This is a genomic window from Pseudomonas sp. HT11 (assembly GCF_044875395.1).
Lineage (GTDB): Bacteria > Pseudomonadota > Gammaproteobacteria > Pseudomonadales > Pseudomonadaceae > Aquipseudomonas.
The window spans coordinates 122,501-180,171 of the sequence record NZ_CP173217.1 but is presented as its reverse complement, the minus strand read 5'-3'; the positions used below and the strand labels follow the sequence as shown (position 1 = coordinate 180,171).

The following is a 57,671-nucleotide window of genomic DNA, read 5'->3' as shown; positions in this document are numbered from 1 at the left end:
GCGGTGTATTGCGCAAGGCCGGTCTGGGTTTCGCGGATGGCATTGAGCACCACGCCGTCGAAGTGCGCCAGGGCGCCCTGGGTCGCGGCTTCGGCTTCATGAATGCGCGCACGCGCGCCGTTGGTCGGCACCGACCAACTGATCAACGGGCCAAAGCCCCAGCGATTGGTGGCCGGCGTGCCCAAGTCATCGAGCAGCCCCACCGTGCCCACGGTGGCGCCGATACTGATGTCCGGGTACAACGCGCCAGTGGCCACGCCGATACGCGCGGTGGCAGCGGCCAGTTGGCGCTCGGCCTGGCGCACATCGGGGCGACGTTTGAGCAAGGTCGCGCCGTCGCCCACCGGCAGCAACTGGGCGATGTGCGGCAGCTCGGCGCAAGTGCCGGTGCCCGCTGGCAGTTGGTCTACCGGCTTGGCCAGCAGCATCGACAACCGGAACAAGCCCGCCTGGCGCAATGCTTCGTAGCGCGGCATGTCGGCGCGCAACGATTTGTATTGGGTTTGCGAACGCGTCACCTGGGTTTCATCACCACGCCCGGCGTCACGCAGGCGCTGGGTCAGTTTGGTGCTCTGGGCCTGCAGGTCGAGGGATTCGTTGGCGATCGCCAGTTCTTCGTTGGCCGCGCACACCTGAGTGTAGGAACGCACCACATCCGCTACCAGCGTGATGCGCGCGATGTCAGCGGCGGCCTGGGCGGCGTCGGTGGTGGCCTGGGCGCTTTCGATGCCGCGCTGCAAGGTGCCGAACAGGTCGAACTGGTAAGAGGTGCTGATGCTGGCGCTGCCGATGTTGCCGACCGGGACTTTCTCGGTCAGCAAAAACGCTTCACCTGATTCCTGCAAACGTTGGGCCTCAGCCTTGGCGCCGGCACTCCAGCCGCCTGCCGATTCAGCCTCCTGGGTCTGGAAACGCGCGCGTTGCAGGTTGGCGGCGGCCACCCGCAGGTCGGTGTTGGAGGCCATGGCCTGGCGCACCAGCTCGTCCAGGCGCGGGTCTTTGTATAGCTTCCACCAATCCGCCGGCACCGGCGCCGACACCACGTTGTGGCCCTCGCCCGCGATCTGCCCTTGCAGGTCGCCACGGTTGATAGCAGCCTTGTCCGGCAACTTGTAATCCGGGCCTACCACCTGGCAGGCCGACAGCAGCAAACCCAAGCCAGCCGTGGCCAGCAACGCCGCCGGTTTCATGGTTTTTCTCCCTGCTGCGCGTTTTCTTTGGCGGCGGTCTTGTCATCGATGATCGACACCGTGGCTGTGCGCCCGGCAATCATGCGGAAGTCCGCCGGCACATCATCAAAGGCGATGCGCACCGGAATTCGCTGGGCCAGGCGCACCCAACTGAACGCCGGGTTGACGTTGGGCAGCAGGTTGGAGCCACTGGTGCGGTCACGGTCTTCGATACCGGCAACAATACTTTGCACATGGCCACGCAAGCGCGCGTTGTCGCCGATCACACGAATATCCACGGCCATGCCGACGTGAATGCCGTCGAGCTTGGTCTCTTCAAAGTAACCGTCGATGTGGAAGGAGTTGCTGTCGACCACCGACAGCACCGGGCGCCCGGCGGTGACGAACTCCTGATTGCGCGGCGCACGGTCGTTGACGTAGCCGTCCACGGGGCTGCGGATCACCGAGCGGTCAAGGTTGAGCTGGGCGGCGTCCACCGTCACCTGCGCCTCGGCCAGGGCCGATTGGGCGCGGGCCACGCGGGACTGGCTTTCTTCCAGCTGCTCACTTGGCACCAGGTTGCCCAGGCCGCGGTTACGCTTGTACTCGCGATTGGCCTGGGCCAGGGTTTCCTGGCGGTCGGCCACGGCGGCCTGGGCTTGGCGCAGGGCCAGCTTGAAACGGTCCTGGTCCACGGCAAACAGTACCTGGCCCTTGGTCACCAGCTGGTTGTCGCGCACGTCGACTTGCTGGATCAACCCGGACACGTCCGGAGCGATCTGCACGATGTCGGCACGGATATGCCCGTCACGGGTCCAGGGCGCAAACATGTAGTACATGACCATGCGCCACACAACGACGACAGCGAAGGTCACTATCAATAACGTCAGGACAACACGGCCGATGGTCAAAAAAGGTTTTTTCATGTCATCAGATATCGACTGAGTGAGTCCACCGCGCCCAGCAACAGCGCGTAGAGCCCCACATTGAACAATGCCCGGTGCCAGACCAGGCGATAGAAGTGAATGCGCGTCAACAGCCCGTGCACCACCAGAAACAACACGTACGTAATGCCCATCAGCACCAGCAGCGTAGGCAGGAACACCCCGCTGATATCCAGATCACCGATCATAAAGGCGCTCCATCAGGCAGCGGCGCTTCCATTTCGGTGCCGCCAATAAATTCCACGCCAGGCAGCAACGACAGGCGCAAGCCGGCCAGTGCGTGCAGCAGATGCAGGCGGGTGTCGTCTTCGTCTTGCAGGCCTTGCCCGTTGAGGGCGCGGCGCGTGCGGTCCAGGGTCATCAGCAGACCGCTCGGCGCGGGCAAGCGTTCACCCGCCTTCAGGCAGGCCTTGAAGTAACCGCCCACGCCTTCCACCACCTGGTTGAGCAGTACCCGTGGCACGCCGTAGATACGCGGCGAGTAGGCCAGCAGGTCGAGCAGGTTCAGCGCCACACGCAAATCGCGCAGGGCGATGCCGGTGTCCTGGCCGGTGAGGGCCAGGCGCGGCAGGTGCTGCATCAGGCGGTCAAGCATTTGCGCAGCCATGTGCCGGTGTTCGGCGAGGGTCGCAGGTTCGGTCAGGGTGACGATGTCGCGCCAACTGAAACGGGTCAGGCGCTTGGCCGCCAGTTCGGCGCCGAACGGCCGTGCAATCAACGTCCACACAAAGGCGAACAACAAGCCCACGGGACCGGCCAGGTTAACGTTGGCAAAGTTCAGGAAGTCCGCGTCATAGGCGCCCTGGATGCTGATGAACGAGGAGGTATTGACCAGCGTCAGCAGCATGCCGAGGTAGAAACGCGGCTGCACGGTGAGCGTACCGATGCAGATAAACGGCACGGCAAACGCCAGCACCAGCATCGGAAAATCATGCAGGTTAGGCAGTACCAGAAACAGGTAAAGGCTGGCGAACAGCACCGACATCGCGGTCCAGAAAAAGAACCGGTAGATCTGCGGCGCCGGGTCGTCCATCGAGGCAAAAAAACTGCAGGCCACGGCCGCCAGGATCACCGCGCTGCCGCCGTCGGTCCAGCCCAGCAGAATCCACAGCACCGAGGCGACGATGATCGCGGTGACGGTGGAAAACGCCGAATAGAACATCAAGCCACGGTCGAGAAATGGCGTCAGCCGGCCCAAGCGCCAATGACGGTACACCGCGCGCCAGGTGTCCTGGCTCTCGCACTGGATGGCGGCCTGCAGGCTGCGACAGTCTTGCCACAGGTCGATCCATTCGCCGAGGCGATACAGCGCGTTGGAGAACAATAGTGTGTGGCGGTCGTCCAGCGCTTCGCCTTGGGGCTGCAGGGCATCGACCTGATCGCGCAGCACGCGCCAGCTTTCCAGCGGGGCGGTTTCAACGGTGCTTTCCAGCCACTGCCGGCTTGCCTCCAGCACCGGCGTGAGCCGGTCGAGAAACTCCGGCGCGCGGTGTTCGACGGCGTAGAGGGCGTCGTCGAGGGCATCCACTACGGGCAGCAAGTGAATCATGCGCCCGCGCAGTTCCTTGGTGTTGCGGACGGTCTGCGGCCGCGCGCCTTCGTGGGGCAGCTGGCCGATCATCAATTCCAGGGTGTTGAAGGTGGCGACCATGCCGCCGCGCAAGGTGCTGACCTCTTCCGGCTGCACGTTGCGCGCTAGAAAACGCAGGCTGTAGACCTGGGCATCGGCAAACCATTTTGTCACTGAGCCATCGAACACCGGCATCAGGCGCCGCGGCCAGAACATCGCGCCGACGACCGCCGCCACGGCGATACCAAGAAAGATCTCCTCGGTACGCGCCTCGGCCACATCCCACACCGCCAGCGGGTTATCCACCACCGGCAAGGCGATCAGCGGCAAGGTGTAGCCGGCCAGCATCAGCGCGTAGTTATTCGCGGTGCGCAGGTGCATGGACAGGAACAGCAAAATGCCCGTCCACAATGCAATCACCACCACCAACACATACGGCGCCTGCACAAACATCGGCACAAACACCACCGCCGCCGCTGCACCCATGAAGGTGCCGATGGCGCGGTACAACGCCTTGGAACTGGTAGGACCGACAAACGGGCTGGAGACGATATACACCGTGGCCATCGCCCAGTACGGACGAGGCATTTGCATGAGCATGGCGATGTACAACGCGATCATTGACGCTGCGAACGTCCGTACCCCGTAGAACCAATCGCGGGCTGGCGGAAAACCGGTAAAAAATCCGTTCAAGGCGCTGCAACCCCAGCCGCTTCGAACGCCCGCAGCACGCGCAGGGCGGCTTCAAGGTCGCTGTGGGCAATGTCCGCCAGCACTTCCTGACGCAGGCGCACCAGCTGCACTTCCACCGCTTGCACCAGTTCGCGGCCGCGCTCGGTGAGGCTCAAGGCCTTGGCGCGGCGGTCGTGGACGTCTTCGGTCCGGCACACGTAGCCGCCGGCGCACAACTGATCAAGCAGGCGCACCAACGACGGGCTTTCCATGCCGGAGGCCTGGGCGACTTTGACTTGGTGCACACCGTCGCCCAAACGGCCGATCATCAACAACGGCACGGCGCAGGCTTCGGAAATACCGTAGCTCACCAGCGTGGTCTGGCAGATTTTGCGCCAATTGCGGGCGCCCACCACCATGCTGCTGCTGAGGTTCATCTGGAGTTGTTCGAGGGTATGAGGCACTGGATTGTTCGCATACAGTTAGTTTGCTAACTATCAATATGGTGGATGCGTCCAAAGCAGTCAAGTTTTGAAACAAATTTGTGATGGGTGGCGCGGGTCGCTGTGGGTAAGTAAAGCGGGTTTGAGTGGGCGTGCTGGTTTTTCCACTTTGGCTCCCACATTGGGTCAGCGTTGGCCTCGCACCTGACGGTTATCGGTACAAGCCGTCGGCAAATCCCAAACACCAGGGAGGCCACTATTTTTACCCCTCACGCCCCGTCCGCAACAACACACTCAGCTGATCCACCACTTCCGCCCAATCCGCATCCTCCAAAATCTCTTCGCGCAAAAACGCTCGCTGACTGGCCGTCCAGAAAAACGCATCCGCCAGATGCAGTTCAGGCTTGAGCGGTGAATGAACCGTCACAAACTGCTCGATACTCACCGGGTCATCCGGCAGCCCCAGCTGTTTGAACAGTGACGGCAAGCTGTGCACAGGCGATTCCATGGTGGGTTCCTACAAAGACCATTCCTGTGAGTCTAGCCCAGGCGCCAGCCAGGCCAACAACCGCGTGACGCACTGCTGTGCCATCAACGAAATCGTAAACCCGCTGAGTGTTTTCGAAGCGATTGGCCCGGAACAGGCGTTCCGGGCATGTACTTAATGCCGATGCTTGATTAACGGCAACCCTCGGGTTGCGAGGGCTCTGGCCCGCGGCACAGCACAAACAAGCGCGCCCGCGCTCCGCCGCCGACTTGCTGCAGAAGCTGGCGCCAATCGGCAGGAATCGGGGCGAATTCGTCCGGCATATCCGTGCTACTGATCAGCCACACGCGGTGCGTATCGGCCGGCAATGCCGACAAACGGTCCAGGTAAATCCGCCCGCCGTCCTGATCCACCAACGTGCCGAAACCGTAGGCGTTCGGCCGCGTCGGCGTGCCGTCGGGTTTGGGGGGCGTGTAGAGCTGCAATTGGGCGTCGGTCTCGTCGTAATACACGTAGGGCAAGTACCACAGCATATCGCTGAGGACGATGCGGTCGTCTTCCTGATAGTTGCGGTTAACGAACTCCACCGGCACGTTGAATTGATCATGCACATCCACGGTGGCGTTGTTCTTCAACCCCAGCAGTTCTACACCCACGAACAACACAAACAACGCCGCGCCCAACCATGCCAGGCGCTTGGGCAGGCGGTCGATGGCCAGGGCCATGAGGATCGGCAAGCCGAGTGCGTAGACCGTGAGGTAGCGCTCGATAAATACCGGGGAGATGAAAGAGACGCCGTACACCAGCAACAACGGCAGCAGGAAAAACAGCGCCAGCAGGCATGCCGGGCGATAGCGCTCACGATCACGCCAAGCCGCAATGCCCACGACGGCGATCAACAGCAGCGGGAACAGCCAGAACAGCGGCGGCCAGAAACCGATGCCTTCATCCTGAAGCATGAACTGCCAGACCATCGACGGCACGGAAATCAGCGAAACCGGATCTTCCCAGCCAATGTCACCGCCAACCTTGAGCTGCTCAATGTGCTGCGTCAGGTCCAGCAGGTTCGGCAGCCACGGCAGGTACAACGCCACAATGAGCGCATTGGCGCACCACCATGACGGGCGAATGATCAAGCGTTGGCCGGGTGCCTGTGAGCGGCACAACACGCCCAGGTACGCCCAGTGCACCAACACGCACAGCGCGGTGAAATAGTGGGTGTAGAACCCGGCCGCCATCAGCACTACATAGACGGCCAGGTAACGCGTGCGCTCGGGCTGGCGCACCCAATACACCAGCGCCAGCGTGGCGCCCAGCAACCATACGGCCAGCAGCGAGTACATGCGCACTTCCTGGCTGTAACGCACCGCCGTCGGAAACAACGCCAGCAGCACGCCCGCCAGCACTGCCGCCCGACGCGTGGACAGCTGTCGCGTGAGCCAGATGCCCAGCCCCACCGCCCCGATCCCGGGCAGGGCACTCATGCCGCGAATCGACCAGATGCCATCGCCAAACAGCTCGATCCAACCGCGCAGCATGAAGAAGTACAGCGGCGGGTGCACATCATGGGCGGCGTGAAACCACAGGTCCTCCATGGCGTATTCGCTGAGCAGCAGGCTCGACGCTTCGTCGCCCCAGATCGCCGAAGCGGTCAGGCCATAGAAACGCACGGCCATGGCCAGCGCCAGAATCGGCACCCACCATAAGCGGCTGAGCCAACCGGCACCCTCCCAGGCGCCTGTGAGGCGATTGACTGCGGGAAACGTCCCAATTTTGTCGTCTTGCTCTACCACAGACCGTCGCACCTCAATTCCCCTGACACTGCCCATTTCCCGGGCAAACCCTGCACACGCGCAAACAAGCGCCACTCTAGGACAAAAGCCCCGGTTTCGCTCGCTGTTTTACAACCGTCGGGCGGCACACCGCGGGATTTGACTTGAAGCTCATAGACCCGCCACTGCGCCCGGATTTCGCTGAGCATTGCCACGACCAAAAATCGGACAAATCAGCAATTTGTGTAGGCCTTCACCGAAGCTGCTGCCGGATCAAGCTATGATTGGCACCCTCCAAGGACTCAGGATCAAGGACACGTCATGCGCATCGGTTTTTTGTCACCTCTGGCTCTGGCCCTGCTTGCCGGCATTTCCCTACCGGCCCAGGCCAGTTCGGACGACTCGTGTTACCCCGACTGGCGGGTGTCGCGTGACACGCTGGACCCCTGCAACAACCTGCCGTTCCTGAGCCCTGGCAATGACAGCCGGGCCAATCTGCGCTTGTTGCTGGCCGACAGGAAAGCCGCGCCGCTGACGCCCAATGCCCTGAGCGAAGATGACCTGGCCGAGGGTTTTGGCCCGGTGCCGTTCCCGGTGTATCGCCTTGTGCCGCGTGGCGAAGCCGAGCCGGTCAGCACGTCCGACGCCCCCAACACCTCGCCACTCGATGCACTGCTTGAACCGCTGGGCATCAAGCGCGACGACGCTAAAGCTGCCGGCGATGCGTTTCTCAATGGCGAAGGTAGCCGCTGCCGCAGCAATGACGAAAACAGCGCCGCCGCGTTTATCAGCCAGGTGGTCAAAGCCGACATGCCAGCCACTGAACGCGATCTGCTGGTGAAGGCGCGCCTGCAATTGCTCACCGCCTGTGAATGGGTAGGCCCGGTGGTGGAGCCGCCGCAAGATATCCAGTCGACCGAAGGTCAGCTGTTTCGCACGTACCTGCAAGCCGCCGCCGATTTCTACACAGGCCGTTTCACCGACGCCGGGCCTGGCTTCGTCGCCACCCAGAACGCTACTTCGCCCTGGCTGAAAGAAACCGCGCTGTACATGACCGCGCGCAACGCACTCAATCAGGCCCAGGCCAACACCTATGACGAAGACGGCGTGCCGCACCTCGACCGTGTGGATAAACCTGCGCTCGCCGAGGCCGAGAAAGGCTTCGACGCGTATCTGAAAACTTATCCACAGGGCGAGTACAGCGCCTCTGCGCGCGGCTTGCTGCGCCGGGTTTACTGGCTGGCGGACGACAACGAAAAACTCGCCGAGGCATTTGCCTGGCAGCTGACCCAGGCCACCGACGAGCAGCGCAATGTGTCGGTGGATGAATTGGTCGAAGAGGCCGACCTCAAGCTGTTGATGGTCAATAGCGACACGGTCAAGACGCCGATGATCCAACTCGTCAGCGACCTGATGGTGATGCGTGGCGGCAACCAGCCCGCGCTCAGCCGCGCAGACCTTGAGAAGCAAAAAGCAGCGTTTGCCGATGAGCCCGCGTTTTACGACTACTTGTTAGCCGTGAGCGCGCTGTACGTCGAGCATCAACCGGATGCCGCCTTGAAGCAGTTGCCGCACAGCGTGCCGTCGAGCCTGAATTACTTCGCCTTCAGCCAACAAACCCTGCGCGCCCTGGCCCTGGAAGCCAAGCAAGACTGGAAAGGCGCACAAGACCTGTGGCTGCAACTGCTGCCGCTGGCCAAATTGGCGCTGCAACGCGACCAGTTGGAGTTGGCCCTGGCACTCAACTACGAGCGCAGCGGCCAGCTGACCAACGTGTTCGCCGCCGATTCGCCGATCAGCGCCAAGCAAGTGCGTTACATCCTGCTGCGCAACGTTGCCGGGCCTGACTTGCTGCGCCAGCAGATCGCCAAAGCCGACGACCCGGTGGAGCGCCAGACCGCGCAATTCGTGCTGCTTTATAAGGACTTGCTGCGCGGCCAGTTCGCCACCTTCGCCGACGACCTCAAGCAACTGCCAGCGCCGGCCCCTGAAGACAAGCTGGGCACCAGCCTGGGCTACGTCTACAGCGGCGGCCAGAGTTTGAAGCTGTTCCAGTGGAACGGTGAAAAAGCCGAATCCGGCTACAGCTGCCCGACCATCGCGCAAACCGCCGCCACCTTGCAAACCGATGCGAAAAACCCGCAGGCCTTGAACTGCTTTGGTGAATTCATCTTGCGCAATAACCTCGATGGTATGCCGCTGGAACAGGCACGCGCCGCCGGCAGCCTGGGCAGCACCGCGTCGCCATTCCCCGGTGAAACCTTCTCGCGGCTCAACGGCTACAAGCAGGTGATCGCCAACGCCAAGGCGCCGAAGAACGACAAGGCCTACGCACTGTTCCGCGCCATCAACTGCTATGCACCGGCCGGCTACAACAGCTGCGGCGGCGATGACGTTGAACCTGCCGTGCGCAAGGCCTGGTTCCGCCAGCTGAAAAGCGGCTTCGCCGACACCCAGTGGGGCAAATCGCTGCAGTACTACTGGTGAAGCACCTGTGGCTCGGCTTGCTCCTGCTGGCGAGCCCGGCCTTTGGCGCCGTCGACGCTCGCGACTACGACGCCTTCTGGCTGTGGAGTGGCGTTACTCCACAGCCGGTGCTTAAACAGGCCAACACCCTGTACATCCTGCAAGGCCAGATCAACTCCACCCGCCGCGCCCCCGAGCGCGGCGTGCAACTGATCGCCCAAGGCCTCGGCATCCCGCGCCTTACCCGGGGCGACGTCTGGGTGGTCTACCGCGCCCACACTTTGCACTGGCCAGAAGGGGTCTACACCCAACTGCTCGGCCAGGTGCAACGCTGGCGCGACGCGGGCAACCCGGTGGTCGGCATCCAGATCGATTTCGACGCCCGCACCCAATACCTGCACGAATACGCCGACTTCCTGCGCGACCTGCGCCACCGCCTGCCCGCCGACTTGAAGCTGAGCATCACCGGGCTGATGGACTGGAGCAGCAATGCCGACCCAACCGCCATCGCGCAGCTCAAAGGCGTGGTGGATGAAGTGGTGGTGCAGACGTATCAAGGGCGCCACAGCATCCCGGATTACGCCGCGTATTTACCGCGCATGAACCGGCTGGGGCTGCCATTCAAGATCGGCTTGATTCAGGGCGGCGTGTGGGAGGCGCCGGGGTATTTGAAGGGGAATGAGTGGTTTCGCGGATATGTGGTTTTTCTGCAGAATCCATAGTCACTCAATACCCCTTGTGGGAGCGGGCTTGCCCGCGATAGCGGCAGTTCAGTCAACGTGATGTTGAATGATATGCCCTCATCGCGGGCAAGCCCGCTCCCACAGGGTGTTGTGTTTAGCCTGCGGGATAAACAGACTGCCACCCGCCGCCCAGCGCCTTGTACAACCCGACCATGGCCAACGACACGCCGGTGGAGCTTTCAACCCATTGCTCTTGCGTTGCCAATAGCGCGCTTTGCACGGTCAGCACGTTGACGAAATCCACCACGCCTTCGACGTACTGCTGTTGCGCAGTGCTCAACGCGATCTGGTTCTGGCGCACCGCTTCGGCGAGGCTGTCGCGGCGCAGTTGGCTGGCGTTGTAGCGGGTCAGCTGGTCGTCGATTTCATGCCAGGCGCGCAGCACGGTTTGCTGGTAGGCCAGCGCGGCTTCCTGTTGCTGCGCTTCACGCAGGTTCAACATGCCTTGCAGGCGCCCGCCGTTGAACAGCGGCAAGCTGAATTGCGGACCGAAGGCGAACGCACGCGAGCCCCATGAGCCGAAATCCGACAGTTGCAAGGCCTGGGAGCCCAGGCTGCCGGACAGGGTGATGCGCGGGTAGAAGTCACCCTTGGCCACGCCGATAGTGGCGGTGGCCGCGTGCAGGCGCGCTTCGGCCTGACGGATGTCGGGGCGGCGTTCAGCCAACTCCGACGGCAAGCCGATGGCGACCTGGCGCAGGGTTTGCGGCACGGCGGCGTCCTTGGACAACTGCGCATGCAGGGCTTGCGGCGGCTCGCCCATCAACAGGCTCAGGGCATTGATCAATTGGTCCTGGCGCTGCTGCAAATCCGGCAGGCGCGCTTCGATGGCGGCCACTTGGGCAGCCGCTTCGGCCACGTCCAGGTCGGTCGCCACACCGTCGGCCAGGCGCAGTTGCGAGAGTTTGAGGCTGTGGCGCGCCACGTCGAGGTTTTGCTCGGTGACGGCGCGGGTGTTCTGCACGCCGCGCAACTGGATGTAGTCCTGGGCGGTTTCGGCGAGCACCGACAACAGCACGGCGCGGCGGTCGTCTTCGGCCACTTGCAAGGTGGCGTCGGCGGCTTCGGTTTCACGTTTTACACGGCCCCAGAAGTCCAATTCCCAGGCGGCAGAGAAGCCCATGTCCCATTGGCTGAACGCCGAACGGCCATTCTCGCCGGACGGATCACTCAAACCCTTAGCGCTGTTGCGCTCACGCTGATAACCACCGGTGGCGTTGACGTTGGGATAACGCTCGGCGGTGGTCACCTGGCGCACGGCGCGGCTTTGTTGCAGGCGGCTGCTGGCCAGTTTCAGGTCGAGGTTATCGGTGAGCGCACGGCGTGTGAGGGCCGAGAGTTGCGCATCGTGGAACACGTCCCACCAACGCTCCTGCAAAGGCTCGGTGACGGCGCGGCTGGCGGCTTGGCGCCCTTGGGGCTCGCCCCATTGCGTGATGTGCGGGCCTTGCGGCCGCTGGAAATCCGGGCCAACGGTACAGGCACTGAGGCTGATGAGGCTCAAGGTGAGCCAGGCAAATGGCTTCATTGCTGGGCCACCTCACGCGGCTGCGCGACAGGCTGGGTGTCGACGCTGGCCTCCACCGACATGCCGACACGCAAGCGCTCGGTCAGTGGCTGATTGGGTTCGAGCACGATCTTCACCGGAATGCGTTGCACCACCTTGGTGAAATTGCCGGTGGCGTTGTCGGGTTTGACCGAGGCGAACGTCACGCCCGTGGCGGGTGCGAGGCTTTCCAGATGACCCTTGAGCAGTTCGCCGTCGAGGCTGTCGACGCGCACCTGCACGGCTTGGCCGGCGTGCATGTGCCACAACTGGGTTTCCTGAAAGTTGGCCACCACATAGGCCTCGGCCAAGGGCACCACGGCGAGGATCTTGCTGCCCGGCGTCACATAGGCGCCCACCCGTACCGCGCGCTCACCGACCATGCCATCCACCGGCGCGACGATGCGCGTGTAAGAGAGCTGATAGCTGGCCATTTCGAGCGCTGCCTGGGCACGTTTGAGCCCACCTTCGGCGGCATCGCGCTGGGCGGTGAGGATTTCCACCTGCTTGCGCTCTGCCGCGAGCACCGCCGTGGCATTGGCCAGGCGCGCGGTGGCCTGGTCGATGCGGGTCTTGGCTTGCTGGGCGTTCTGCACGGTGCCCGCGCCTACCCCGGCGAGGTGGTTGTAGCGGTTCAGTTCGTGTTCGGCAAAAGCCACTTCGGCACGGTCCGCCGCTACGGTGGCCTGGGCCTGGGCGATCACCGAGCTTTGGCGTTCGAGGGTCGCGGTGGCGTTTTTCAGTTGGGCCTGGGCGACGAGCGTGTCGGCATCGGCCGCCTGGGCGGCGGCGCGAAAATCGCGGTCATCGATCAACGCCAACAGCTGGCCGGTCTTCACGCGCTGGTTGTCTTCCACCAGCACTTCCTTGATAAAACCGGCCACGCGCGGCGCCACCAAGGTGAAGTCGGCGGCAACGAAGGCGTCGTTGGTGGTCTGGCGCTTGCTGCCCAACAGGCCGGGCGCAACCAGATAAACCAGTACACCGACGGCAAACACAGCAATAACGGCGACGGCAATTTTGTCTTTGCGTTTCATGAGAAATCCTTTTGGCTAGGTCGGTGCGCGCGGTGGAAAAATCCGCGTCGGCATCCAGAAAATCAGCAGAATTAGCGCCACCGCGACAGCGGCCATGACGTAATAGAGGTCCGAAGAAGTCAGCACCACGGCCTGCTCGTGCAGGCGGTGCGCCAGGCCCGGCGCGTCGCCGTCGGCCAGGGGCGAGTTGCCCAGGCGGTCCACCAACATGGTCGAGTGAAAGTGCAGACGCTGGGTGGTCAGCGTGTCCAGCACGGCGGTGGCGATCACGGCGGCCAGGCCTTTGACGGTGTTGAACCACGCCGAGGCGAACGGCCCGTCCATCGGTTGGATGCTGCCAGTGGAGAGCATCAGCAGCGGCAGCACGGCCATGGGCTGACCAAAGATTTGCAGCAGGTAGAGGCCGTAGAAATCGTCGCGAATCCACTCCGACGTCAGGTGCGAGCTGCCCACACAGCACAGCACCAGCATGCTCAAGCCAATCCCCAGGACCCAGCGGCAATCGACCCAGCGCAGGTTGCACAGCGCCGCCACCAACGGCAGCGCAATCAACTGCGGCAACGCCATCAGCAGCATCACCGGCGCAGTTTGCAGCGGCCGGTAACCCTGAACCTGGGCGAGGAAACTCGACGGGATGATGATGACCGACGTCAGCACCATCAGCACACCCGCCAGCACGATCAAGGCAAACGCCAGGTTGCGCAGGCCGAGCATCTGCAACTTGAAAAACGGAATCGGCTGCGACCATTCATTGATCAGAAACAGCACCAGCAACAGCGTGCCGCCGCTGAGCAGAAAGGTGATCAGGCCGGACTCGAACCAGTCCAGGCGATTGCCCTGCAACAAACCGATCACCAGCATGCAGATCGCCGGGAAGCCCAGCAGCACGCCGCGCCAGTTGAACTGCTTGAAGCGCTCCAGGCGCACCGGGTCTTGCGGCAAGCCGTAGGCCACGGCGGCCATCGCCAGCAGGCACGGCGCGACGATCTGCCAAAACGCCCATTGCCAGCCGACGTATTCAGTCCACAGCGCCGCCAACGGCGTGCCCAGGCTTGGGCCGAACGTGGCGGTGAGTGCGTAACCCGCCAGGCCATACAGCTTGACGTTGGCCGGCAGGAAACGCAGCGCCACGGTCATCAGCATCGGCGGCAACGCGCCACCGGCCAGGCCTTGCACGGTGCGCAGCACCAGCAGGGTTTGGTAGTTCGGCGCAAACGGGCACAGGATACCCAGCACGGTGAACACGCCGATGGCACACAGCGTGAAGCGGCGCAGGGAAAACGTCACCGAACACCAGGGCGCGAAGGCCATGGCCGCCACGGAGGTCGCCGTGTAAGCCGCGACCAGCCAGGTGCCTTCGTCAAAACCGATGTACAGCGCACCACGGATGTCGGCGAGGGCGACTTTGGTGACCATCTCGTTGAGACCGGACACCAGCACCGCCAGCAGTACGCCGACCAAGCCAATGATGATGCGCGGGCCGAACACGGGCGGGTTGAGCGCAGTGGGTTTGGCTGCAGCCAGGAGGGCGGGGGCAGCGAGGGAGGTCATGGACAGGTAACTCGGGATTAGAAATACCCGAGCAGTTTAATCAGGCACACCCATAACAAAAAGTTACTTGCCGGAAGCTTATAAGTGCGTCAGACGCAACTCCCAGCCGCGCACTTATCCTATGGTAGCTGGCTTGTTGTGGCGAGCGGGCTTGCCCCGCGTTGGGCTGCGAAGCGGCCCCGATAAAGACACTGAGAGTTTTCTGATGAAACTCAGCGCCTGGTTTTGGGGCCGCTTCGCAGCCCAACGCGGGGCAAGCCCGCTCGCCACGATAAGCCAGTGCCTACACTTTAGGTGGGCTGCGCTTCCAGCCAGGTAGCGTGGCAACTTTCGCGCATGGTTTCACGCAGCCACTTATGGGCAGGGTCTTTGTCGAAACGCGGATGCCAGAACTGGGCCAGCATCAGCGTCGGCAGGGAGATCGGCAATTGGAATGCGCGCAGGGGCAGCTTCAGGCGATTGGCACTCAGCAGGGCTTCCTTGGGCACCGGCAGCAGCAGATCGGAATCGGGCAGCATGAACATCGCGCCATGAAAGCCTGGGGCGATCATGGCCACGCGGCGCTCCAGGCCCAGGGCATTGAGCGCTGTGTCGATTGGCCCGCGGGCGATGCCGCGTCGCGAAATGCTGATGTGGGAGTAGCTGGCAAACCGCGCGGCGGTGATTTCTTCGTCGAACAGTGGGTGGTCCTCGCGCGCAAGGCCCACGAAGGTGGTGGAAAACAGGTTCTGCACCTTCACTTCGGGGCTGGACGGCATGGAATTACTCACCCGCAGGTCCAGCCGGCCTTCACGCAATGCCTCGTCATCGGTGTCGCCTTCGGGCACAAAACACAGCTCGCACAGCGGTGCCATGCGTTCCATGGTGTCGAACAGCCGACCGCCATACACGCCGATAAAGAAGTCATTGGCACGCACGCTGAAACGCCGGCGCAAGGTGCTGAGGTCAACCTGGTCTGCCGAGCGGAACAACAACGCCGCCTGCTCCACCACGTTGCGCACCTGGCCTTGCAACTGCAGCGCCTTGGGCGTTGGCACCAGGCCACGCCCGGCGCGCACCAGGATCGGGTCGCCCACCGCTTCGCGAATACGCGTGAGGGTGCGGCTCATGGCGGCCGGGCTCAGGTTCATCCGCCGTGCGGCGCCGACCACACTGCCCTCGTCGAGCAAGGCGTCGAGGGCGACCAGCAGGTTCATGTCCGGTAATTGCATGCCAAGCACTCGTGTTCAGTGGGGCGTGAAGCGCACGCAATCGTAGCAGGCTTTACAGGTAGCGCCTCAAGTTGCGCGGCAGGTACTGAGCATAAGTGGATTTGGGATGAGCCTGACACTTGCGCACGATATCCGGCAGGGATTTTTCCAGTTCATCGGCTCGGGCCAGGCTCTCGTTGTAGTCGCTTTTACCGGTGAACGCCGGAAACATCACCGCCACACGGGTAATAGCAAAGCTCTTCATGGCGATCAACGGGCGGGCGGGATGGTCACGGCGAAATTGGCTGACTTCTTCGCTCAACGCGCGGCAGGTTTGATAGGTAGTTTGCGTAAAAGACAGTTGAGTTGCTTCTTCCTTGCTTGCCGGTTCAGGCGTGAAAACCATATCGTTTTGCGCCTCAAGCACCGCTGGCTGATCGGCGTTTACCGCCCAGGCTTTGAACCGCCATTGACTGGCCGCCTCCACGGCAGCCGCGCCGAATGCAGGCTGGGTGGCACTGATCGCTTTGACATCGCTGACGGTTCCGTCGTTGTGAATATTCAGGCTGATGCGCGCATGCCCTTGGAGGTTGATCAGGTTTGCCGGGTAATGCGGCTTGGGCATGGACACCGCTTCAGGCTTGAATTGAGCAAACACCGACGTCGACAAAAATAAAGCCGCAGCCAAGACAAAAAACCGCATCGCCGTAAATCCTTCTACCGGGAATGCCTGACGTCAGGGCGACGTCAGGTTCGGCCGGGATTATCCGGGTCGAGCAGAGCAAAGGGCAATCATTCCTATTTGAAAGAGAAGGCTCCTACAGGTATCAACGCTGCATGCCCCAGCGCTTCACCGTCAGCCGCTCAACGGTGTTGAACACCAGATTTTCGACCAGCAACCCGATCAGGATGACCACCGCCAAGCCGGCAAACACCTTGTCGGTGTACAGCTCATTGCGGTTCTGGAAGATGTACCAACCCAAACCGCCCTTGCCGCTGCTGGCGCCGAACACCAGCTCGGCAGCGATCAACGTGCGCCAGGCAAATGCCCAGCCGATTTTCAACCCGGCAAGAATCGACGGCAGCGCCGCCGGGATCAGGATGAACAGCACAAAACGCATGCCCTTGAGGCCGTAGTTGCGGCCCGCCATGCGTAGCGTTTCAGACACGCCGAGAAACCCCGAATACGTGTTCAGCGCCAAGGCCCACAGCACCGAATGCACCAGCACGAAAATCAGGCTGTTCTGCCCCAGGCCGAACCACAGCAGGGCCAGCGGCAGCAATGCAATGGCCGGCAGCGGGTTGAACATCGAGGTCAGTGTGCTCAGCAGGTCGCGGCCAAGCTGGGTCGAGACCGCCAGCGTGGTCAGGGCAAACGCCAGCACGATGCCGATCACATAGCCCTTGATCAGCACCGCCAGCGAGATGCTCACTTTGCTCAACAACTCACCGCTGAGCAGGCCATCGAATAACGCTTGAGAGGTCTGCAGGAAGCTCGGCAGCAGCAGGTCATTGTTCTGGTAACGCGCGACTGCCTCCCAGAGGATCGCCAGCACGATCAGGATCAGGCCCTTGCGCAGCCAGCCTTGCTGCCACAAACGTTGGCGCAGCGGCAGCTCGCGTTCAACGGGAACGCTGAGCAGCGGTTCGAGGTGTACTTCAAATTCCTGGCGCATAGGTCGGCCCCTCAGTAAGCGATGCGAATATCGGCGAAACCCAACTCACGTTCGGCCTCGGGCGCTTCATCGAACAGCAGGCGATGAATGCGCCGCGCCGACGCCTGGAATTCCACACCGCCAAGGCTGTGCAGATCGTATTGATGGCTGTGGATTTCCGCACGCACACGCCCCGGGTGCGGCGACAGCAACAGGATGCGATTTCCCACCACCAAGGCTTCTTCGATGGAATGGGTGACGAACAACAGCGTGAAGCGCACCTCTTCCCAGAGCAGCAGCAGTTCTTCCTGCATTTTGCGTCGGGTCAAGGCGTCGAGGGCAGCGAAGGGCTCATCCATTAGCAGGATTTTTGGCTGCATGGCCAGGGCGCGAGCGATCGCCACACGGGCCTTCATGCCGCCGGACAGGGTGTGCGGGTAAGCATCGGCAAAAGCGCTGAGGCCGACTTTTTCGAGGTAGTACAGCGCACGATCTTCGGCTTCGCGACGCTTCAAGGTTTTGGACGCCAGCAGCGGAAACATCACGTTCTGCTTGACGGTTTTCCACGGCGGTAACTGGTCGAATTCCTGGAACACCACGATGCGGTCCGGGCCGGGTTGTTCGACCTTTTGCCCGAGCAGGCGAATCTCGCCTTCACAGGGTTTGATAAACCCGGCGATGGACTTGAGCAAGGTGGATTTGCCGCAGCCCGAAGGGCCGAGCAGCACGTAGCGATCAGCCGGGTCGATCTCGAAACTGACCTGATGGGTGGCCCGCACTACGCGCTCGGGGGTGCGGTATTCGAGGCTGACGTGGTCCACCGCCAACAGCGGCTGGGCGGTGTTCAGGTTGCTGGCCGCGTGGCCTTGCAGGGGCGCGTTCATTTCAACTCTCTTGCCGAGGATCAGGATTAGAAAGGCGCATCGCCCTGAATGGTGGTGCGAAACAGCTTGCGGCGCAGGTGACTCGGACAACCGGCGGCCAGGTGGATCAGCGAGCGGTTGTCCCAGAACACCAGGTCGTGGGGCTGCCACTGGTGGCGGTAGATGTTGTGCGGCAGCACGCTTTGGGCGTAGAGCTGGGCCAGCAGGTCGCGGCTTTCATCTTCGGGCAGGCCGACGATGCGGGTGGTGAAACCTTCACTGACGAACAGCGCCTTGCGGCCGTTTTCCGGATGAGTGCGCACGATCGGATGCACTACTTCGGCCACTTGGGCCAGCTGCTCAGGCGTCAGGGTTGGCCGCCAGTTGCCTTCGAATTTGGTTTCGCTGTAGCGCGCGGTGTAGGAATGCGCGGCGCTGCGGCCCTCCACCGCTTTGCGCAGGTGCTCGGGCAGTTGGTCCCAGGCTTTGTGCATGTCGGCAAACAGTGTGTCGCCGCCTTCGGAGGGCAGCTCCTGGGCATGCAGCATCGAGCCCAGGCTTGGCAACTCTTTATAGGACAGGTCCGAGTGCCAGAACTTGCCCGCGTCCCCCAGGCCGATGGATTGGCCGTTTTCGATGATGTTGGAGACGATCAGGATTTCCGGGTGGTTGGCCAGCAGGAACTGTTTGAGCACGTGGATCTGCAACACACCGAAGCGGCGGCTGAAGGTGATCTGTTGTTCGGGGGTGATGCGCTGGTCGCGGAACACCACGACGTGGTGATCCAGGTGCGCGCGGTGGATGCGCGCGAAGTCCTGGTCGTTAACCGGGCGAGACAAATCCAGGCCGACGATCTCGGCGCCAACGCTGCCGGGGAATGGGCGGATCTCGAAGGTTTGGGCGGTTGGGGTCGCTGTTGGAACAGTAGAGGTGGCGGACATGAGGGCACTCCCGGTCGGACAGGAGAGTGACTTTATAGATATAAGAACGGCCGATTAAATACCGTTAGTGAATATCGATATGCATTAGGGTGGGGGTCTGTGGTGAAGCTGATGGCGCCATCGCAGGCAAGCCAGCTCCCACATTTTGATTTGTGAACACATTCAAATGTGGGAGCCGGGCTTGCCCGCGATGAGGCCCTGGCAGGCGATAGAGATTACCGCTCGTGCAACGCCTCGGCCCGCGCCTTGATGATCGGCTTGAGCAGGTAGCTCAGGATGCTTTTCTTGCCCGTGATGATGTCCACCGAGGCGACCATGCCGGGGATGATCAGCAGCGGCTTCTCATCGGTGCCCAAATGGCTGCGGTCGGTGCGCAAGGTGATCATGTAGTAGGTGGTTTTCTTGTCTTCGTCGGTGATGGTGTCAGCACCGATGCGTTCGAGCTTGGCCTTCAGCCCGCCATAAATGGTGTAGTCATAGGCGGTGAATTTGACGATCGCTTCTTGCCCAGGGTGCAGGAACGCGATGTCTTGCGGGCGGATCTTGGCTTCCACCAGCAAGGTGTCGTTAAGCGGCACGATTTCGACCATGTCGCTGCCCGGCTGGATCACGCCGCCGACAGTGTTGACCAGCAGCTGCTTGACGATACCGCGCACCGGCGAGGTGACCAGCGTGCGGCTGACGCGGTCTTCGAGGGCGCGGCCGGTGGATTCGGCCTTGTTCAGTTCGGTGCGCGCTTCGTTGAGTTGGGTCAGCGCTTCACTGCGGAATTTGCCCCGGGTTTCGTCGATCTTGCGCTGCACTTCCTTGATCGCTGATTCGGCACGGGGAATTGCCAGGGTGGTGGCGTCCAACTGGCCACGGGTTTCCATCTCGGCGCGCTTGAGGCGCAGCACTTCCACCGGCGACACCGCACCCTGGGCCACCAGTGGCTCGGACATGTTGATTTCCTGACGCTGCAGGGACAACTGGCTGCGGTACTGGCCTTGCTTGGAGGTGAACTCGCGCAGTTCCTGTTGACGCTGCACCAGCTGCTCCTGCAAACCGCCGACTTCGTCTTTCAACTGCTGGCGACGGCTTTCATACAGCGAGCGCTCGTTGGCCGCCTGGCTTGGCGCGGCCTTGAGCACGTCGTCGGGAATGTTCAGCGGGCGGTCGTCCACCTGCGCGCTCAGGCGCTCGACGCGCAGTTGCATGGCCAGGCGCAAGGCTTCGGTTTCGCCGGCGTTGGAAACAAACCGCGTGTCGTCGAGGCGAATCAGCGGCGCGCCGGCTTCGACGATCTGGCCTTCCTTGACGAACAGCTCGGAGACGATGCCGCCTTCCAGGTTCTGGATTTTTTGCAGTTTGGACGACGGAATCGCCTTGCCGTCGCCACGGGTGACTTCGTCGATGCTGGAGAAGCCCGCCCACACGACCAAAAATACGAAGAACGCAATGATTGCCCAAATGGTCAGGCGGATGACCCGCGGTGCATCTTCGATCAGCGCTTTGTTGACCTCAGGCAGCGGCTGGCCCTGCAACGAATCGGAGCCTTTGAAGTAGCGGCCGACCGCGCTTTTGATGGAGTTAAGCAACACTGATCTGCCCCTTTTTCAACGCTTCCATAACCACGGCTTTCGGGCCGTCCGCGAGGATCTGCCCACGGTCGACCACCAGCAGGCGGTCCACCAGCGAGAGCAGTGAGGCACGGTGCGTGACCAGCACCACGGTCTTGTTTTGCACCACGGCTTGCAGGCGTTGTTTCAAGCGTTCTTCACCGGTGTTGTCCATGGCGCTGGTGGGTTCGTCCAGCAGCAGGATGGGCGGGTTGAGCAACAGCGCACGGGCCAGGGCGACGTTCTGGCGCTGGCCGCCGGACAGGTTCTGCCCACGCTCGCCAACTTGCAGTTCATAGCCTTGCGGGTGCAGGCGCGCGAATTCGTGCACGCCCGCCAGTTCGGCGGCTTGCAGGACCATTTCGTCTTCGACATAACGCGCACCCGAGACCAGGTTGTCGCGCAGGGTGCCGGCCAGCAGCTGGATGTCTTGGGCGACGTAGCCGATGTTGTGGCGCAACTCGCTCACGTCGATCTGGCGTACGTCCACGCCGTCCACCAGCAAGGCGCCGGAGTCGGGCTGGTACAGGCCGACGATCAGTTTGGCCAGGGAGCTTTTGCCCGAGCCGCTGCGGCCGATGATGCCGATTTTTTCGCCGGGCTTGATCACCAGGTTGATGTTTTTCAGCGCGGCGTTCTGCTGGTTCGGGTAGGTGAAGTTCAGGCCTCGACACTCGATGGCACCTTGCAGGGTGCGGCGGCTCATCGGACGTTCTTCGAAATTGCGCTCTTGGGGCAGCTCCATCATCTGGTCCACCGAGGTCATGGTGACCTTGGCTTGCTGGTAGCGAGTCAGCAGGCCCGACAGCGAGGCCAGCGGGCTCAGCGCACGGCCACTGAGCATGTAGCAGGCAATCAGGCCGCCCATGCTGAGGTTGCCGTCGATGATCTGGTACACACCGAACACGATCATGATCACGCCGGCCAGTTGCTGGATCAGCAGGGTCATGTTCATCGACAGGCCCGACAGCAACTTCACGCGCAGCTCAAGCCGGCTGAGGGTGCCGATGGTCTGTTCCCAGCCGTACTGACGCTCGCTCTCGGCGTTGTTGACCTTGACCGCGTCTAAACCTGCGAGGGTTTCGATCAGGCTCGACTGGCGCTCGGCAGCCAGGGCCATGGTCCGCTCCATGGTCGCTACCAACGGTTTTTGCAGGGCGTAGCCGATGCCCAGGGCAATCGGGAAAGCCAGTACCGGAATCCACACCAGGTGGCCGCCAAGGATGGCGATCACCAGGAAAATCAGCAGGGTGAACGGCAGGTCGATCAGGCTGGTGAGGGTCAGCGACGCGAGGAAATCGCGCAGGCTTTGAAACTCATGGATGTTCTGCGCGAAGCTCCCGACCCGTGCCGGGCGGTACTTCATGGACATGCCGACAATGCGCTCGAACAGCGTGGCCGAGATGATCAGGTCGGTTTTTTTGCCGGCCAGGTCCAGGCACAGGCTGCGCAGGCTCTTGAGCACCAGGTCGAACAGGTACGCGCCGCCGATGCCCACGGCCAACACCCACAAGGTGGACGTGGCCTGGTTGGGCACGACTCGATCGTAGACGTTCATCACAAACAGCGGCGCCGCCATGGCGATGATGTTGATCAGGAAGCTGGCGGCGATGGCGTCGGTGTAGAGCCAGCGCGAACGCTTGAGGGTATCGCGAAACCACGAGCGCGCTCGCGGGATCAGGGTGCCGTGGTTGACGTCGAATTTGTGCTGCGGCTGGGCGAAGAAGACTTTGCCGATGTAATCGTCGACCAACAGCTCACGCTTGATCAGCACTTCACCGCCGTCGCTTTCGCTGAGCAGGATGCGGGCTTCGTCTTCGCCTTGCCAACCCACCAGCACCGTACTGCGACCGTCCTTGAGCAACAGCAGCGCGGGCAGTGCGATGGTCGGAATCTGTTCCAGCTTGCGTTGCAGCACCCGCCCTTGCAGGCCGGCACGTGCGGCTGCGCGCGGCAGCAGCTCGGCACTCAGGCGCTGCGAAGGCAGCGGCAGGCCGGTGGTGAGCATGGCCGCGCTGGCCGGTTTTTGATGCAAGGCACAAAGTGCCAACAACCCGTCCAGTAACGGGTCGTCGTGCAGCGTGCGTGGATCATGACTGAGATGAACTCGACTGACTTCGGATTCCACGCGCTGCACTCTCGACTAACAGATGGGGCTATAGGGGTGACTCAATTCATCCCAGGCAGTTGGACTTTTGGCTTCACGTCGTTCTGTACGACGGAGGCCATCGGTGCGACCACGCCCTGACTTTTGAGCAATTCGCCCATGGTCGCCTTGATTCGATATTGAGTAAATAACTGAATGTTCTTGATCTCTTCCAGACGACGCGAAGCGGTGAACAATTCGTTCTCGCTGTCGAGCAAGTCGAGCAGGGTACGTTGGCCCAGGCTGAACTGCTGCTGATAAGAGGTGCGCACGCGGGTGCTGTGATCCACGTATTGCTGGGCTACCGGCAATTGCGCGTTGGCGTTGTTCAAGGCGTTCCAGGCCAGGCCCAGTTCTTCGTTGAGTTGGCGCAGGGCGTTGTTGCGGATATCCAGTGCCTGGTTGGCCTGGTAGGACTTCGATTGCAGGTCAGCCTTGTTGCTGCCACCGGCGAACAGGTTGAAGCGCATGCGCACCATGGCTTCCCAACCGTTGCTGTGGCCGGCATCGCCGCCGACGTTGTTGTCGGCATTAGTGCCCAGCTCTGCATCAAAGTGCGGGTAGAAGGTGGACTTGGCAGCTTCGTACTGACTTTCGGCGGCGGAAATATCCGACTCGGCCGAACGCAGGACCGGGCTGTTGTCGAGCATCTGGCGACGTGCTTCGTTGAAGTCAGCCGGCAGCATGGCCACGAACGGCGCCGGGCGCTCGAGCTGGTCGGGCATCTGGCCGACGGCGCTGAGGTAATTGACCTGGGAGTCGGCCAGGTTGGTCTGCTCGGTGATCAGGTTGTTGCGGGCCTGGGCCAGACGCGCTTCGGCCTGGTCCTGGTCGGCACCGTTACCGACGCCGCGCTGGGTGCGCAGCTTGATCTGGTCGTAAATGCGTTCGTGGTTGCGCAGGTTTTCTTCAGCCAGGCGCACGAACTCACGGCGTGTCAGCACATCCAGGTACACCTGGGCGACAGTCAACCCGGTGCGCTCGGAAGTACTCAGCAAGGAGTAAGCGCGGGAATTGACGTTGGCTTGTTGGCGCCCGACTTCGCTGGAGGTGGCGAAACCGTCAAAAATCATCTGCTGCAGACGCAGGCTCGATTCGCCGCGGTTATGGGTGTCCCACTGGTTGCCGTTCGGGCCGCTGGCGGCGCGCGTGTTGGAATCGTCGGTGCCTTCACGACCATAACCGGCGTTCAGGTCTACGCGAGGCAAGTAACCACCTTGTGCAGCGCGTAAATCGTAATCAGCGGCGATACGGCTATTCACGCCGGCTTGAATTTCCGGGTGCACGTCTAATGCCTGTTGCATGGCCTGGGGCAATGTTTGGGCTTGTACAAAACTGGCGGCGAGTACGAACGGTATTGCCTTGAACAGGTGCAAACGCATTTAAAAATTCCCCAGGACTTCTTGTCTCAAATCACAGCGATTGGCCTCGCTGAGTCGGATAATGGCTACCGTAATGACCGTACGTCGGAAAGTTCAAATAGCGGAACTGCTTCACACATGTAGGACGGTTCGCCGCATGAATATCAATGTGACATTACAGGGCCAATTGTTTAGGATGGCGACCAGAAGGTCAATAGTTTGGCATAAACTAGATAGCGAATAAATCTAGCCAATTATTTGACGCCAATAAGTAATTAGGCTACGCCCCCCTCCTGTTTGGCCCTCGCACTTGCGAGCGGCCGCATGGAAATCATCAGAAACGGATCGCCGGAGAAATCTTTAATGAGCAGTGTTGTTGCCATCGTCAAAAGCATTGTTGGTCAAGTTTTCGTTATTTCTCCGGAAGGGACACGCCGCGTCCTCGTTGAAGGTGATCGCCTGTTCGCGGGCGACCAGGTAGACACCGGCATGTCCGGCGCGGTCAGCCTGGAACTGGCCGACGGCCGCACGCTGGACCTTGGTCGGGATACCCAATGGAGCGCCGACATGCCGGACTCCAGCCTTGATCTGGCCGCAGCCACCGAGCAGGCCGCGCCGTCGGTTGCCGAGCTGCAGCAAGCCATCGCCGCCGGCGCCGACCCGACCACCGACCTGGAAGCCACTGCCGCAGGCGCAACCGCTGCCGGTAACGGCGCCGCGGGCGGCGGCCACAGCTTCGTCGTGCTGGACGCGACCGCAGGCCGCGTCGACCCGACCATCGGCTTCCCGACCGGCCCTCTGGGCCAGACCACGGCGACACAAACCCAACTGGCGGGCGCCCAAGGCTCGACCGACAACAGCGGCAACCTGGTGCTGCAGGCGTCCACCCTGTCGCTGAGCGCAACCCCGAGCATCACCGAAGCCGGCGGCGTGCTGACCTACACCGCCACGGTGACCCAGGCGCCTTCCAGCAACCTGAACATCACGCTGTCCAACGGCGCAGTGATCACCATCATTGCCGGCCAGACCACCGGCACCGTCAACGTACCGCTGGCGCCGAATGACAGCCCCTACATCGATCCAAGCCAGATCAGCGTCAACGTCACCGGCACCACTGGCGGCAACAACCTGGTACTGACCCTCGACCCCAATCCGGCCGTGACTCAGATTACCGATACCATCGACACCACCACGGTGACGCTGACGGCGGGCGAGACTGTCACCGAAGGCGGTCAGATCACTTACACCGCGACGCTGACCAACCCTGCGCAGACGCCGGTGACGGTCACTTTGAGCAATGGCTCGGTGATCACCATCAAGGCGGGTGAGTCGGTTGGCACGGTGGTGGTGGATACGCCGGCTAACGACGTTTACAACAATGGTTCGACTGTTAGCACCACGATTACTGGGGCAACGGGCGGTAACTTCGAGAACTTGGTACCGAGCACTACACCTGCGGTCACTACGATTACTGATTCGGTTGATACCACTACCGTCACGTTGACGGCGGGCGAGACTGTTACCGAAGGCGGTCAGATCACTTACACCGCGACACTGACCAACCCTGCACAGACGCCGGTGACGGTCACTTTGAGCAATGGCTCGGTGATCACCATCAAGGCCGGAGAATCGGTTGGCACCGTGGTGGTGGATACGCCGGCTAACGACGTTTACAACAATGGTTCGACTGTCAGCACCACGATTACTGGGGCAACGGGCGGTAACTTTGAGAACCTGGTGCCGAGCACTGCGCCTGCGGTTACTACGATTACTGATTCGGTTGATACCACCACTGTTACGTTGACGGCGGGCGAGACTGTCACCGAAGGCGGTCAGATCACTTACACCGCGACACTGACCAACCCTGCACAGACGCCGGTGACGGTCACTTTGAGCAATGGCTCGGTGATTACCATCAAGGCCGGAGAATCGGTTGGCACCGTGGTGGTGGATACGCCGGCTAACGACGTTTACAACAATGGTTCGACCGTCAGCACCACTATTACTGGGGCAACGGGCGGTAACTTCGAAAATCTGGTGCCGAGCAATACGCCTGCGGTCACTACGATTACTGATTCGATCGACACCACCACCGTCACGTTGACGGCGGGCGAGACTGTCACCGAAGGCGGTCAGATCACTTACACCGCGACGCTGACCAATCCTGCGCAGACGCCGGTGACTGTGACGCTTTCTAATGGCCAGACCATCGTCATCGAAGCCGGCAAATCTGCAGGCTCGGTAGTCTTTGAAACTCCGGCTAACGACGTCTACAACAATGGTTCGACTGTCAGCACCACTATTACCGGTGCAACTGGCGGTAACTTCGAGAACTTGGTGCCGAGCACTACACCTGCGATCACTACGATTACTGATTCGGTTGATACCACCACCGTTACGTTGACGGCGGGCGAGACTGTCACCGAAGGCGGTCAGATCACTTACACCGCAACACTGACCAACCCTGCGCAGACGCCGGTGACTGTGACGCTTTCTAATGGCCAGACCATCGTCATCGAAGCCGGCAAATCTGCAGGCTCGGTAGTCTTTGAAACCCCGGCTAACGACGTTTACAACAATGGTTCGACTGTCAGCACCACTATTACCGGTGCAACTGGCGGTAACTTCGAGAACTTGGTGCCGAGCACTACACCTGCGATCACTACGATTACCGATTCGGTTGATACCACTACCGTTACGTTGACTGCCGATAACTCGGTCGTTGAAGGCGGCAATATCACTTACACCGCCACGTTGACCAACCCGGCGCAAACTCCGGTCACCGTGACGCTGAGCAATGGCCAGACCATCGTTATCGAAGCCGGTAAATCTGCAGGCTCGGTGGTGTTTGAAACTCCGGCTAACGATGTCTACAACAACGGTTCGACCGTCAACACAACGATCACCAACGCCACCGGCGGTAACTTCGAGAACTTGGTGCCGAGCACTACACCTGCGGTCACCACGATCACCGACTCGATTGATACCACTACCGTCACTCTGACTGCCGATAACTCGGTCGTTGAAGGCGGCAACATTACTTACACCGCCACGTTGACCAACCCAGCGCAAACCGCTGTGACGGTTACCTTGAGCAACGGCCAGACCATTGTTATCGAAGCCGGTAAATCTGCGGGATCGGTGGTGTTTGAAACTCCGGCCAACGACGTCTACAACAATAGTTCGACTGTCAGCACCACTATTACCAGTGCAACTGGCGGTAACTTTGAGAACTTGGTTCCAGGTACTGCCCCAGCGGTCACCACGATCACCGACTCGATCGACACCACCACCGTCACTTTGACGGCTGATCAATCGGTCGTTGAAGGCGGCAACATTACCTACACCGCTACGCTGACAAACCCGGCGCAAACTCCGGTCACCGTGACGCTGAGCAATGGCCAGACCATCGTCATCGAAGCCGGTAAATCTGCAGGCTCGGTGGTGTTTGAAACCCCGGCTAACGACGTCTACAACAACGGTTCGACCGTCAACACGACGATCACCAACGCCACCGGTGGCAACTTCGAGAATCTGGCGACCAACCCAGCGCCAGCCACCACCACGATTACCGATTCGATCGACACCACCACCGTCACTCTGACTGCCGATAACTCGGTCGTTGAAGGCGGCAACATCACTTACACCGCTACGCTGACAAACCCGGCGCAAACTCCGGTCACCGTGACGCTGAGCAATGGCCAGACCATCGTCATCGAAGCCGGTAAATCTGCAGGCTCGGTGGTGTTTGAAACTCCGGCCAACGACGTCTACAACAACGGCTCGACCGTCAATACGACGATCACCAACGCTACCGGTGGCAACTTCGAAAATCTGGCGACAAACCCGGCGCCAGCAGTCACCACGATCACCGACTCGATCGACACCACCACCGTCACTTTGACGGCAGATCCATCGGTCGTTGAAGGCGGCAACATCACCTACACCGCCACGTTGACCAACCCAGCGCAAACCGCGGTAACCGTGACGCTGAGCAACGGCCAGACGATCAACATCGAAGCGGGCAAGTCCAGCGGAACTGTAGTTTTCGAAACTCCGGCCAACGACGTCTACAACAACGGCTCGACCGTCAATACGACGATCACCAACGCCACCGGTGGCAACTTCGAAAATCTGGCAACCAATCCTGCGCCAGCGACCACCACGATCACCGACTCGATCGATACCACCACCGTCACGCTGACGGCGGATCCTTCGGTCGTTGAAGGCGGCAACATCACCTACACCGCTACGCTGACAAACCCTGCGCAAACCGCTGTGACGGTCACGCTGAGCAACGGTCAGACGATCAATATCGAAGCGGGCAAGTCCAGCGGAACTGTAGTTTTCGAAACCCCGGCTAACGACGTTTACAACAACGGCTCGACCGTCAACACGACGATCACCAACGCCACCGGTGGCAACTTCGAGAATCTGGCAACAAACCCAGCGCCAGCCACCACCACGATCACCGACTCGATCGATACCACTACCGTTACCCTGACTGCCGATAACTCGGTTGTTGAAGGCGGCAACATCACTTACACCGCTACGCTGACCAATCCAGCACAAACTGCTGTGACGGTCACCTTGAGCAATGGTCAGACCATCGTCATTGAGGCCGGTAAATCTGCTGGCTCGGTGGTGTTTGAAACTCCGGCAAACGACGTCTACAACAATGGTTCGACCGTCAACACGACGATCACCAACGCTACCGGTGGCAACTTCGAAAACCTGGCAACCAACCCAGCGCCAGCCACCACTACGATCACCGATTCAATCGACACCACCACCGTCACCCTGACGGCAGATCCATCGGTCGTTGAAGGCGGCAACATTACTTACACCGCCACGCTGACCAACCCGGCGCAAACCGCTGTGACGGTCACGCTGAGCAACGGTCAGACGATCAATATCGAAGCGGGCAAGTCCAGCGGAACTGTAGTTTTCGAAACTCCAGCTAACGACGTTTATAACAACGGTTCGACCGTCAATACGACGATCACCAATGCCACTGGCGGTAACTTCGAAAACCTGGCAACCAACCCAGCGCCAGCAGTGACCACCATCACCGACTCGATCGATACCACCACCGTCACTTTGACGGCTGATCAATCGGTCGTTGAAGGCGGCAACATCACTTACACCGCTACGTTGACTAACCCGGCCCAAACTCCGGTTACCGTGACGTTGAGCAATGGCCAGACCATCGTCATCGAAGCCGGTAAATCTGCGGGCTCAGTGGTGTTTGAAACCCCGGCTAACGACGTCTACAACAACGGTTCGACCGTCAACACGACGATCACCAACGCTACCGGTGGTAACTTCGAGAACCTGGCGACCAACCCAGCGCCAGCGACCACCACGATTACTGATTCGATCGACACCACCACCGTCACTCTGACGGCGGATCCATCGGTCGTTGAAGGCGGCAACATCACCTACACCGCTACGCTGACCAATCCGGCACAGACCGCTGTGACGGTCACCTTGAGCAATGGTCAGACCATCGTCATTGAGGCCGGTAAATCTGCTGGCTCGGTGGTGTTTGAAACTCCGGCAAACGACGTCTACAACAATGGTTCGACCGTCAACACGACGATCACTAATGCCACTGGCGGTAACTTCGAGAACCTGGCGACCAACCCAGCGCCAGCCACCACCACGATCACCGACTCGATCGACACCACCACCGTCACTTTGACGGCAGATCCATCCGTCGTTGAAGGCGGCAACATCACTTACACCGCCACGCTGACCAACCCGGCACAGACCGCTGTGACGGTCACGCTGAGCAACGGCCAGACGATCAACATCGAAGCGGGCAAGTCCAGCGGATCTGTGGTTTTCGAAACTCCGGCCAACGACGTTTACAACAACGGTTCGACCGTCAATACGACGATCACCAACGCCACCGGTGGCAACTTCGAGAATCTGGCGACCAACCCTACGCCAGCGACCACCACGATTACCGATTCGATCGACACCACCACCGTCACTCTGACTGCGGACCCATCGGTCGTTGAAGGCGGCAACATCACCTACACCGCCACGTTGACCAACCCAGCGCAAACCGCGGTAACCGTGACGCTGAGCAACGGCCAGACGATCAACATCGAAGCGGGCAAGTCCAGCGGAACTGTGGTTTTCGAAACCCCGGCCAACGACGTCTACAACAACGGTTCGACCGTCAACACGACGATCACCAGCGCCACCGGTGGCAACTTCGAGAACCTGGCAACCAACCCTGCGCCAGCCACCACCACGATCACCGACTCGATCGACACCACTACCGTCACTTTGACGGCTGATCCATCGGTCGTTGAGGGCGGCAACATTACTTACACCGCCACGTTGACCAATCCAGCGCAAACCGCTGTGACGGTTACCTTGAGCAACGGCCAGACGATCAACATCGAAGCAGGCAAGTCCAGCGGAACGGTAGTTTTCGAAACCCCGGCTAACGACGTCTACAACAATGGTTCCACCGTTAGCACCACTATTGCCGGTGCAACTGGCGGCAACTTTGAGAACCTGGCGACCAACCCAGCGCCAGCGACCACCACGATTACTGATTCGATCGACACCACCACCGTCACTTTGACCGCTGATCAATCGGTCGTTGAAGGCGGCAACATTACTTACACCGCTACGCTGACTAACCCGGCGCAAACTCCGGTGACTGTGACGCTTTCTAATGGTCAGACCATCGTCATCGAAGCCGGTAAATCTGCGGGTTCGGTAGTCTTCGAAACTCCGGCCAACGACGTCTACAACAACGGCTCGACCGTCAACACGACGATCACCAATGCCACTGGCGGTAACTTCGAAAACCTGGCAACCAACCCAGCGCCAGCCACCACTACGATCACCGATTCAATCGACACCACCACCGTCACCCTGACGGCAGATCCATCGGTCGTTGAAGGCGGCAACATCACTTACACCGCCACTCTGACCAACCCAGCGCAAACCGCTGTGACGGTTACCTTGAGCAACGGCCAGACGATCAACATCGAAGCGGGCAAGTCCAGCGGATCTGTGGTTTTCGAAACTCCGGCAAACGACGTCTACAACAATGGTTCGACCGTCAATACGACGATCACCAACGCCACCGGCGGTAACTTCGAAAATCTGGCAACCAATCCTGCGCCAGCGACCACCACGATTACCGATTCGATCGACACCACCACCGTCACTCTGACGGCAGATCCATCCGTCGTTGAAGGCGGCAACATCACTTACACCGCCACGCTGACCAACCCGGCACAGACCGCTGTGACGGTCACGCTGAGCAACGGCCAGACGATCAACATCGAAGCGGGCAAGTCCAGCGGAACTGTGGTTTTCGAAACTCCGGCCAACGACGTTTACAACAATGGTTCGACCGTCAACACGACGATCAGCAACACCACTGGCGGTAACTTCGAAAACCTGGCAACCAACCCAGCGCCAGCGACCACTACCATCACCGACTCGATCGATACCACCACCGTCACTCTGACGGCAGATCCTTCGGTCGTTGAAGGCGGCAACATCACCTACACCGCCACGCTGACCAACCCAGCGCAAACCGCTGTGACGGTTACCTTGAGCAACGGCCAGACGATCAACATCGAAGCGGGCAAGTCCAGCGGAACTGTGGTTTTCGAAACCCCGGCTAACGACGTTTACAACAACGGTTCGACCGTCAACACGACGATCACCAACGCCACTGGCGGTAATTTCGAAAACCTGGCGACCAATCCTGCGCCAGCAGTCACCACGATTACTGATTCGATTGATACCACTACCGTCACCCTGACGGCGGACCCATCGGTTGTTGAAGGCGGCAACATCACTTACACCGCTACGCTGACTAACCCGGCGCAAACCGCGGTAACCGTGACGCTGAGCAATGGCCAGACCATCGTCATCGAAGCCGGTAAATCTGCAGGCTCGGTGGTGTTTGAAACCCCGGCTAACGATGTTTACAACAATGGTTCGACCGTCAACACGACGATCACCAACGCCACTGGTGGTAACTTCGAGAACCTGGCGACCAACCCTACGCCAGCGACCACCACGATTACCGATTCGATCGACACCACCACCGTCACGCTGACAGCAGATCCATCCGTCGTTGAAGGCGGCAACATTACTTACACCGCCACGCTGACCAACCCTGCGCAAACCGCTGTGACGGTCACGCTGAGCAACGGCCAGACGATCAACATCGAAGCGGGCAAGTCCAGCGGAACTGTAGTTTTCGAAACCCCAGCTAACGACGTTTACAACAACGGTTCGACCGTCAACACGACGATCACCAGCGCCACCGGTGGCAACTTCGAGAACCTGGCAACCAACCCTGCGCCAGCCACCACCACGATCACCGACTCGATCGACACCACCACCGTCACTTTGACGGCTGATCAATCGGTCGTTGAAGGCGGCAACATTACCTACACCGCTACGCTGACAAACCCGGCGCAAACTCCGGTCACCGTGACGCTGAGCAATGGCCAGACCATCGTCATCGAAGCCGGTAAATCTGCAGGCTCGGTGGTGTTTGAAACCCCGGCTAACGACGTTTACAACAACGGTTCGACCGTCAACACGACGATCACTAATGCCACTGGCGGTAACTTCGAGAACCTGGCGACTAACCCAGCACCAGCGACTACCACCATCACCGACTCGATCGACACCACCACCGTCACTCTGACGGCTGATCAATCGGTCGTTGAAGGCGGCAACATTACCTACACCGCTACGCTGACTAACCCGGCGCAAACTGCGGTGACTGTGACGCTTTCCAATGGTCAGACGATCAACATCGAAGCGGGCAAGTCCAGCGGAACTGTGGTTTTCGAAACCCCGGCCAACGACGTCTACAACAACGGTTCGACCGTCAACACGACGATCACCAGCGCCACCGGTGGCAACTTCGAAAACCTGGCAACCAACCCAGCGCCAGCAACCACCACGATCACCGACTCGATCGACACAACCACCGTCACTTTGACGGCAGATCCATCGGTCGTTGAAGGCGGCAACATCACCTACACCGCCACGCTGACCAACCCAGCGCAAACCGCTGTGACGGTTACCTTGAGCAACGGCCAGACGATCAACATCGAAGCAGGCAAGTCCAGCGGAACTGTAGTTTTCGAAACTCCAGCCAACGACGTCTACAACAACGGCTCGACCGTCAACACCACGATCACCAACGCTACCGGTGGCAACTTCGAAAACCTGGCAACCAACCCTGCGCCAGCGACCACCACCATCACCGATTCGATCGACACCACCACCGTCACGCTGACGGCGGATCCATCGGTCGTTGAAGGCGGCAACATCACTTACACCGCCACGCTGACCAACCCAGCGCAAACCGCTGTGACCGTCACGCTGAGCAACGGCCAGACGATCAACATCGAAGCGGGCAAGTCTTCGGGCACGGTCGTTTTCCAAACGCCGCCGAACGACGTTTACAACAACGCGTCGACTGTCAGCACGACGATCACCAAGGCAACCGGCGGTAATTTTGAGAACCTGGCGGCGAATCCGGCCGCTGCCGTGACGAGCATCACCGACTCGATCGACACCACCACCGTGACCCTGAGCGCGCCAAGCGAAGTCAACGAAGGCGGCACCATCACCTACACCGCCACCTTGAGCAACAAGGCTGGCAGCGACATGGTGATCACCCTGGATAACGGCTCGACGATCAAGATTGCCAAGGATTCTCTGGTCGGCCAGGTGACCGTCAATGCGCCAGGCGATGACGTGTTCATCGACAAGAGCACCCAGACCGTCAAGATCGCCGGCACGACCGGCGGCAATTTCGAAAACCTCAGCGTGACGCCAGGCGGCGCCACTACCGTGGTCAACGACACCATTGATACGGTGAGAATCCTCCTGACCGCCACCGGCAGCGTCGGCGAGAAAGGCAACATCGTCTACACCGCCACCCTGGTCGACAAAGACGGTCATGCCGTCAATAACGTCGGCAAAACTGTGGTGGTCGAGCTGGATAACGGCAAGACCATCAGCATTGCCGACGGCCAGAGTTCCAGCACGGCCACCGTTGTCGCGCCTAACGATGTGTACGCCGGCAACCAGACGGTGACTGCGGCCATCAAGGGCGTCACCGGTGGTGAGCAGTTCGAGAACCTGGTGCCGGTCAAGGATCCGGTGAGCACCACCGTATACGACACACCGGGCACCACCGACCTGACGACCGTGACCCTGAGCGCGTCAAGTGCGGTCAACGAAGGCGGCACCATCACCTACACCGCCACCTTGAGCAACAAGGCCGGCAGCGACATGGTGGTCACCCTGGATAACGGCGCCACGATCAAGATTGCCAAGGATTCCCTGGTCGGCCAGGTGACCGTCAATGCGCCAAGCGATGACGTGTTCATCGACAAAAGCACCCAGACCGTGAAGATCACCGGCACTACCGGCGGTAATTTCGAGGGCGTGACCATCACCCCAGGCGGCGCGACCACCGTCGTCAACGACACCATCGATGACGTGACCGTGTCGCTCAAAGCCAACGGCTCGGTCAGCGAAGGCGGCCAGATCACTTACACCGCGTCCCTGGTCGACAAGAACGGCAATGCCGTAACCAACGTCGGCTCCGACCTGGTGGTGAAGTTGGATAACGGCTCGACCATTACCATCGGCAACGGCCAGTCCAGCAACACCGCGACCGCCACTGCGCCTAACGATGCGTACGTCGGCGCCAACGACGTGACCGCCAAGATCACCGGCGTGGTCAGCGGCGGCGACAAGTACGAGCATTTGATCGTCGACGGCAGCACCGTGACCACCAAGGTGACGGATGTGATCAACAACACCACCATCAGCATTACCGGCGACGCATCGGTGACTGAAGGCGGCACGGCGAACTACACCCTGACCCTGAGCAACCCGGCGCAAACCGATGTGACCGTGACGCTCAAGTACAGCGGCACCGCCACCGATGGCTCGGACTTCACCGGCGTGTACACCGTGAAGATCCCGGCCGGAGCCAGCAGCGTGCCGTTCACGATCAACACGATCGACGACAAGATCACCGAGCCGACAGAAACGATCGTCATCACTATCGATAAAACCACCGGCGGCAACTTCGAAAACCTGGTGGTCGGCAATGGCAGCGTCAGCACCAACATCATCGACAACGACGCGCCGCCGGTCATCGACCTGGATGCCAACAACTCCAGCGGCGCCACCGGTGCCGACTACAAGACTTCGTTCACCGAAGGCGGCACGGGCGTGTCGATTGCTGACACCGACATCAAGATTACCGATCCGGACAGCACCCAACTGACCGGCGCCACCGTGGTCTTGACCAACACTCAGCAGGGCGATTCGCTGAACTACGCAGGCGTTACCGGCATCACTGTGACCCCGACCACAGACCCTGCCACCGGCAAGATCACGCTGACCCTGACCGGTACGGCGTCGCTGGCTGACTACATGCAGCAGATCAAGAACATCACGTTCACCAACAACAGCCACGACCCGAGCACCACGCCACGGACCATTACCGTGACCGTGACCGATGGCGGCAATTACTCCAACGTCGCTACCGCCACGGTCAACGTGGTGGCGGTCAACGATGCGCCAGTGGCAACCGGCAGCGCCGTGACCGGCACCGAAGACACGCCGCTGGCCCTGACCTGGGCCAACTTCGGCGTGACCGATGTGGACTCGCCACAAGCCAGCCTTGGCGTGAAAATCACCGACCTGCCGGTGGCCGGCAAGCTGCAATACCTGGCGGCCGACGGCTCCACCTGGACCAACGTGACCGCCGGCCAGACCTTCACCAAGGCGCAGATCGACGGCGGCCAGTTGCGCTTTATGCCCAACGCCAACGAGTCCGGCACCGACGGTTATGGCGGCACCGGCATTGGCAACAAGCAGGCCGATTACGCGCAGTTCAAGTTCCAGCCTACCGACGGCAAGGACCTGGGCACCAGCGCCACGGTGAAAGTCGATATCACGCCGGTCGCCGACGCACCGACCCTGAATGTGGCTGACAACAACGTCAATTCGGTGGGCTTGCTCAAGCAAAGCTGGAACAGCATCGCCGGTATCGGCACCAACGGTAACGGCGCGGCCCCGGCCGACCTGAAAAACGCCATTGATAACGCCGGCACGCCGAACAGCAGCGCGATTGTGACCAACGTCGAATCCACCGCCAACGTGGCGGCAGGTGCGGGCTCGAAGATCTCCGGCCTGATGTACATGGAAGCCGGCAAGTCCTACACCTTCAGCGGCACCGGCGATGACAGCCTGGTGATCAACGTCGGCGGCAAAGACGTGGCCAGCGCGCAATGGGGCACCAACAGTGGCAAGTTCAGCGGCTCGATCACCCCGACCGTCAGCGGCTACTACAGCATCGAGATTTACCACGCCAACCAGTCCGGCCCGGGCAGCTATGACGTCAACCTGTCAATCAACGGCGCAGCGGCCACAGACCTGAGCACCAGCGGCGCGGCGCTGTACACCGGCATCACTGACCTGACCAACGCCGGCGTGACCGTGTCCGACCTGCATGGCAGCAACGGTGACGGTTACTACGTGGGCTACAAGCTCAACGAAGGCCAGGAAAACGGCACTGTGAAGCTGTCCAAGGTCACCACCGCGCTGACCGATACCGACGGCTCGGAAACCCTGAGCGTGAAGATCAGCGGCGTACCGGCAGGCTCTGTGCTCACCGACGCTTCCGGGCACACCTTCACCGCGACCAAAACCGTGGGCGAAGTCAACGTCACCGGCTGGGACCTGAGCACCCTGACCATCAAGCCGCCGACCTACTACAGCGGCCAGTTCAACCTGACCGTCACCTCGACGTCCACCGAAAGCCTCGGCGGTTCGGCCATCACCACCGCACAATTGCCGGTGACGGTGTACCCGGCCACGTACAGCTCGATCACGGGCACCTCGGGCAGTGACGCGATTACCGGCACCGATGGCAACGACATCGTCGTGGCCGATATCGGCGGCCTGAACGTGGTGCAGGGCAAGAACTACAACATCGCGTTCATGGTGGACAGTTCCGGCAGCATGAGCACCGCGTCGGTCAACGCCGCGAAGGCTTCTTTGACCTCGGTGTTCAACTCGCTCAAAGACAGCCTGGGCGCCAACACGTCGGGGACTGTGAATATCTTCCTGGCGGATTTCGATACCCAGGTGAACAAGTCGGTCGCCATCAACCTCAACGATCCAAACGCCCTGACGTTGCTCAAGGCAGTGCTGGACTCGATGGTGTCGGGCGGTGGTACCAACTATGAAGACGTGTTCAAGACCACGGCCAACTTCTTCCAGAGCGGCCTGGCGACCGGCAACACCGGCGCGACCAACCTGACCTACTTCATCACCGACGGCCAGCCGACGTACTTCCAGAACGGCGAGCAGACCAACCCGGTGGTCACTGACTTCTACAACAGCGGCGTCACCGATGGTCGCTTGGACGACTACATCAGCACCAACAACTATGTGCTGGGTAACACGTTCAGCATCAACGTCAACGGCACTAACCTGCAGTTGATCGACAGCCGCGGCCAATTGCACCAATGGGTACAGGTCCGCAGTGGCGGCTGGTACGACAATGGCGTGATCGGCACCGTGCACGCCCAGGGTGACGGCACGTTTGAAGTCTCCTACCTCGACGGCAGTGGCAGCAGCACCAGCACAGCGACCACAAACAACTCCAGCAGCGGCTTTGCACTGCTCAAAGGCTTGTCGGCGGTAGAAGCCATCGGTATCAACGGCGACGTCAGCCTCAATGACCTCCGGCCGTACGACAGCGATGGCAAGCCGCAAAGCAACATCGATCCGAAGGACCTGGCCAACGCCATCCTCGGCCACACCGAGGCAACGCTGCCGGGCAACGACACGATCAACGGGGGTGACGGCAACGACATCATCTTCGGCGACCTGGTGAGCTTCAGCGGTATTACCGGTGAGGGTTACAACGCACTGCAGGCCTTTGTTGCACAGAAGACCGGCGTGGCGGTCACGGCGGTGACCACCTCGAACGTGCACCAGTACGTGACCGAGCACTATGCCGACTTCGACGTGTCCGGCGCCAAAGACGGCAACGACACACTGTTGGGCGGCGCGGGTGATGACATCCTGTTCGGCCAGGGCGGCAACGACTACCTGGACGGTGGCAAAGGCAATGACATCTTGCTGGGCGGCACCGGTGACGACACCTTGATCGGCGGCCAGGGCAACGACATCCTGATCGGTGGTTCGGGCGCCGACACCTTCGTGTGGAAAGCGGGTGACCTGGGCAACGATGTGATCAAGGACTTTAAAGCCTCGGAAGGTGACCGGATCGATCTCAAGGATCTGTTGAAGGGTGAGACAGACAGCACCATCGACAACTACCTCAAGATCACCACGGTAGACGGCGTGTCGACCCTGCAAATCAGCAGTGAAGGCAAGCTCAACGCGGCTGGCGGCGTGGCCAATGCCGATGTGACGATCAAGCTGGAAGGCAACGATTGGTCTCACACCAGCATCAACTCGCTGATCAGTGGTGCCGACCCGACCATCAAGATCGATCACACCGCCTAAGACGCGATGAACCGGCCGCCCACTCGGGCGGCCGATTTATTTGGCTGATGCGTTACTGGCTCTTACGGGCGGTTGCATCGCATACTCGCGCTCATAAACACACCATTGACCTATGCTGGTGAACGCGTGTGGCTCATTTTCGAGGGTTTCTTATGTTTTACGTGCAACGTGATGCACAGGGTGCACTGAGTCGCGTGGAGGCCGCCGCCTTTGCCGAATCAACTGAGACCCTGCCGGCCGATCACCATGAGATTCAGGCCTGGTACGCCAACGAAGTGGTGGAAACCAGCCTGGCGCAGCTCAAGCAAAGTGACCTGGAGATGATTCGGGTGCTGGACGACTTGATTCAGGTGCTGACGCGCAAGGGCGTGATCAGCGTGACGGACCTGCCGCCGGCAGCGCAGGCCAAGCTGATGGACCGTACCCACGCGCGGGAAGCGTTGGGCGGGTTGAGCCACCTGATCAATGATGAAGAGACTGGGTTGATCTGATTTAGTTAGGCAAACCGAAGCTAAACCGGGGCAGGCTTTTTTGGGAGCTGGCTTGCCTGCGATGCAGGCACCTCGGTGTATCAGGCGGACCGAAGTGATGCTATCGCAGGCAAGCCAGCTCCCACACAAGCGAGTGCCCCGTTAGGTTTGGATTATTTCCAGGGCGCCGGTTCACCGAATAGCTGCCCCTGCACACCAAATATCCCCATCTCGCGAATCACCTTCAGCTCCCCTTCGGTTTCCACACGCTCGGCAATCAATGGCAAGTCGATGCTGTGGGCCGCACGCTGGATCGCCTCGATAAACAGGCGTTTGTCGCTTTCCTGATCGATGGCGCGGATGTAGCTGCCGTCGATTTTCAGGTACGCCAGGCCCAGCCGTGCAAGGTTGCCGATCATGCTGAAACGCCCACCAAAGCGCTGCAGGCTCAGAGAGAAGCCCAGCTCGCGCAGGCGCTGGGTCAACTGCTCCAGCAGCGCCTGTTCCGGCAATTGTTCTTCACCGATTTCCAGGGTCAGGCGCGGGCCCAGGTTGCTGTGCTGGCGCAGCAGCTCAAAAATCCGATTCAGCGCCTGAGCATCCTGCAAGGTCGCGGCAGACAGGTTCAGCGCCAGGCTATGGCTGTGGCCGGCCATTTGCTTGAGTACCTGCTCGAGCATCAAGCGGTCCAGGCGCGCCGTCCAGCCGAAGCGCTCAAGCCACGGCAGGAAACGCCCGGCAGGTATCGTGTGGCCGTCTTCATCCTGCAAGCGCGACAGCACTTTGTAGTGCAAGACCAGCTGCGGGTCCTGGCTGGCGACGACCGGTTGGAAGTACAGCTGGAAACGCTGCTGGGTCAGGGCCTGGTCGAGCAGCGTGTGCCACGCATGGTGATCGTCGCCGACGCTGGCGGCGGCGCTATGGTCCAGGCACACCCAGCTGGTGTCGCCCTGCCCTTCGGCCTGGGCCAGGGCTTGGTCAGCCAGGGTCAACAACGCTTGAGGCGAGTCACCATGGTTGAACGGTGCCAGGCCGATATAGGCAACCGGCGTGACATCACTGGCGCCAGTGGCCTGCAGGCTGAGCAACGTGGTCTCAAGGTTCTGCGCCAGTTGCAGCGCTTCTTCGCGCACCAGCCCCGGCGCCAGCACCGCAAACTCACCGCCACGGATACGGGTGACGAGGTTGTGGGTTTCCGGGTACGGCTCGCACTCGCGCAGCAGCTGTTCGCCGACCGCTTGCAGCAATTGGTCGGTACGCTGGCCCCCGAGGCGCTGGTTGAGACCGGCCAGGTCCTTGACCCGCAGCAGCAGCAGATAGCCGGAGCTGGTCTCTTCCGGGTTACTCACGCGGGCGTTGAGCTGCATTTCGAAATAACGCCGGTTGGCGAGGCCGGTGAGGTTGTCTTGATAGGACTCGATGCGCAGCTTTTCGCTGCGCTCGGCCTGCTCCTGGAACAGCGCCTTGAGCTTTTCCACCATCTGGTTCATGGCCTGCACTACGCGGCGCAGTTCCGGCGTGCGCGGCAGGTCGGGCAAGCTGAGAAACTCGCGACGGGCAATGGCGTGGGACTGCTTGACCATGTAGTCCAATGGCTTCAACTGCCGACGCAGCAACAACGCGCCAAGCACCGCACTGACCGCGCCGCACAGCAACAGCCAGCCGAGGCTGCCCAGGGCGCTTTGCCAGAGTTTGGCCAGGGCGAACATCGGGTGACTGACCACCTCCACGCGCGCCGCCTGCTCCCAGCCGCGATTGACCAGCGCATCGCCACCCGCCGGCTCCAGGCCGATCAATTTCACGAACCAGTTGGGCACACCGTTGTTGTCGGGAATGCCGCTGCGCTCGACGATGGTTTTATCCGTGGCCAGGTCCACCACGCGGATGCTTGCGTAATAGCCGCTGTCGAAGATCGAGCTGACCAGCAGTTCGACCATGGCCGGGTCGTCGATATTGGGCGTCAGCGACAACGCCAGTGCGGTCGCCGCATCCTGCGCGTGGGAGCGAAGCTGGTTGACGTATTGGGTGCGCGAGCTTTCCAGGCTGACCATGAAGCTGCCACTGAAGGCGACCACCAGGAACAGACAGATTGCGATCAATAGTTGTTTGAACAGAGACATCCGATCAGTTACTCCTAGTTGGCAGGCTCGGCCGGGAAGCCTTCGGCACGCATTTTTCTCAACACATCCTGCCAGCGCGACAAGCGTTTGGTATCACCGACTTTCGTGTTGCCCTTGGCGCCGGGCAGGTACAAACCCTCGGCGTTGAAGGAATACACGGGAATCAGGTCGGTACGGCGGGTGGCCGGCAGGATCTCGTCCATCAGGCTATCGAGCACCAGCGGGATGGCGTTCGGGGTCGAATAATACGTCAGCACCATGTGCGCGCGATTCTGACGCAAGGCCTTGACGTAGGTAATGCGCAATTTGTCGCTGGAAACGCCCAGGTGACGCAGGCTGAAATACTTGGCGATTGCATAGTCTTCACAATCTCCGGCACCTTTCCACAGGGCTTCGATGGGCGTCTCCCAATAATCGACCACGTGCCACAGGTCGATGTCTTCCACGTACGTCATTTGCTTGTTGAAGAACAGATTGACGACCTTGAGCTGCTCCTGCTCGTCGACCTGCTTTTGGGTCGCGAGCAACCGCTGCCAGGCGTCAATCCGCTGCTGGCCCTCACCCAGCGGCCCGTACAAGGCGGTGGCTTTGCGGCTGATCTGAGAGAAATCCCAATCGGCATGCAGCCCGCCGAGCATCAAGCCAGCCAACAGAATCGCTGAAAATAGCCAGCTAAGGATTCGAGAGGGAATAAAACTTACCGCCAAGGCGTTCAGTCCGTGAAGAGAGACGGAATTTCAAAGGATGGTGAAGCCTCAACCGACAAAAAACAATGGCACAGTGCAATCATTCATACGGGGGCGAAGTTCATGACCCCCCGCTGTGGGATGCACAAAGTACAGCTTGTAAGCCCTTACAAACGGAAACTTTGGCTGTTTGACAAGCGTGTGGGCCATCTTTAGTGTGCATTGGATCCAATTAAACACACTCCATTCAACAATAAGGAGGATAGCGTAACCGTGACGCAGAAGCCGAACCCGTTAAGCAGCATCAAAATCAGCGGGCCTATTCCCGCCCACCTTGCCCGCGCCGTTATTGAAGAAACCCTGCGCAATGCCATTCTCGACGGTCGACTGCCCTGTGGTACCGCGATGCGCCAGCAAGAGCTCGCCAGCCTGTTCGGTGTCAGCCGCATGCCCGTGCGCGAAGCTTTGCGCCAGCTGGAAGCCCAGTCTTTGCTGCATGTGGTGACGCACAAGGGCGCCGTGGTTGCGCCGTTGATCGAAGACAATTCAGCTGAAACCTATGCCCTGCGCATGCTGCTGGAATCCGAAGCGCTGCGCCTGTCGATCCCGTTGCTTACCGACGCCGACATTGCCGAAGCCGACGCCTTGATCAAAGCGCTGGAGCAGGAGAAAGATTACGCCGAGATCGGCCGTCTCAATCGTCTGTTTCACATGGCGCTTTATAGCAAGGCACCCAACCAGCGTTTGCTCAAGTTGGTTGAACACGGCTTGAACGAGGAAGAACGCTTTCTGCGCTTCAACCTCGAAGCGATGGGGCTGGGCGAGACGTCCCAGGAAGATCACCGTGAACTGCTGAGCCTGGTAGCCCAGAAGAAAACCGACGAAAGCATCCTGACGTTGCGCAACCACCTGATGCGCGGCATGGAGGTCATCTCCACCTACCTCAACGGTCTTGAAGCCGCCGCAACACTCGACACGCAGTAAGTTTTACCACGCGTTTTGTAGATCCTTATACGGTGAAGGCCCCTTTCTGTGCGGAAGGGCCCCCACGGTATACATCGCCTATTTATTGATGCCCGGCTAACTTAAAGAAACGTCCCACTTCCATTCAAGCAAGTTACTTACAACAAACTGTATTTCGAAAAAATATCTAATACTTTCACCATCTCGCCCAAACGTTTAATCAGCTTACTATCGCTGCCTCATACAACAAACACTTCATTTTGCTGCGCAGTCTAGTCGCGTTCTTACTGCGCGCGGGGTCTGGCTATGCGCCACGCATGCACGCCCAGTTATAAATCCCAACACTGTTTTCAGAGCAGTCGCAATAACTTATAGGCATCAACCATGCATCAACACTTACTTGAACAAAAGAAACTGCAGCTGTGCAGCCATCCGTTATTTGAAGAAATAACTTCATTGACCAAGTTACAGCGTTTTATGCAACACCATGTATTTGCCGTTTGGGACTTCATGAGCCTGACCAAACGCTTGCAGCAGGACCTGAGCTGCACGCAATTACCCTGGCTGCCGCCCCTCGACCCGCAAGCGGCACGCCTCATCAACGAAATCGTGCTCGGTGAAGAGTCCGATGCACACCCCGCACAGGGCCATTGCAGCCACTTCGACCTGTACCTGCAAGCGATGGCCGAAGTAGGCGCTGACACCCGCGTCGTCCGGCGCTTCATTGAGCTGCAGCGTCAAGGGACCGAAGCCGGCGCAGCCTTGCATCAGGTCGATGCGCCGCCAGGCGTAGCCCGCTTTGTCGAAAGCACGTTGCAGATCGCCTTGAACGCGCCCACCCACGGCGTAGCGTCCGCCTTCCTGCATGGACGCGAGAGCGTCATTCCCACCACGTTCGCGTGCATTCTGCGCGGCGATGTATTCAAGGGCCGCCAGGCGCCGACCTTCTGCTACTACTTGAACCGTCACATCGAACTGGACACGCAAGGGCATGGGCCCGCCGCAGAGCTGCTACTTCAGCGCCTGATCGGTACAGACCCGACTCGCCAACGCCAGGCCGATGAAATCGCTCTGGGCGCCGTGCACAGCCGCCTCCGCTTCTGGGACGACGTGCGCGCCTCGCTGCAAGAGAGGCAGCCATGAACGCCGCCGACTATCGCTCCTTCGCCGATGACTGGGAACGCCGTGCAACCCTGCGTACACGTCCGCGGCGCATGCTGGAAAACGACGACAGGCTGATCTATCCCGCGAGCCGCCAGCCCCTGGTGCTGAGCGCGACTTTCCTTGAGCATTGCTCGCAGTGGCGCGACTTCGTGCTGGTGCAAAGCTTCTACAAATTCCTCAATGACGTGGTGATCTTCGAAACCGAGATCGTCGACAAGACCGCTCGCAGCATTGCCAAGAATCGCTTCTCGCTGACCTTCCCCCTCGCCTGTCGCTACGACGCAATGACCGTCGTGGTCGATGAGGATTACCACGCGCTGGTCGCGCTGGATTTCCTGCAACAGACCGTGGCCATGACGGGCCTGCAACCGCTCGACTTGCCTGGCCAAATCGAACTGAGCCATGCCTTGCCCGCAGCCCAGGCGCTGGCACCGCCGCACCTGCGTGATGCCGTGGAATTGATTGGCGTGGCTATCGCCGAGAACACCATCACCCATGACGTCGCGGCGTTTGCCAAAGATGACAGCGTCAAACCGTCCATACGCGGCTTGATGGCCGACCACCTGTTTGATGAAGGCCGCCATGCACAGTTCTGGACCCACCTGGTGCGTATCTACTGGCAGTCGGCAAACCCGGCCGACCGCGACAGCATCGCGGCTACCTTGCCGGTGTTCTTGACGCATTACCTGACCAACGATCTGCAGAAAGCTTTCGATCTGCAGTTGATCGAACACCTGGACGTCGGCGCCGACGTTCGCCGTGCGCTTGAGGACGAAGTCGCAGCGCTGCACTTTCCCATCACCCGCCAGCACCCGCTGCTCGGCAATATCATGGGTTTTCTGCACCACAGCGGTGTGCTGCACACCCCGAGCGTCGCCCTGGCCCTGAGCGCCTATTTACCCGAATCGGGGAGGCAGCCATGAGGCGCTTGAACATGGGATGGAGCGGCACCAGCAAAGCCCTGGAAGCGATCAGGCAAACGCTGGAGCAGTACGGACATGTCACCGCGACGGAGTCCCTCGACGTCATGATTGAAGACGGCAGCCAACCGCTGCGCGAGCCTGCCGATAGAACCCAGCGGATCAGCCTGCGACTGGGCATTGGCCCGGTGTCTGAACACGGGCTTCCTGCGGTGCAATTGCGCTGCTATGACCAGACCCGTCGCGTACTGTCGATACGCAATATTACCGAGGAGCCCAGCGGCAACGGCGAGCGATTGCGCCAACAAGCGACGAATGCCCTGGTGGAATGGGTAGCCTCACTGGTCAGCCAATTCTCGCGAGACCCGGCGTTTTTTTCGGCAACAACCGTCGCTAATGCCTGGCCTGAGCAAGGCCTTCAAGGGCTTGATGGGTTGGCGTTCCTGCATCGATTCAACCGTACTTCGCAGCCGGCACTGTTACAGGCTGCCCAGGTGCCGATGATCGAACGGTTACAGGCCAGCCTTCATTCCTTTGCTGAACGACCGGCGCTGAACATCGCGGGCAGCGTGCTGACCTACCGTCAATTACTGGATCGCGCCGTGTCGATCCAGCAAGGCCTGCGGCCCCTGCTGGAACAGGCGCAGACGCCAACCGTGGTCGGCGTGTGCCTGGAAAAATCCGTCGATCTGTATGCCAGCATTCTGGCGGTGCTGGGTTGCGGCGCGGTGTACCTGCCACTGGCACCGGATCATCCGCCGCAACGCCAGCGCGCCATGCTGCAAAGCAGCAACGCCAGGGTATTGGTGGTAGAGGGTCAGCACCCTTTGCGCGACGATTTCGTTACCCTGAATGTCAGCACTGTCGACCCGACCTGTGCCGACATCACACGCCCGCTGATGCAGCATCGTCCCAGCAGCGAGGCGCCCTGCGTGGCGCTTTTCACCTCAGGCACCACCGGCCAACCGAAAGGCGTACTGCTCAGCCAACGCAACCTTGCGCATTTCACCGCCTGGCTTGGCGCCTGTATGTCGTTGGACGAGCACAGCCGCGTGCTGCAATTTTCGCCGCTGAGTTTTGACTCAGCGCTGATCGACATCTTCCCTGCCCTGATAGCCGGGGCCGAGTTGGTCGTCCCGAGCGAGCGCCAACGGCACGATCCTCAGCAACTGGTCGAGCTGATTCGCCAACAGGGCATCAGCCACGCGTTTCTGCCGCCGGCGCTGCTGAGCATTCTGCCGCTGGATCAGCCCTTGGGTTTGACTCACTTGATGACGGGCGGCGATGCCTGCGAGCCGCATGTGATCGAATGCCTGGCGAGCCAATGCCACCTGCACAATTTCTACGGCCCTACCGAAACGACGGTACTGGTCACCCACCGAACGTTCCAGCCCGGTGACAGCACACGCAATCTTGGCCGCCCCATTGCCAACAGCCAGGTGCTGATCCTCGACGACGACCTGCACCCGGTGGATGAACAGGTGATGGGCGATCTGTATATCGTCGGCCCTGGCCTGGGCCTTGGGTATGTGAGCGCGCCGCAAGGGGCCGACAGCCCGTTTGTTGAGCTGACACTGCCGGGCGGCCGATCAGTGAGGGCATACCGCAGTGGCGACCGGGCGAAATGGACGGCCGACGGTATCGAACTGGGCGGCCGGCGGGATGATCAGGTGAAGATCCGCGGCTTTCGGGTCGAGCCCCAGGAGATTGAGCAATGCCTGCGTAGCAGTCGGCTGTTTCGCCAAGTGGCGGTGCTGATTGATCCTGACCGCAGGATCCTCAGCTTTGCCGCCCAACCCGAACCAGGCGCCACCATGGGGGGCCTCAAGCACCATGCGCGGCAATGGCTGCCGACCTACATGCAGCCCGAGGTGTGGACAGAATTACCCACTCTGCCGCGCACTCACCACGGCAAGATCGACCGCCAGGCATTGCTGGCGATACCGAAACACGCCACTGCGCGCAACGACTGCAATGCTGCACGAACGCCTCTGCAAATGCGGTTGGTGGCGCTGTGGAGCGAGTTGTTGGCGGTGCCGGATGGCGACATTTCCATCGACGATGGGTTTTTCAACCTGGGCGGTCATTCCATTCTGCTGTCCACCCTGCTGCTGCGTCTGCGCAAAGCGTTTGGCCGCAGCCTTTCACTGAGCAGTTTCTTTGAAGCACCGACAATTCGTACGCTCTGCGTGCTGATGGAAGACGGCGCACTGCCGCATGCACTGTCAGGCCAGGTGGAAAAGGATGCGTCGCAAGCGCTGAATATAGAAACGCTGCATGAGGACCGCGCTGGCGATCCGCGCAAGGTGATTGTCACGGGCGCCAACAGTTTCGTCGGCGTGCACCTCGTCGAAGCCTTGTTGGCCGGCGGTGTGCAGGAGGTGGCATGCCTGGTGCGTGAACAGCCGGGGCAGTCGGCGATGACGCGGTTCACCCAGGCATTGCGCGAGTACCGGCTGGAACATCTGGATTTGAGTCGGGTGCAGGTATATGCCGCCGATATGGGCTTGCCCCGGCTGGGCCTGGCCAGCGATGTGTATGAGCACCTCGCCCGTAACCACGGGGTCTTGGTGCACAACGCGGCGCGGGTCAATCATGTGATGGATTACGCCTCACTCGCCCAGGACAACGTCGAACCGATACGTGAGTGCCTGCGCCTGTGTGAAACCCACTGCAAGAAAGTCTTCAATTTCATCTCGACCCTGTCGGCCTGCAGCAGTGTCGACGCCCAGGGACACATCCTCGAAACGCCGGCTGCAACCACGTTGCCGCTCTACCTCAAGAATGGCTACAACCTCTCCAAGTGGGTCGCCGAACGCTTGCTGGGGCGTGCAGTCGAGCAAGGCGCATGGGTGAACATCTATCGCCCGGGAAACATCGCTTTCAATAGCCGCAACGGCGTCTGCAAGCCGCAAAACAACCGTCTGATGATGATGCTCAAGGGTTCGTTGCAATTGGGCCTGGCGCCGCGCCTGCAGGTGAACTTCGACCTGATGCCGGTGGACTTCTTTGCCCGTTTTGTTGCGTTTCATTGCGGCCGCTTTGTTGCAAGACGAAACGTATTCAACCTGCACAACCCACAGCCTTTGAGCTGGGATCACTACCTTGATGCATTCAGTCAGGCAGGCCACTGCTTCGAGCGAGTAAGCGTTGCGCAGTGGCAGACCGAGCTGCGAACGGTAGGCCCCGATAACGCGCTGTTTGGCGTGCTGGGCTTCTACCTGGATAACCTCGCAGAAGACATCAGCGACATCACGATGATTTGCCACGAGAACGCACGCCAGGGTGTGGAGGCGATGGGCGAGCAGTACCCGCACAAGGACCCGGCGCTGTTGCGCAGGGGCTGCGACCACCTCAAGGCCATCGGCTTTCTCTGACCGTTCAGGACATTTCTATGAATCTGCTGCAACCCGATACATTAATTCGCAACCCGAACGGCACACCGGTGGTGGCGTCTGTTGACGTCGCGTGCGAGGCCGCTGATCTGTGGCAAGTGGTGGGCAATTTTGCAGGCTTTGATGCCTTCGTTCCGACTCTCTCGCACGTCGAAATGACGGGCACAGGCATAGGCGCCTTGCGCACGAAATATTTCCACGATGGCCATTGCGTCGTTGAGCAACTCAACAGCCGCGACGACGACGCCATGTACATGACCTGGACCACACTCTACAACACCTTGGGTGTCGCCCGGCTGTGGGCTGCCATGCAGGTGGAAGCGCTCGGCACAGGATGTTCCCGGGCAACCTGGACGCTCATGGGTGAGCCGGTCGATACCACCCAGGCGGCGTTTGAACAGTTTGTGCAGACCTTCGCCGACACTGCCCTGGAGAATGTACGCCAGATGTTCAGCTGATCAGCAGGAGCGAGACGCCTCGCTCCTGCAGGGCCCGGTCAGATTTTGAAGCTGTCGACCAGTTGCTTCAGGCGGCTCGCTTGCTGAGACAGCGCATCGCAGTCCTTCAGCGTTTCGTTGAGGTTGGCCACACCCTGCTGATTCAGCAGGTTGATCTGGTTGATGTCGACATTGAGGGTCTCAACCACAGCGGTCTGCTCCTCGGTAGCCGCCGCGACCGACTGGTTCATGCCATCGATCTCGACGATTCGCTGCGTCACGCTGACCAGGCGCTCGCCGGCCTGGTTGGCCACTTCAACGCTCTCCTCGCTGGAGGTCTGGCTGGCGTTCATGGTGGTCACCGCCTCACGCGAGCCCACTTGCAGCGACGTGATCATCTTGTGGATCTCTTCGGCGGACTCCTGGGTACGGTGAGCGAGGTTACGCACTTCATCGGCAACCACGGCAAACCCACGCCCGGCTTCCCCGGCACGCGCGGCCTCGATTGCGGCATTGAGCGCCAACAAGTTGGTTTGCTGGGAGATGCCTTTAATCACATCAAGGATGTGGCCAATGTTGTCGGTGCTGGCGTTCAGGGTTTCGATCTGAGTGCAGGACAGGCTGATCTTCTGCGACAGTTCCGACATTGCCAGGATGGTTTTCTCCACCACCTTGCGCCCGTCGTCTGCTTGTTCACTGGCACCACTGGCATGCTGCGAAGCATCAGCTGCGTTACGCGCAATTTCCTGGGTAGCGGCACCCAGCTCGTTGATCGCCGCGGCCACGCTGTTGGTGCGTGCGCTTTGCTCGTCCGAGCCGATGATCGAGGCGTTCGACGACGCCATCACGCGCTGGGACAGGTCATGCACCTGACGCGTTGCCGAAGACACTTCGGAAATAGACGCGTGGATACGCTCGACGAACTGGTTGAAGGCGCTGCCTACCTCGCCAAACTCGTCCTTGCTGGTTACGTCCAGGCGGCGAGTCAAATCGCCCTCACCCTGGGCAATGTCCTGCATGGCCACACCCATGGTGGTCAGCGGGCGCAGCAGTACTTGGATCAACAGGCTCAACAGCACGGCAATGGCGACAACCGCGATCAGCATGGCGATCAACGCCGAAGTACGGAATTTGCCAAGTGGTGCGTAGGCTTTGTCTTTGTCGATCGACAGACCGATGTACCAATCTGCACCGGGCAAACCGCTGATCGGCGTGAACGAAAGAATGCGGTCCTGGCCATTGAGAACCACGTCCTGGCTGACCTTTTCGATACGCAGGTTGGTACCTGGGTAGATGTCCTTGAGGTTTTTCATCACCTGGTCCTGGTCAGGACTGACGATGACCTGGCCATCGGCGCTGACCAGGAACGCATGGCCGATCCCGCCGAAGTCTACCGAGTTGATGATCTTCACCAGGGTTTGCAGGCTCAGGTCGCCGCCGACCACACCCAACAGCTCACCGTTCTTTTTGACGGGCAGAGCAATGGTTACGATCTGCCCGCCGACTGCGGCCATGTAAGGCGGAGTCAGCATGGGTTTATCGGCAGCCACCGCCTGCTTGTACCAAGGGCGCTGACGCGGGTCGTAATCGTCAGGCATCTTCGCGTCAGGACGCTGGGTGAACACCCCGTTGGTTTGCCCGACGTAGGTGAACTGGAAGTTCGAGGTGAACGCCGGCTGATCAACCAAACCAGGAAGATCGGCCTGACTGCCCTGATGGGCAACGTTTTGCGCCAGGCTTTCGAGTACCAGAATGCGGCCACTGAGCCAGTTCTGCACACTGCTGGCCGTGAGTTCGCCTGATTGCTGGATAGACGAGTCCAGGTTTTGCTTGATGGTGCTGCGCTGCAGGTAGTCGTTGTAAAGCGTGAATAACGCGAACGCGAGAACCACGACGCCTGATGCGGCCAGCAGAATTTTATGACTGAACTTAAGATTCATTTCATCGACTTCTTTTGCCAAATGGGGATGAGCGTGCCGAGTGGAACATTCCATGTAACGGGATAGGCGGACTCTGCGACCGCTCTATTTCGGTGCACGCATGGCTCGTCAGGCTTTCGGCCAGGCCAGGATAAATCTTAGAAATTTGTGAGAAGCATCCTCATTTTGAGTAGGAACCCGACCGGCGGTAGATCTGCAGGCTCTGGCGTTGCAAAATTTTTCAGCCTCCCAGACAATGCGACTAATTATCATTTGTGACGTTTGGCCGGGCCTGTGTGAATGCCATCTACCGAGTACATCCCTTGTGAACCTGTTGTGCAGACGCTTTACAGCGCCCATCACAGCTGGCTCAACCGGTGGCTGCGCAGTCGCCTGGGCAATGCGGCGGATGCAGCGGACCTGGCTCAAGACACGTTCATGCGCTTGCTGCAAAAAACCGAACGCCTTGAACTCAAAGCTCCTCGCGCCTTTCTGCGAAGCATCGCCAGCGGCCTGGTGATTGATCATTGGCGGCGCGAAGAAATCCAGCGCGCCTACCTTGAGTCTATTGCCCATCTGCCTGAAGCGTTGGCACCCAGCGCAGAAGCACGGATGTTGGTGCTGGAACTGCTGGAGGAAATCGCCCGTCTTCTGGACGGATTGAAACCGAAAGTACGTCAGGCGTTTCTGCTGGCTCAGTGTGATGGGTTGGCGCACAAGCAGATCGCGCTGCAGATGGGGGTGTCGTTGCGAACAGTGGAACGGTATATCGCGCAGGCGCTGTATCACTGTTACGTAGTGCGTTATGAAGCATGACCCCGATGGATAATGCCGCGCGCCCGGGGCCAGATCCTCAGGTGGTCAAGCAGGCCATCACTTGGGCACTGCGCCTGCGTAATAACCGGGCCAATGTGCGCTTGCATGCACAATGTGAGCGCTGGCGCGAAGCGCATGACGACCATGAATTGGCCTGGCAGCGGGTACAAGCACTGCAGCAGGAATTGAGCAGCCAAATGGCCGCGATTCCCGGTGCGCGCGTGGCCTTGGAAAATGCTTCGCAAGGCGTGGGCCGGCGGCAGGCACTGAAGATGTTGTCTGGCGTCATGTTGGTGGGCTCCGCAGCCTGGTTAAGCCGCGACCTGACCGGCTGGCAGCGCTGGACGTCCGACCTTGCGACTGCCACAGGGGAACGGCGCAGCGTGCAATTGCCGGATGGCGCTCGCGTGCAACTCAACACCGACAGCGCCGTGGACCTGGACTTCAACGCACAGCAGCGTCTGATCACGCTGGTTCGCGGGGAAATCCTGGTGACGTGCGGCGCGCCTTCTTCAGCGCCACTGCTGGTGCAAACTCGGCATGGCTTGCTCGAAGGTATCGACAGGCGCTTTGCCGTGCGCCAAGACAGCGATTGCACACGCTTGAGTGTGGTCAGTGGCAACGTGGCCATTCACTCACCACACTCGGCAGACGGACTGTCGACTCAAGTCCACGCAGGAGAGAACTATCTGGTACATCGCACGCATGCCACGCTGGCGCCGCCGCTGGATATGGACATGGGCGCCTGGGTCGATGGGCTGATCGTGACGCGGAACATGCGCCTGGCTGCCTTCCTGTCGGAGGTGGGGCGCTATCGCCATGGTTATCTGGGTTGTTCGGCAGAAGCCAGCGACTTGCGGTTGTCGGGGGTTTTCCGCCTGGAGGACACGGATAAATTGTTGGCGGTCGTTGCACAGACGCTGTCTGTTGAAGTGCGCTATCGCACGCGTTGGTGGGTAAGCCTGGAACGTTCAGCCTGATTTTTTATGTTTTATATAAAGTTTTTTGGCGGTTTTTTTCCGTGAGACCGGCTTAGACAGTAAGCCTTTCAATCAGCCCTCACCGGCCTCCACGGATCTTGATCATGACAGCGCGTTTTCCCGGCAACTCATCGTGCTCTTCCTACCCCCTTTTGGCTAAATCCATCCGTGCGGCATTGCTGTCGACCGCGCTGGGCATAGGCGCGGTTCCGATCGCCGGCATGGCTGGGCAAGCAAACATCGAGCAGGTTAACCAGCGCTACGACCTGCCTGCCGGCGCCCTGGGCGAGGTGCTCAATCAATTCGCCCGTCAGGCAGGCATTACCTTCTCCAGCACGCCTGGGCAAACCCAAGGCCGGCAATCAGCCGGGCTGCACGGCGAGTATTCAGCCGAGCAGGGGTTGAATCATCTACTCAGCGGCTCTGGCTTGCAGGCCGTATCGCAAGATGGTGTCAGCTTTGTGCTGGAGACCCAGATGCAGAGCAGCACCGTGACGCTGCCCACCACGGATATCAAAGGCTTCGCCCTGGGTAATGCCTTAGGCAGCATGGAAGGCTATAACGCGACGCATAGCCAAATCGCAACCAAGACCAGCGCTGCGCTGCTGGAGACGTCGCAAACCGTCTCCGTGGTGACGCGCGAGCAGATGGACGACCAAGGCTCCCAGACCGTCGCACAAGCCATGCGTTACACGCCTGGTGTACTGACCAACCCCTATGGCGCGACCCACCGTTATGACTACGTGGCAATGCGCGGTTTTAACGATGGTTCTGTGGACAACATCTACCTTGATGGCTTGAAGTCCATGGGGGATAGCGGCACCTATAGCACCATGCAGGTTGATCCGTATTTTCTCGAGCGCGTGGACATTCTGGAGGGGCCTTCCTCTGTCCTCTATGGACGCAGCTCGCCCGGCGGCCTGGTCGCGCTGACCAGCAAGAAGCCATTGCTTGAGCCCTACCATCAAGTTCAAGCAACGGCAGGCAGTCACGGCCAGCAGGGCATGGGTTTTGACTTCAGTGGCCCCGTGGATGACGACAAGCGCATTGCCTATCGGCTTACCGGTGTAGCGGACAAGGCCGATACGCAGTTCGACCACACCAAAGAAAAGCGCTTTGCCTTGGCGCCGACACTCAGCATCGACTTTACCGAAGACACCTCGCTGACACTCCAGGCGTACCTGCAGCATGATCCTGATGGCGGCTATCACGGCGGTATGCCGGCAGACGGCGCATTGCATCAGCGTAATGGCCAGCGCATCTCCAGCCACTTCTTTGAAGGTGAACCTGGAGTTGATGGCTACAAACGTGATCAGCAGTCGTTCGGCTATCAGTTCGAGCATCGATTCAACGACGTGTTTACTGCGCGACAGAACTTGCGCTATCTCGACTCCAAGGTGCAATTGGATCAGGTGTACGCCTATGGCTGGACCACACCGACCAGTAACGAGTTGAATCGCTATTACTCGGGAGGTGATGAGAAGCTGCATGCGTTCATCATCGACAACATGCTGCAGGCGGAGTTTTTTACCGGGGCCACCCAACATACCGTGCTGATGGGAGCTGATTATCAGCGACGTAAAACGGTGGTGGACTGGACGAGCGGGTCACTGCAGCCAATCAACGCATTCAACCCGGTCTATGGCAACACTGCTATCAGCAATGCCAGCCTGACCAGCTATCTGCGTCGCCTTGAGCAAACTGGCGTTTATCTACAAGACCTGATCGAAATGGATAAATGGCGGTTCTCTCTAGGGCTGCGTCAGGACTGGGTAGAGACCTCTGACGAGAACCGTATTGCTGAAACGGGTCGACCGCTGGGCACAGAGATTTCTGACAAGCGTACCAAGCTGACTGGGCGAGCCGGCGCGCTGTATTTGTTTGATAACGGCTTGGCACCCTATGTCAGCTATTCAGAGTCGTTCAACCCGAACTCCTATTCAGACAGCGCCGGTAACCCGCTGGCACCCACCAATGGAACGCAGTGGGAAGCGGGCTTGAAGTATCAGCCGCCGGGGACGGATGACCTGTTTACAGCCTCCTGGTTTCGCATCGATCAAGAAAACCTGGCGACGAAGCTTCCACAAGAAAACTTCTATCGCGCAGTAGGTGCGGTTCGCTCGCAGGGCCTGGAGTTGGAAGCACATATGCAACTGACCGATAACCTGAAAATTTTGGGCAGCTATACCTTTACCGACATTAAATACTCAAAATCGATGGTCAGTACATTGAGCTCAGCCGACAACTTGATCGAGAACAAAGGCAACTCCCCCACGCAGGCACCTCGCCATATGGCATCGGTGTGGGCGGACTACACGTTTGATAGCGGCGCCTTTGACGGCTTGCGAATTGGCGGCGGGGTTCGGTACGTCGGCTACAGCTGGGCAGACGCGGAGAACACAATGAAGGTACCGGCCTACACCTTGTTTGACGCATCCTTGGGGTATGACTTGGGCAGGGTTGGGTTGAAAGGCGTAGATGTACGGTTGAACGCGAACAATCTGACCAATGAGACCTATGTAGCGTCCTGTGCCAGCCTGAACTTCTGCTATTTGGGCGAAGAGCGTAACGTCAGTGCGACGGTAAGCTATCAATTCTGATCTGTTAGCGTTTCTGACAAGCCAGTGTCCGCTTTCAGGCACTGGCTTTTTTGTGGGCCGGGTTCAGGGTGATCTGATGTGGTCGACCCGGGAGGACTTACCTGCCTTCTCTCAGTCGGCGGCAGTCCTCCAAAACGACAAAACCCCTGTCTGCGTTAGCAGACAGGGGTTTCGGAATTTAATCTTGACGATGACCTACTCTCACATGGGGAAACCCCACACTACCATCGGCGATGCATCGTTTCACTGCTGAGTTCGGGATGGGATCAGGTGGTTCCAATGCTCTATGGTCGTCAAGAAATTCTGTGTACCAGCGCGTTCCGTTTGCAACGTGCCGGTGAAATTCATGGACTTCTACATAAACAAAACCCCTGTTTGCGTTAGCAAACAGGGGCTTTGGAATTTAATCTTGACGATGACCTACTCTCACATGGGGAAACCCCACACTACCATCGGCGATGCATCGTTTCACTGCTGAGTTCGGGATGGGATCAGGTGGTTCCAATGCTCTATGGTCGTCAAGAAATTCGGGTACTGAGTCGTGACCATGCGGTCTCGCTTCAGCAAATTGGGTATGTGACAGCTTTCGGTGTTTTGTGAGGTTCGAACTTTCGGTTCATTTCGTCTTCACACACCGCAATCTGGTGCTCTTACGCTTTTCAGCTCGAAGCAAGCAAATTGCTTGGGTGTTATATGGTCAAGCCTCACGGGCAATTAGTATTGGTTAGCTCAACGCCTCACAGCGCTTACACACCCAACCTATCAACGTCGTAGTCTTCGACGGCCCTTCAGGGAACTCAAGGTTCCAGTGAGATCTCATCTTGAGGCTAGTTTCCCGCTTAGATGCTTTCAGCGGTTATCTATTCCGAACATAGCTACCCGGCAATGCCACTGGCGTGACAACCGGAACACCAGAGGTTCGTCCACTCCGGTCCTCTCGTACTAGGAGCAGCCCCTCTCAAATCTCAAACGTCCACGGCAGATAGGGACCGAACTGTCTCACGACGTTCTAAACCCAGCTCGCGTACCACTTTAAATGGCGAACAGCCATACCCTTGGGACCGGCTTCAGCCCCAGGATGTGATGAGCCGACATCGAGGTGCCAAACACCGCCGTCGATATGAACTCTTGGGCGGTATCAGCCTGTTATCCCCGGAGTACCTTTTATCCGTTGAGCGATGGCCCTTCCATACAGAACCACCGGATCACTAAGACCTACTTTCGTACCTGCTCGACGTGTCTGTCTCGCAGTCAAGCGCGCTTTTGCCTTTATACTCTACGACCGATTTCCGACCGGTCTGAGCGCACCTTCGTACTCCTCCGTTACTCTTTAGGAGGAGACCGCCCCAGTCAAACTACCCACCATACACTGTCCTCGATCCGGATAACGGACCTGAGTTAGAACCTCAAAGTTGCCAGGGTGGTATTTCAAGGTTGGCTCCACGCAGACTGGCGTCCACGCTTCAAAGCCTCCCACCTATCCTACACAAGCAAATTCAAAGTCCAGTGCAAAGCTATAGTAAAGGTTCACGGGGTCTTTCCGTCTAGCCGCGGATACACTGCATCTTCACAGCGATTTCAATTTCACTGAGTCTCGGGTGGAGACAGCGCCGCCATCGTTACGCCATTCGTGCAGGTCGGAACTTACCCGACAAGGAATTTCGCTACCTTAGGACCGTTATAGTTACGGCCGCCGTTTACCGGGGCTTCGATCAAGAGCTTCGCGTTAGCTAACCCCATCAATTAACCTTCCGGCACCGGGCAGGCGTCACACCCTATACGTCCACTTTCGTGTTTGCAGAGTGCTGTGTTTTTAATAAACAGTCGCAGCGGCCTGGTATCTTCGACCGGCATGAGCTTACGGAGCAAGTCCTTCACCCTCACCGGCGCACCTTCTCCCGAAGTTACGGTGCCATTTTGCCTAGTTCCTTCACCCGAGTTCTCTCAAGCGCCTTGGTATTCTCTACCCAACCACCTGTGTCGGTTTGGGGTACGGTTCCTGGTTACCTGAAGCTTAGAAGCTTTTCTTGGAAGCATGGCATCAACCACTTCGTTAACTAAAAGTTAACTCGTCATCAGCTCTCGGCCTTAAGATCCCGGATTTACCTAAGATCTCAGCCTACCACCTTAAACTTGGACAACCAACGCCAAGCTGGCCTAGCCTTCTCCGTCCCTCCATCGCAATAACCAGAAGTACAGGAATATTAACCTGTTTTCCATCGACTACGCTTTTCAGCCTCGCCTTAGGGACCGACTAACCCTGCGTCGATTAACGTTGCGCAGGAAACCTTGGTCTTTCGGCGTGGGTGTTTTTCACACCCATTGTCGTTACTCATGTCAGCATTCGCACTTCTGATACCTCCAGCAAGCTTCTCAACTCACCTTCACAGGCTTACAGAACGCTCCTCTACCGCATCACTTACGTGATACCCGTAGCTTCGGTGTATGGTTTGAGCCCCGTTACATCTTC

General features: G+C 59.9%; 33 protein-coding genes and 3 rRNA genes (2 of these 36 running past the window's edge). 12 read left to right on the top strand and 24 right to left on the bottom strand.

The window, feature by feature from the left end; translation table 11 throughout:
• The 7 genes from ABWL43_RS00765 to ABWL43_RS00735 all read right to left on the bottom strand — a co-directional run.
• Positions 1-1,190: the 5' portion of an efflux transporter outer membrane subunit gene (locus ABWL43_RS00765; protein WP_106577320.1), read on the bottom strand. The gene continues 259 nt to the left of window position 1, outside the view; the window shows 1,190 of its 1,449 coding nt (coding positions 1-1,190); it begins with the start codon at positions 1,188-1,190; its stop codon lies beyond the left edge, outside the window.
• A complete protein-coding gene (locus ABWL43_RS00760) occupies positions 1,187-2,095 on the bottom strand; it encodes an efflux RND transporter periplasmic adaptor subunit (protein ID WP_262208228.1) in 909 nt (302 codons plus the stop codon). Before ABWL43_RS00760 ends, ABWL43_RS00765 begins: the two co-directional genes overlap by 4 nt.
• Positions 2,092-2,301, bottom strand: a complete 210-nt coding sequence (locus ABWL43_RS00755; protein WP_016969155.1) for a DUF1656 domain-containing protein — start codon at positions 2,299-2,301, stop codon at positions 2,092-2,094. The genes ABWL43_RS00760 and ABWL43_RS00755 overlap by 4 nt, the downstream gene beginning before the upstream one ends.
• The gene (locus ABWL43_RS00750; RefSeq protein WP_145159627.1) at positions 2,298-4,376 is read right to left on the bottom strand and encodes an FUSC family protein; all 2,079 of its coding nucleotides are present in this window, start codon (positions 4,374-4,376) and stop codon (positions 2,298-2,300) included. Before ABWL43_RS00750 ends, ABWL43_RS00755 begins: the two co-directional genes overlap by 4 nt.
• The gene (locus tag ABWL43_RS00745; RefSeq protein WP_106577317.1) at positions 4,373-4,792 is read right to left on the bottom strand and encodes a MarR family winged helix-turn-helix transcriptional regulator; all 420 of its coding nucleotides are present in this window, start codon (positions 4,790-4,792) and stop codon (positions 4,373-4,375) included. Before ABWL43_RS00745 ends, ABWL43_RS00750 begins: the two co-directional genes overlap by 4 nt.
• A gap of 268 nt (positions 4,793-5,060) precedes the next feature.
• Complete coding sequence (locus tag ABWL43_RS00740) at positions 5,061-5,306, bottom strand: DUF2789 domain-containing protein (protein WP_145159625.1); 246 nt, start codon at positions 5,304-5,306, stop codon at positions 5,061-5,063.
• Between the two features lie 170 nt (positions 5,307-5,476).
• A complete protein-coding gene (locus tag ABWL43_RS00735; RefSeq protein WP_369301842.1) occupies positions 5,477-7,090 on the bottom strand; it encodes a glycosyltransferase family 39 protein in 1,614 nt (537 codons plus the stop codon).
• A gap of 288 nt (positions 7,091-7,378) precedes the next feature.
• Here ABWL43_RS00735 and ABWL43_RS00730 point away from each other — a divergent pair, with 288 nt between their 5' ends.
• Positions 7,379-9,544: an outer membrane assembly lipoprotein YfiO gene (locus tag ABWL43_RS00730; RefSeq protein WP_404486233.1), complete on the top strand. Its 2,166-nt coding sequence runs from the start codon at positions 7,379-7,381 to the stop codon at positions 9,542-9,544.
• Positions 9,541-10,245 (top strand): DUF3142 domain-containing protein, encoded by a 705-nt coding sequence (locus ABWL43_RS00725; RefSeq protein WP_404486231.1) that lies wholly within the window; start codon positions 9,541-9,543, stop codon positions 10,243-10,245. Before ABWL43_RS00730 ends, ABWL43_RS00725 begins: the two co-directional genes overlap by 4 nt.
• Positions 10,246-10,360: 115 nt before the next feature.
• Here ABWL43_RS00725 and ABWL43_RS00720 read toward each other — a convergent pair whose 3' ends face one another.
• From ABWL43_RS00720 to ABWL43_RS00670, 11 genes are all read right to left on the bottom strand, one after another.
• The gene (locus ABWL43_RS00720; RefSeq protein ID WP_369301845.1) at positions 10,361-11,794 is read right to left on the bottom strand and encodes an efflux transporter outer membrane subunit; all 1,434 of its coding nucleotides are present in this window, start codon (positions 11,792-11,794) and stop codon (positions 10,361-10,363) included.
• Positions 11,791-12,849, bottom strand: coding sequence for an HlyD family secretion protein (locus tag ABWL43_RS00715; protein ID WP_404486229.1), 1,059 nt, complete (start codon positions 12,847-12,849; stop codon positions 11,791-11,793). Before ABWL43_RS00715 ends, ABWL43_RS00720 begins: the two co-directional genes overlap by 4 nt.
• A gap of 15 nt (positions 12,850-12,864) precedes the next feature.
• A complete protein-coding gene (locus ABWL43_RS00710; protein ID WP_404486227.1) occupies positions 12,865-14,400 on the bottom strand; it encodes an MFS transporter in 1,536 nt (511 codons plus the stop codon).
• A 290-nt stretch (positions 14,401-14,690) separates the two neighbouring features.
• Positions 14,691-15,611, bottom strand: coding sequence for a LysR family transcriptional regulator (locus tag ABWL43_RS00705; protein WP_145159612.1), 921 nt, complete (start codon positions 15,609-15,611; stop codon positions 14,691-14,693).
• 52 nt (positions 15,612-15,663) lie between these two features.
• Positions 15,664-16,293 carry a TonB family protein gene (locus tag ABWL43_RS00700; RefSeq protein WP_404486225.1) on the bottom strand — a complete coding sequence of 210 codons (630 nt, stop codon included), beginning with the start codon at positions 16,291-16,293 and terminating at the stop codon, positions 15,664-15,666.
• Between the two features lie 124 nt (positions 16,294-16,417).
• A complete protein-coding gene (locus ABWL43_RS00695) occupies positions 16,418-17,266 on the bottom strand; it encodes an ABC transporter permease (protein WP_404486223.1) in 849 nt (282 codons plus the stop codon).
• A gap of 11 nt (positions 17,267-17,277) precedes the next feature.
• Positions 17,278-18,129: an ABC transporter ATP-binding protein gene (locus ABWL43_RS00690; RefSeq protein ID WP_404486221.1), complete on the bottom strand. Its 852-nt coding sequence runs from the start codon at positions 18,127-18,129 to the stop codon at positions 17,278-17,280.
• 26 nt (positions 18,130-18,155) lie between these two features.
• The gene (locus ABWL43_RS00685) at positions 18,156-19,049 is read right to left on the bottom strand and encodes a TauD/TfdA dioxygenase family protein (RefSeq protein WP_404486219.1); all 894 of its coding nucleotides are present in this window, start codon (positions 19,047-19,049) and stop codon (positions 18,156-18,158) included.
• Between the two features lie 215 nt (positions 19,050-19,264).
• On the bottom strand, positions 19,265-20,629 hold the full coding sequence (locus tag ABWL43_RS00680; RefSeq protein WP_106577304.1) for an HlyD family type I secretion periplasmic adaptor subunit: 1,365 nt from the start codon (positions 20,627-20,629) through the stop codon (positions 19,265-19,267).
• On the bottom strand, positions 20,619-22,775 hold the full coding sequence (locus ABWL43_RS00675) for a type I secretion system permease/ATPase (RefSeq protein ID WP_119738405.1): 2,157 nt from the start codon (positions 22,773-22,775) through the stop codon (positions 20,619-20,621). The genes ABWL43_RS00680 and ABWL43_RS00675 overlap by 11 nt, the downstream gene beginning before the upstream one ends.
• Positions 22,776-22,816: 41 nt before the next feature.
• Positions 22,817-24,175, bottom strand: a complete 1,359-nt coding sequence (locus ABWL43_RS00670) for a TolC family outer membrane protein (protein ID WP_404486216.1) — start codon at positions 24,173-24,175, stop codon at positions 22,817-22,819.
• A 342-nt stretch (positions 24,176-24,517) separates the two neighbouring features.
• On the opposite strand from ABWL43_RS00670, the gene ABWL43_RS00665 reads away from it, so the two are divergent.
• Both ABWL43_RS00665 and ABWL43_RS00660 read left to right on the top strand, forming a co-directional pair.
• Positions 24,518-38,731, top strand: a complete 14,214-nt coding sequence (locus ABWL43_RS00665) for a retention module-containing protein (protein ID WP_404486214.1) — start codon at positions 24,518-24,520, stop codon at positions 38,729-38,731.
• Positions 38,732-38,883: 152 nt separating this feature from the next.
• Positions 38,884-39,222, top strand: a complete 339-nt coding sequence (locus ABWL43_RS00660) for a hypothetical protein (RefSeq protein ID WP_016968775.1) — start codon at positions 38,884-38,886, stop codon at positions 39,220-39,222.
• A 152-nt stretch (positions 39,223-39,374) separates the two neighbouring features.
• On the opposite strand, the gene lapD is transcribed toward ABWL43_RS00660, so the two are convergent.
• Entirely contained in the window at positions 39,375-41,321 is a 1,947-nt protein-coding gene (lapD, locus tag ABWL43_RS00655; RefSeq protein ID WP_262207455.1) for a cyclic di-GMP receptor LapD, read from the bottom strand.
• 14 nt (positions 41,322-41,335) lie between these two features.
• Entirely contained in the window at positions 41,336-42,028 is a 693-nt protein-coding gene (gene lapG / locus ABWL43_RS00650) for a cysteine protease LapG (RefSeq protein ID WP_106580708.1), read from the bottom strand.
• Between the two features lie 252 nt (positions 42,029-42,280).
• Here lapG and ABWL43_RS00645 point away from each other — a divergent pair, with 252 nt between their 5' ends.
• The 5 genes from ABWL43_RS00645 to ABWL43_RS00625 all read left to right on the top strand — a co-directional run bounded on the left by ABWL43_RS00645 (position 42,281) and on the right by ABWL43_RS00625 (position 48,907).
• Entirely contained in the window at positions 42,281-42,991 is a 711-nt protein-coding gene (locus ABWL43_RS00645; protein ID WP_242201948.1) for a GntR family transcriptional regulator, read from the top strand.
• 363 nt (positions 42,992-43,354) lie between these two features.
• The gene (locus ABWL43_RS00640) at positions 43,355-44,113 is read left to right on the top strand and encodes a DUF3050 domain-containing protein (protein ID WP_404486211.1); all 759 of its coding nucleotides are present in this window, start codon (positions 43,355-43,357) and stop codon (positions 44,111-44,113) included.
• Positions 44,110-45,057 carry a diiron oxygenase gene (locus tag ABWL43_RS00635; protein WP_369303441.1) on the top strand — a complete coding sequence of 316 codons (948 nt, stop codon included), beginning with the start codon at positions 44,110-44,112 and terminating at the stop codon, positions 45,055-45,057. The genes ABWL43_RS00640 and ABWL43_RS00635 overlap by 4 nt, the downstream gene beginning before the upstream one ends.
• On the top strand, positions 45,054-48,431 hold the full coding sequence (locus ABWL43_RS00630) for an amino acid adenylation domain-containing protein (RefSeq protein WP_404486209.1): 3,378 nt from the start codon (positions 45,054-45,056) through the stop codon (positions 48,429-48,431). Before ABWL43_RS00635 ends, ABWL43_RS00630 begins: the two co-directional genes overlap by 4 nt.
• Positions 48,432-48,448: 17 nt before the next feature.
• A complete protein-coding gene (locus ABWL43_RS00625) occupies positions 48,449-48,907 on the top strand; it encodes an SRPBCC family protein (protein ID WP_404486207.1) in 459 nt (152 codons plus the stop codon).
• Between the two features lie 38 nt (positions 48,908-48,945).
• On the opposite strand, the gene ABWL43_RS00620 is transcribed toward ABWL43_RS00625, so the two are convergent.
• Complete coding sequence (locus tag ABWL43_RS00620) at positions 48,946-50,826, bottom strand: methyl-accepting chemotaxis protein (protein ID WP_404486205.1); 1,881 nt, start codon at positions 50,824-50,826, stop codon at positions 48,946-48,948.
• A gap of 279 nt (positions 50,827-51,105) precedes the next feature.
• Between ABWL43_RS00620 and ABWL43_RS00615 the strand changes: the two genes are divergently transcribed.
• The 3 genes from ABWL43_RS00615 (at position 51,106) to ABWL43_RS00605 (ending at position 55,201) form a co-directional block, all read left to right on the top strand.
• Positions 51,106-51,621: a sigma-70 family RNA polymerase sigma factor gene (locus ABWL43_RS00615; RefSeq protein ID WP_404486203.1), complete on the top strand. Its 516-nt coding sequence runs from the start codon at positions 51,106-51,108 to the stop codon at positions 51,619-51,621.
• On the top strand, positions 51,618-52,601 hold the full coding sequence (locus ABWL43_RS00610; RefSeq protein WP_404486201.1) for a FecR domain-containing protein: 984 nt from the start codon (positions 51,618-51,620) through the stop codon (positions 52,599-52,601). The genes ABWL43_RS00615 and ABWL43_RS00610 overlap by 4 nt, the downstream gene beginning before the upstream one ends.
• Before the next feature lie 104 nt (positions 52,602-52,705).
• A complete protein-coding gene (locus ABWL43_RS00605) occupies positions 52,706-55,201 on the top strand; it encodes a TonB-dependent siderophore receptor (protein WP_404486199.1) in 2,496 nt (831 codons plus the stop codon).
• A 182-nt stretch (positions 55,202-55,383) separates the two neighbouring features.
• Here the strand turns inward: ABWL43_RS00605 and rrf (ABWL43_RS00600) are convergent.
• The 3 genes from rrf (ABWL43_RS00600) to ABWL43_RS00590 form a co-directional block, all read right to left on the bottom strand.
• Positions 55,384-55,499 (bottom strand): 5S ribosomal RNA (gene rrf, locus ABWL43_RS00600).
• 109 nt (positions 55,500-55,608) lie between these two features.
• A 5S ribosomal RNA gene (rrf, locus tag ABWL43_RS00595) occupies positions 55,609-55,724 on the bottom strand.
• Between the two features lie 170 nt (positions 55,725-55,894).
• Positions 55,895-57,671, bottom strand: a 23S ribosomal RNA gene (locus tag ABWL43_RS00590) (it continues 1,115 nt past the right edge of the window).

Excerpts from the sequence above, each read along its gene's own strand:
- ABWL43_RS00635 (WP_369303441.1), top strand. The coding sequence starts at position 44,110 with ATGAACGCCGCCGACTATCGCTCCTTCGCCGATGACTGGGAACGCCGT.
- ABWL43_RS00730 (WP_404486233.1), top strand. The coding sequence starts at position 7,379 with ATGCGCATCGGTTTTTTGTCACCTCTGGCTCTGGCCCTGCTTGCCGGC.
- ABWL43_RS00755 (WP_016969155.1), bottom strand. The coding sequence starts at position 2,301 with ATGATCGGTGATCTGGATATCAGCGGGGTGTTCCTGCCTACGCTGCTG.
- lapD (WP_262207455.1), bottom strand. The coding sequence starts at position 41,321 with ATGTCTCTGTTCAAACAACTATTGATCGCAATCTGTCTGTTCCTGGTG.
- ABWL43_RS00740 (WP_145159625.1), bottom strand. The coding sequence starts at position 5,306 with ATGGAATCGCCTGTGCACAGCTTGCCGTCACTGTTCAAACAGCTGGGG.
- ABWL43_RS00715 (WP_404486229.1), bottom strand. The coding sequence starts at position 12,849 with ATGAAACGCAAAGACAAAATTGCCGTCGCCGTTATTGCTGTGTTTGCC.
- ABWL43_RS00700 (WP_404486225.1), bottom strand. The coding sequence starts at position 16,293 with ATGCGGTTTTTTGTCTTGGCTGCGGCTTTATTTTTGTCGACGTCGGTG.
- ABWL43_RS00720 (WP_369301845.1), bottom strand. The coding sequence starts at position 11,794 with ATGAAGCCATTTGCCTGGCTCACCTTGAGCCTCATCAGCCTCAGTGCC.
- ABWL43_RS00710 (WP_404486227.1), bottom strand. The coding sequence starts at position 14,400 with ATGACCTCCCTCGCTGCCCCCGCCCTCCTGGCTGCAGCCAAACCCACT.
- ABWL43_RS00630 (WP_404486209.1), top strand. The coding sequence starts at position 45,054 with ATGAGGCGCTTGAACATGGGATGGAGCGGCACCAGCAAAGCCCTGGAA.
- ABWL43_RS00665 (WP_404486214.1), top strand. The coding sequence starts at position 24,518 with ATGAGCAGTGTTGTTGCCATCGTCAAAAGCATTGTTGGTCAAGTTTTC.
- ABWL43_RS00615 (WP_404486203.1), top strand. The coding sequence starts at position 51,106 with ATGCCATCTACCGAGTACATCCCTTGTGAACCTGTTGTGCAGACGCTT.
- ABWL43_RS00605 (WP_404486199.1), top strand. The coding sequence starts at position 52,706 with ATGACAGCGCGTTTTCCCGGCAACTCATCGTGCTCTTCCTACCCCCTT.
- ABWL43_RS00685 (WP_404486219.1), bottom strand. The coding sequence starts at position 19,049 with ATGTCCGCCACCTCTACTGTTCCAACAGCGACCCCAACCGCCCAAACC.
- ABWL43_RS00620 (WP_404486205.1), bottom strand. The coding sequence starts at position 50,826 with ATGAATCTTAAGTTCAGTCATAAAATTCTGCTGGCCGCATCAGGCGTC.
- ABWL43_RS00670 (WP_404486216.1), bottom strand. The coding sequence starts at position 24,175 with ATGCGTTTGCACCTGTTCAAGGCAATACCGTTCGTACTCGCCGCCAGT.
- ABWL43_RS00660 (WP_016968775.1), top strand. The coding sequence starts at position 38,884 with ATGTTTTACGTGCAACGTGATGCACAGGGTGCACTGAGTCGCGTGGAG.
- ABWL43_RS00640 (WP_404486211.1), top strand. The coding sequence starts at position 43,355 with ATGCATCAACACTTACTTGAACAAAAGAAACTGCAGCTGTGCAGCCAT.
- ABWL43_RS00745 (WP_106577317.1), bottom strand. The coding sequence starts at position 4,792 with ATGAACCTCAGCAGCAGCATGGTGGTGGGCGCCCGCAATTGGCGCAAA.
- ABWL43_RS00695 (WP_404486223.1), bottom strand. The coding sequence starts at position 17,266 with ATGCGCCAGGAATTTGAAGTACACCTCGAACCGCTGCTCAGCGTTCCC.
- ABWL43_RS00760 (WP_262208228.1), bottom strand. The coding sequence starts at position 2,095 with ATGAAAAAACCTTTTTTGACCATCGGCCGTGTTGTCCTGACGTTATTG.
- ABWL43_RS00610 (WP_404486201.1), top strand. The coding sequence starts at position 51,618 with ATGACCCCGATGGATAATGCCGCGCGCCCGGGGCCAGATCCTCAGGTG.
- ABWL43_RS00705 (WP_145159612.1), bottom strand. The coding sequence starts at position 15,611 with ATGCAATTACCGGACATGAACCTGCTGGTCGCCCTCGACGCCTTGCTC.
- ABWL43_RS00690 (WP_404486221.1), bottom strand. The coding sequence starts at position 18,129 with ATGAACGCGCCCCTGCAAGGCCACGCGGCCAGCAACCTGAACACCGCC.
- ABWL43_RS00625 (WP_404486207.1), top strand. The coding sequence starts at position 48,449 with ATGAATCTGCTGCAACCCGATACATTAATTCGCAACCCGAACGGCACA.